This window comes from Methylobacterium sp. Leaf361, assembly GCF_001424445.1.
In the GTDB taxonomy this organism is placed as follows: Bacteria; Pseudomonadota; Alphaproteobacteria; order Rhizobiales; family Beijerinckiaceae; genus Methylobacterium.
Genome location: NZ_LMPY01000078.1, coordinates 229,734 through 282,500, shown reverse-complemented (window position 1 = coordinate 282,500; position 52,767 = coordinate 229,734). Strand labels below are relative to the sequence as shown.

The 52,767-nt window shown below is 72.4% G+C and carries 47 protein-coding genes (2 of these 47 running past the window's edge); 21 read left to right on the top strand and 26 right to left on the bottom strand.

All coding sequences use genetic code 11. The features are described 5' to 3' along the window. The 3 genes in view from ASG32_RS30860 to metB are tightly spaced (at most 59 nt apart) and all read left to right on the top strand, a layout consistent with a single transcriptional unit that may run on beyond the window. On the top strand, positions 1–966 hold the 3' portion of the coding sequence (locus ASG32_RS30860) for a catalase family peroxidase (RefSeq protein WP_056533787.1). Its footprint begins 135 nt before the window's first position; the window shows 966 of its 1,101 coding nt (coding positions 136–1,101); its start codon lies off the left edge, out of view; it ends in the stop codon at positions 964–966. Then, positions 963–1,565 carry a cytochrome b/b6 domain-containing protein gene (locus ASG32_RS30855; RefSeq protein WP_056533785.1) on the top strand — a complete coding sequence of 201 codons (603 nt, stop codon included), beginning with the start codon at positions 963–965 and terminating at the stop codon, positions 1,563–1,565. Before ASG32_RS30860 ends, ASG32_RS30855 begins: the two co-directional genes overlap by 4 nt. A 59-nt stretch (positions 1,566–1,624) precedes the next feature. Then, complete coding sequence (gene metB / locus ASG32_RS30850) at positions 1,625–2,785, top strand: cystathionine gamma-synthase (protein WP_056533842.1); 1,161 nt, start codon at positions 1,625–1,627, stop codon at positions 2,783–2,785. 9 nt (positions 2,786–2,794) lie between these two features. Here the strand turns inward: metB and ASG32_RS30845 are convergent, their stop codons facing one another. Then, complete coding sequence (locus tag ASG32_RS30845) at positions 2,795–3,550, bottom strand: hypothetical protein (RefSeq protein ID WP_056533783.1); 756 nt, start codon at positions 3,548–3,550, stop codon at positions 2,795–2,797. 153 nt (positions 3,551–3,703) lie between these two features. Next, a complete protein-coding gene (locus tag ASG32_RS30840) occupies positions 3,704–5,833 on the bottom strand; it encodes a TonB-dependent receptor (protein WP_056533781.1) in 2,130 nt (709 codons plus the stop codon). A gap of 579 nt (positions 5,834–6,412) precedes the next feature. Here ASG32_RS30840 and ASG32_RS30835 point away from each other — a divergent pair. The 3 genes from ASG32_RS30835 to ASG32_RS30825 all read left to right on the top strand — a co-directional run bounded on the left by ASG32_RS30835 (position 6,413) and on the right by ASG32_RS30825 (position 10,614). Further along, on the top strand, positions 6,413–7,393 hold the full coding sequence (locus ASG32_RS30835; protein WP_056533780.1) for a hydroxyacid dehydrogenase: 981 nt from the start codon (positions 6,413–6,415) through the stop codon (positions 7,391–7,393). A gap of 297 nt (positions 7,394–7,690) precedes the next feature. Further along, positions 7,691–10,036: an Orn/Lys/Arg decarboxylase N-terminal domain-containing protein gene (locus ASG32_RS30830; protein WP_056533778.1), complete on the top strand. Its 2,346-nt coding sequence runs from the start codon at positions 7,691–7,693 to the stop codon at positions 10,034–10,036. Continuing rightward, positions 10,036–10,614 carry a GNAT family N-acetyltransferase gene (locus ASG32_RS30825; protein WP_056533776.1) on the top strand — a complete coding sequence of 193 codons (579 nt, stop codon included), beginning with the start codon at positions 10,036–10,038 and terminating at the stop codon, positions 10,612–10,614. Before ASG32_RS30830 ends, ASG32_RS30825 begins: the two co-directional genes overlap by 1 nt. Positions 10,615–10,778: 164 nt before the next feature. Here ASG32_RS30825 and ASG32_RS30820 read toward each other — a convergent pair whose 3' ends face one another. The 3 genes from ASG32_RS30820 to ASG32_RS30810 are packed head-to-tail and all read right to left on the bottom strand — an operon-like array spanning position 10,779 to position 12,590. Then, positions 10,779–11,351, bottom strand: a complete 573-nt coding sequence (locus ASG32_RS30820; protein WP_056533774.1) for a YceI family protein — start codon at positions 11,349–11,351, stop codon at positions 10,779–10,781. Further along, entirely contained in the window at positions 11,348–11,953 is a 606-nt protein-coding gene (locus ASG32_RS30815) for a cytochrome b (RefSeq protein WP_056533772.1), read from the bottom strand. Before ASG32_RS30815 ends, ASG32_RS30820 begins: the two co-directional genes overlap by 4 nt. 16 nt (positions 11,954–11,969) lie before the next feature. Then, positions 11,970–12,590 carry a YceI family protein gene (locus ASG32_RS30810; RefSeq protein WP_056533770.1) on the bottom strand — a complete coding sequence of 207 codons (621 nt, stop codon included), beginning with the start codon at positions 12,588–12,590 and terminating at the stop codon, positions 11,970–11,972. Positions 12,591–12,691: 101 nt separating this feature from the next. Between ASG32_RS30810 and ASG32_RS30805 the strand changes: the two genes are divergently transcribed. Both ASG32_RS30805 and ASG32_RS30800 read left to right on the top strand, forming a co-directional pair. Next, positions 12,692–13,648, top strand: a complete 957-nt coding sequence (locus ASG32_RS30805; RefSeq protein WP_026605047.1) for a LysR family transcriptional regulator — start codon at positions 12,692–12,694, stop codon at positions 13,646–13,648. A 176-nt stretch (positions 13,649–13,824) separates the two neighbouring features. Beyond that, positions 13,825–14,187, top strand: a complete 363-nt coding sequence (locus ASG32_RS30800; protein WP_056533841.1) for a hypothetical protein — start codon at positions 13,825–13,827, stop codon at positions 14,185–14,187. 15 nt (positions 14,188–14,202) lie between these two features. On the opposite strand, the gene ASG32_RS30795 is transcribed toward ASG32_RS30800, so the two are convergent. The 3 genes from ASG32_RS30795 to ASG32_RS30785 all read right to left on the bottom strand — a co-directional run bounded on the left by ASG32_RS30795 (position 14,203) and on the right by ASG32_RS30785 (position 16,198). Continuing rightward, positions 14,203–14,622 (bottom strand): hypothetical protein, encoded by a 420-nt coding sequence (locus tag ASG32_RS30795; RefSeq protein WP_244492309.1) that lies wholly within the window; start codon positions 14,620–14,622, stop codon positions 14,203–14,205. Positions 14,623–15,107: 485 nt separating this feature from the next. After that, on the bottom strand, positions 15,108–15,314 hold the full coding sequence (locus ASG32_RS30790) for a hypothetical protein (RefSeq protein WP_042670101.1): 207 nt from the start codon (positions 15,312–15,314) through the stop codon (positions 15,108–15,110). Between the two features lie 98 nt (positions 15,315–15,412). Next, the gene (locus ASG32_RS30785; RefSeq protein WP_056533767.1) at positions 15,413–16,198 is read right to left on the bottom strand and encodes a hypothetical protein; all 786 of its coding nucleotides are present in this window, start codon (positions 16,196–16,198) and stop codon (positions 15,413–15,415) included. A gap of 152 nt (positions 16,199–16,350) precedes the next feature. Here ASG32_RS30785 and ASG32_RS30780 point away from each other — a divergent pair, with 152 nt between their 5' ends. Then, positions 16,351–16,602 (top strand): hypothetical protein, encoded by a 252-nt coding sequence (locus ASG32_RS30780; protein ID WP_020093955.1) that lies wholly within the window; start codon positions 16,351–16,353, stop codon positions 16,600–16,602. Between the two features lie 42 nt (positions 16,603–16,644). Here ASG32_RS30780 and ASG32_RS30775 read toward each other — a convergent pair whose 3' ends face one another. From ASG32_RS30775 to ASG32_RS30765, 3 genes are all read right to left on the bottom strand, one after another. After that, complete coding sequence (locus tag ASG32_RS30775) at positions 16,645–17,100, bottom strand: SRPBCC domain-containing protein (protein WP_056533765.1); 456 nt, start codon at positions 17,098–17,100, stop codon at positions 16,645–16,647. 128 nt (positions 17,101–17,228) lie between these two features. Next, entirely contained in the window at positions 17,229–17,522 is a 294-nt protein-coding gene (locus tag ASG32_RS30770) for a hypothetical protein (RefSeq protein WP_056533763.1), read from the bottom strand. 42 nt (positions 17,523–17,564) lie between these two features. Beyond that, positions 17,565–18,851: a Zn-dependent hydrolase gene (locus tag ASG32_RS30765; protein ID WP_056533761.1), complete on the bottom strand. Its 1,287-nt coding sequence runs from the start codon at positions 18,849–18,851 to the stop codon at positions 17,565–17,567. Between the two features lie 461 nt (positions 18,852–19,312). Here ASG32_RS30765 and ASG32_RS30760 point away from each other — a divergent pair, with 461 nt between their 5' ends. Continuing rightward, on the top strand, positions 19,313–19,903 hold the full coding sequence (locus ASG32_RS30760) for a PAS domain-containing protein (RefSeq protein ID WP_056533759.1): 591 nt from the start codon (positions 19,313–19,315) through the stop codon (positions 19,901–19,903). A 54-nt stretch (positions 19,904–19,957) separates the two neighbouring features. Here the strand turns inward: ASG32_RS30760 and ASG32_RS30755 are convergent, their stop codons facing one another. After that, positions 19,958–20,392, bottom strand: a complete 435-nt coding sequence (locus tag ASG32_RS30755; RefSeq protein ID WP_020093960.1) for a heme-binding protein — start codon at positions 20,390–20,392, stop codon at positions 19,958–19,960. Between the two features lie 112 nt (positions 20,393–20,504). After that, entirely contained in the window at positions 20,505–23,810 is a 3,306-nt protein-coding gene (locus ASG32_RS30750) for a DEAD/DEAH box helicase (RefSeq protein WP_107352019.1), read from the bottom strand. A 321-nt stretch (positions 23,811–24,131) separates the two neighbouring features. Here ASG32_RS30750 and ASG32_RS30745 point away from each other — a divergent pair, with 321 nt between their 5' ends. Both ASG32_RS30745 and ASG32_RS30740 read left to right on the top strand, forming a co-directional pair. Further along, positions 24,132–26,990, top strand: a complete 2,859-nt coding sequence (locus ASG32_RS30745; RefSeq protein WP_056533756.1) for a PAS domain-containing protein — start codon at positions 24,132–24,134, stop codon at positions 26,988–26,990. 100 nt (positions 26,991–27,090) lie between these two features. Continuing rightward, complete coding sequence (locus tag ASG32_RS30740) at positions 27,091–27,396, top strand: hypothetical protein (RefSeq protein WP_056533754.1); 306 nt, start codon at positions 27,091–27,093, stop codon at positions 27,394–27,396. A gap of 171 nt (positions 27,397–27,567) precedes the next feature. On the opposite strand, the gene ASG32_RS30735 is transcribed toward ASG32_RS30740, so the two are convergent. Next, entirely contained in the window at positions 27,568–28,635 is a 1,068-nt protein-coding gene (locus tag ASG32_RS30735; protein ID WP_056533837.1) for a DUF2891 domain-containing protein, read from the bottom strand. Between the two features lie 159 nt (positions 28,636–28,794). On the opposite strand from ASG32_RS30735, the gene ASG32_RS30730 reads away from it, so the two are divergent. Beyond that, positions 28,795–29,580 carry a CDP-diacylglycerol diphosphatase gene (locus ASG32_RS30730; RefSeq protein ID WP_056533752.1) on the top strand — a complete coding sequence of 262 codons (786 nt, stop codon included), beginning with the start codon at positions 28,795–28,797 and terminating at the stop codon, positions 29,578–29,580. Positions 29,581–29,699: 119 nt separating this feature from the next. Here ASG32_RS30730 and ASG32_RS30725 read toward each other — a convergent pair whose 3' ends face one another. Next, the gene (locus ASG32_RS30725) at positions 29,700–30,602 is read right to left on the bottom strand and encodes a LysR family transcriptional regulator (RefSeq protein WP_056533750.1); all 903 of its coding nucleotides are present in this window, start codon (positions 30,600–30,602) and stop codon (positions 29,700–29,702) included. A 170-nt stretch (positions 30,603–30,772) separates the two neighbouring features. Between ASG32_RS30725 and ASG32_RS30720 the strand changes: the two genes are divergently transcribed. The 6 genes from ASG32_RS30720 to ASG32_RS30695 all read left to right on the top strand — a co-directional run bounded on the left by ASG32_RS30720 (position 30,773) and on the right by ASG32_RS30695 (position 38,006). Further along, positions 30,773–32,305: an ABC transporter substrate-binding protein gene (locus ASG32_RS30720; RefSeq protein WP_056533748.1), complete on the top strand. Its 1,533-nt coding sequence runs from the start codon at positions 30,773–30,775 to the stop codon at positions 32,303–32,305. A 119-nt stretch (positions 32,306–32,424) separates the two neighbouring features. Beyond that, on the top strand, positions 32,425–33,342 hold the full coding sequence (locus tag ASG32_RS30715; RefSeq protein WP_042669601.1) for an ABC transporter permease: 918 nt from the start codon (positions 32,425–32,427) through the stop codon (positions 33,340–33,342). Positions 33,343–33,352: 10 nt separating this feature from the next. Further along, entirely contained in the window at positions 33,353–34,288 is a 936-nt protein-coding gene (locus tag ASG32_RS30710) for an ABC transporter permease (protein ID WP_056533746.1), read from the top strand. Between the two features lie 155 nt (positions 34,289–34,443). Further along, positions 34,444–35,865 carry a M20 family metallopeptidase gene (locus ASG32_RS30705; protein WP_056533743.1) on the top strand — a complete coding sequence of 474 codons (1,422 nt, stop codon included), beginning with the start codon at positions 34,444–34,446 and terminating at the stop codon, positions 35,863–35,865. 3 nt (positions 35,866–35,868) lie between these two features. Then, positions 35,869–37,473, top strand: coding sequence for an ABC transporter ATP-binding protein (locus ASG32_RS30700; RefSeq protein ID WP_056533741.1), 1,605 nt, complete (start codon positions 35,869–35,871; stop codon positions 37,471–37,473). Positions 37,474–37,661: 188 nt separating this feature from the next. Beyond that, on the top strand, positions 37,662–38,006 hold the full coding sequence (locus tag ASG32_RS30695; protein ID WP_056533739.1) for a hypothetical protein: 345 nt from the start codon (positions 37,662–37,664) through the stop codon (positions 38,004–38,006). On the opposite strand, the gene ASG32_RS30690 is transcribed toward ASG32_RS30695, so the two are convergent. From ASG32_RS30690 to phaZ, 11 genes are all read right to left on the bottom strand, one after another. Next, positions 37,979–38,431 (bottom strand): MucR family transcriptional regulator, encoded by a 453-nt coding sequence (locus ASG32_RS30690; protein ID WP_026605051.1) that lies wholly within the window; start codon positions 38,429–38,431, stop codon positions 37,979–37,981. The two genes, ASG32_RS30695 and ASG32_RS30690, sit on opposite strands and share 28 nt — an antisense overlap. A 227-nt stretch (positions 38,432–38,658) precedes the next feature. Next, positions 38,659–39,747, bottom strand: coding sequence for a putative sulfate exporter family transporter (locus ASG32_RS30685; protein WP_056533737.1), 1,089 nt, complete (start codon positions 39,745–39,747; stop codon positions 38,659–38,661). Between the two features lie 202 nt (positions 39,748–39,949). Further along, positions 39,950–40,873: an ABC transporter permease gene (locus ASG32_RS30680; protein WP_107352017.1), complete on the bottom strand. Its 924-nt coding sequence runs from the start codon at positions 40,871–40,873 to the stop codon at positions 39,950–39,952. Beyond that, entirely contained in the window at positions 40,866–41,636 is a 771-nt protein-coding gene (locus ASG32_RS30675) for an ABC transporter ATP-binding protein (RefSeq protein ID WP_056533735.1), read from the bottom strand. Before ASG32_RS30675 ends, ASG32_RS30680 begins: the two co-directional genes overlap by 8 nt. Before the next feature lie 155 nt (positions 41,637–41,791). Continuing rightward, positions 41,792–42,931: an amidohydrolase/deacetylase family metallohydrolase gene (locus tag ASG32_RS30670; protein ID WP_056533733.1), complete on the bottom strand. Its 1,140-nt coding sequence runs from the start codon at positions 42,929–42,931 to the stop codon at positions 41,792–41,794. Positions 42,932–43,064: 133 nt separating this feature from the next. Then, positions 43,065–44,081 carry an oligopeptide/dipeptide ABC transporter ATP-binding protein gene (locus ASG32_RS30665; RefSeq protein ID WP_056533731.1) on the bottom strand — a complete coding sequence of 339 codons (1,017 nt, stop codon included), beginning with the start codon at positions 44,079–44,081 and terminating at the stop codon, positions 43,065–43,067. Further along, positions 44,078–45,091, bottom strand: coding sequence for an ABC transporter ATP-binding protein (locus tag ASG32_RS30660; protein ID WP_020093980.1), 1,014 nt, complete (start codon positions 45,089–45,091; stop codon positions 44,078–44,080). Before ASG32_RS30660 ends, ASG32_RS30665 begins: the two co-directional genes overlap by 4 nt. Beyond that, complete coding sequence (locus tag ASG32_RS30655; protein ID WP_026605053.1) at positions 45,091–46,002, bottom strand: ABC transporter permease; 912 nt, start codon at positions 46,000–46,002, stop codon at positions 45,091–45,093. Before ASG32_RS30655 ends, ASG32_RS30660 begins: the two co-directional genes overlap by 1 nt. Positions 46,003–46,061: 59 nt before the next feature. Further along, the gene (locus tag ASG32_RS30650) at positions 46,062–47,003 is read right to left on the bottom strand and encodes an ABC transporter permease (protein WP_020093982.1); all 942 of its coding nucleotides are present in this window, start codon (positions 47,001–47,003) and stop codon (positions 46,062–46,064) included. A gap of 266 nt (positions 47,004–47,269) precedes the next feature. Next, the gene (locus ASG32_RS30645; protein ID WP_042674812.1) at positions 47,270–48,856 is read right to left on the bottom strand and encodes an ABC transporter substrate-binding protein; all 1,587 of its coding nucleotides are present in this window, start codon (positions 48,854–48,856) and stop codon (positions 47,270–47,272) included. A gap of 480 nt (positions 48,857–49,336) precedes the next feature. Further along, the gene (phaZ, locus tag ASG32_RS30640; protein ID WP_020093984.1) at positions 49,337–50,614 is read right to left on the bottom strand and encodes a polyhydroxyalkanoate depolymerase; all 1,278 of its coding nucleotides are present in this window, start codon (positions 50,612–50,614) and stop codon (positions 49,337–49,339) included. Positions 50,615–50,894: 280 nt separating this feature from the next. On the opposite strand from phaZ, the gene ASG32_RS30635 reads away from it, so the two are divergent. Together ASG32_RS30635 and ASG32_RS30630 are read left to right on the top strand one after the other, a co-directional pair. Beyond that, on the top strand, positions 50,895–52,286 hold the full coding sequence (locus ASG32_RS30635; RefSeq protein ID WP_020093985.1) for an ActS/PrrB/RegB family redox-sensitive histidine kinase: 1,392 nt from the start codon (positions 50,895–50,897) through the stop codon (positions 52,284–52,286). A 46-nt stretch (positions 52,287–52,332) separates the two neighbouring features. Then, positions 52,333–52,767 carry the 5' portion of an ActR/PrrA/RegA family redox response regulator transcription factor gene (locus tag ASG32_RS30630; RefSeq protein ID WP_012321283.1) on the top strand. Its footprint extends 165 nt past the window's final position, so the window shows 435 of its 600 coding nt (coding positions 1–435); its start codon is at positions 52,333–52,335; its stop codon lies beyond the right edge, outside the window.

Here is a 52,767-nt window from a genome sequence, read left to right as displayed (position 1 = left end):
CCCGGCCTGCTCACGCCGGCCCGGATCATCGACCGGTTCGAGCAGGTGAACGGACCGCATCCCGGCTTCCGGCGCAACCACGCCAAGGGGATGTGCGTCGCGGGCCGCTTCACGGGCAACGGCGCGGGCGCGCGCCTCTCGAAGGCGGGCGTGTTCGCGGCGGGACGCGTGACGCCGGTCGAGGGGCGGGTGGCGCTGGCCGGCGGCCAGCCCTACGCGGCCGACGCCGCCGCCACCGTGCGCAGCCTCGCCCTGCGCTTCCGGCTGCCGGACGGCGAAGAGTGGCGCACCGGCATGAACAACATCCCGGTCTTTCCGGTGCGCACACCCGAGGCCTTCTACGCGCAGCTCCTCGCGGCCAAGCCCGATCCGGCCACCGGCAAGCCGGATCCGGAGCGCCTGAAGGCCTTCTTCGCGGACCATCCGGAGAGCGCGAAGGCCGCCGCGCTGATCAAGGCGCGGACCGTGACCGCGGGCTTCGCCGACAGCACCTACTGGAGCCTCAACGCCTTCCGGTTCGTCGCCGCGGACGGCGCCGCCCGGCCGGTGCGCTGGGCCCTCGTCCCAGACCCGGCGCCGGCGGTCGAGGCCGCGCCGGGCGGCGCGAACGCCCTGTTCGACGCGCTCGCCGTGCAGCTGGCCCAGGGCCCCCGGCACTGGCACCTGATCGTCACGCTCGGCCAGGCCGGCGACCCGACCGCCGACGCGACGCGGCCCTGGCCGGCCGACCGCGAGACGGTGGATGTCGGCACCCTGACGCTCACGGAGGCGACACCGGAGGCCGCCGCCAGCTGCCGCGACGTCAACTTCGATCCGCTGGTGCTGCCGGACGGCATCGCGCCGAGCGACGACCCGCTGCTGAGCGCCCGGTCGGCCGCCTACGCGCGATCCGTCACCCGCCGGTCCGGCGAGGCCAAGACCCCGAGTGGCGTCACCGGCGCCGCGATCCACGGAGCCGCCCTGTGACCGAGCCCGACCGCTTCGACCGGCCCGCCCGCCTGCTCCACTGGACCATGGCGGCGCTGATCCTGGCCATGCTGCTGATCGGCGTCGCCATGGTGGCGTCGCTCGCCGAGTACGGAGCCCTCGTGGCCCTGCACCGGCCGCTCGGGATCCTGATTCTGGTCCTCGCCGGGCTCCGACTCGCCTATCGCTGGCGCCACGCGCCGCCGCCCCTGCCGGCCGATCTTCCGAGTTGGCAGAAGCGCGCGGCTCACGCCTCGCACATCCTGCTCTACGGCCTGATCCTGGCCATGCCGCTGATCGGCTGGGCGATGCTGTCGGCGGCGCGCTACCCCGTCATCCTCGCCGGTTCGGTCGTCCTGCCGCCGATCCTGCCGCAGGACCCGATGCTGTACGCGGCCCTGCGCCGGCTCCACACCGCGCTGGCCTACGGGCTGTTCGCCCTGATCCTCGCGCATCTGGCGGCGGCGCTGCTGCACGCGCTGATCCGTCGGGACGGGGTCTTCGCCAGCATGGCGCCCTGGCGGTCGACACCGGCGAGGACCACCGAGGCGCCGAAACGACCCTCTCGTTCTCTTGAAAGTCTGATCCGTTCTCCATAAAGAACGCTCGCCCGCCTCGGTCGGACGGGGCGGGCGATCTCTGCGTGGAGGACGAGGCGATGTCAGAGGGATTAGCGGCCCGTACCGTTGCGGCGGCCAACGGCGTGGCCCAGGACGTGGCCTTCGGTGCGGTGATCGCGCCGATCCACCTGTCGACAACCTTCAAGTTCCCGGCCTTCGAGCAGCCCGGCCCCTACGATTACTCGCGTCTGGGCAACCCGACCCGGGACGCGCTGGCCGACACGATCGCCAAGCTCGAGGGCGGCGCCCGCGCCGTCCTGGTGGCGAGCGGCATGGCAGCCCTCGACCTCGCCCTGTCGAGCCTGCGGCCCGGCGATCTCCTGGTCGCGCCGCACGATTGCTACGGCGGGACGCACCGCCTGCTCAGCTTCCGCGCGGACCGGGGGCATTACCGCGTCGCCTTCGTCGACCAGACCGATCCGGACGCGCTGGCGGCGGCGCTCGCCGCGGGGCCGAAGGTCGTGCTGATCGAGACGCCCAGCAACCCGCTGATGCGCGTGGTCGATGTCCGACGCATCACCGCGGACGCGAAGGCGGCCGGGGCGCTGGCGGTGGTGGACAACACCTTCCTGTCGCCCGCCCTGCAGCAGCCGATCGCCCTGGGGGCAGACCTCGTCGTCCACTCCACCACCAAGTTCCTGAACGGCCATTCCGACGTGATCGGCGGGGCCGTGATCGCCGCCGACAAGGCGATGGGCGAGGACCTCGCCGCCTGGGCGAACACGATCGGCGTCACCGGCTCGCCCCTCGACGCCTACCTGACGCTCCGCGGCCTGCGCACCCTGTTCGTCCGGGTGGAGCAGCAGCAGCGCAACGCAGCGGCCCTGGCGGCCTTCCTCGACGCCCATCCGGCGGTGGCCCGGGTCCACTATCCGGGCCTGCCGACGCATCCGGGGCACGCCCTGGCCAAGGCGCAGCAGGCGGGCTTCGGGGCGATGCTGAGCTTCGAGCTGGCCGGCGGCCGCGACGCGGTGAGGACCTTCGTGGAGGCCCTGCGGGTGTTCACGCTGGCCGAGTCGCTCGGCGGCGTCGAGAGCCTGATCGCCCATCCGCCGACCATGACGCACGCGGCGATGGACCCGGAGGCCCGCGCCATCGCGGGCATCACCGACGGGCTGCTGCGCCTGTCGGTCGGCCTGGAGGCGGAGGCCGACCTGCTGGCCGACCTGTCGCGGGCCTTCCGGGCCCTGGATGGCTGAGCCGGCCGGTCACTCCTCCTCGACCACGCTGAACCCGGACTCGTCCTCGACCACCCGGAAACGGGCGAGCTGCACGGTCCGGGAGCGCTCGGCCGCCTCGTCGCGGCACTTGTCGAGATGGGCGGCGCGGTTGACCACCTGCAGGTTCGGCGCGCCCCAGTAGCCGAGGAGCTCTGGCCAGGGCGCGTCGCGGTGCTCGCGCCAGACCCGGTAGAGTGGCAGCAGGTGGTCGACCTCGGCCGTCCTCAGCAGGCGCTTGCCGGTGGTGGTGCAGCGGTGGCGCTGGCGGAGCTTGAGCGCCCGGACCTGGGCGTGCGGCGCGATCCAGAACTTCCAGGCCGCGACACAAGCCGCGTGCCAGCCGGCATTGGTGTTGGGCGCGCCGCGCGCCCAGAGATCCCGGTGCCAGCCGAACCGGTAGACTGGCTGGCCGCAGATGCAGCAGGCGCCCCGCCCGCGGGCGAAGGCCGGATCGCGGAATGGCGCGGGCGGCGTGCGGAAGCTCCCGGCCCGCCCCTCGGCCCCGATCTGCCACGCCCAGCCCTCGGGCGTGCCGGAGCGGGCCGCCAGCGCCCGGGCGAGCCGGTCGGCCCGGAGGATGTGGTTGCGCCAGTAGCTCTCGACGGCGAGCCGCGGCGTCGGCGGGATCAGGGGCCGCGCGAGGGCGTGCTGCAGGACCGGCGCCGGGAAGATGGCCGGCAGGGCCTTCTCTAGCCGCGCCCGGGCCTGCACGTTGCGGAGGGTGCGCCAGCTCGATGTGGTCATGGTGGACCGGTGGTAACCCGGCCGGCGCCGCGCCGCGACGGCGCCGCTGCAACAGCTCGCCGGTCCCGCGCGGCCGCCCCTCAGGGTTAAGAAAATGTTACCCGTGAAACATCGCGCCGTCCGACAGATCCGGCGCCGCCGCGCCGGCCCGGCTCAGAGATCCACCGCCATCGACAGCAGGTAGGTGCGCGGCGCGCCCTGGAAGAAGGTGCCGAACGAGGCGACCCCGGTCCAGTACCGCGCGTCGGTCACGTTGAGGATGCTGGCCCGGAAGGTCGTCGGCCGCTCGGCGACGCGGGTCGTGTAGCGCAGGCCGAGGTCGAGGCGCGCCCAGTCCGGCAGGGCCTGGGTGTTCGCGAGGTCGACGAACTGCCGCCCGGTATAGATGACCGCGCCGTTGAGGGTCAGGCCGGGCAGCCCGGGCAGGTCCCACTCGGCCCCCAGGCTCGCCTGGACCTCCGGCACGCCGATCGGCCGGTGCCCGCGATTGGCGGCGAGCGCCGTCCGGACGAGGCGTCCGTCGAGCAGGGTCACGCCGCCGACCACCCGCACCTCCGGGGTAAGCTCGCCGAACAGGCTCAACTCGAGCCCGCCGACGCGCTGCTCGCCGGTCGCCGCGAAGCGCCCCTGCGGGCCGAGCTCGCCCGCGGGCTTGGTGATCCGGAAGGCGCCGAGCGTGGCGCCGAACCGGCCGAGATCGAGCTTCACCCCCGCCTCCACCTGTCGGGCCACGTAGGGAGCCAGGATCGTTCCGGAATTGGTCGCCACCGCCGGGGCCACGTCGCCGCGGCTCAGGCCCTCGATATAGTTGCCGTAGAGCGAGACCGAGTCCCAGGGCCGCACCACGAGGCCGACCATCGGGGTCGTGGCGCTCTTGTCGTAGGACGAGGTGAGCGTGCCGACATTCGATAGGTAGTTGTGCGCCTCCACGCGCTGGCGGCGCACGCCCAGGGTCAGCAGGATCCGCTCGTCGAGGGCCGACAGCGTGTCGGCCACCGCGATCCCCGACAGGGTGCTGTCGGACAGGCGGGGCCGGCCGATGCCGTAGATCGGCGCGATGTACGGGACGAGGGCCGGCGCGTAGAGGTTCGACAGGTAGGCGCCCCGGCCGGGCGAGAACCGCCGTCCCGTCGCCTCGTCGTACACGGAGCCCTGCACCGTCAGGGCGTGCCGGATGAAGCCGGTCTCGAACCGGGCCCGGACGCCGCCGTCGTAGGTGAGCCGGTCGACGCCCAGCGCGTAGAATTGCGGCGTGCTGGTCGTGTCGCCGCGGCCGTTGAGGATCGTCGGCGCCGACTGGAAGTAGCGCTCCACGCCGGTCTGCCCGCCGCCGACATCCGCGAACAGCGTGACTTGATCGGTCAGGTCGTACTCGGTGCGCAGCAGACCGCCGCGATCGTCGACGTCCGAGTATTCCCAGGGCTGGGTCAGGTTCAGGCGGCCGTCGGGCGCCCGCGGCACGGGCACGCCGGCCCGCAGGAGGAACGGGCGCAGTGGCGCGTTGAAGCGGTCGGTCTGTGCCAGCAGGTAGAGCCACGCGCGGAACCGGTCACCCTGGTAGTCGAGGGCCAGGGCCCCGACGCCGGTCGTCTCGGTCTGGCGGTCGAAGGGCGTGGCGCCGCCGTGCAGGCTGCCGACGACGCGGGCGCCCCACTCCCGGCCCGGCCCCCAGCGGCGGGCGACGTCGACCTGGCTGCCGCCCCAGGCGGACGAGCCGTAATCCAGCGTGACGCGAGTGAGGTCCGCGCCGGCGCGCTTGGGGACGATGTTGACCACGCCGCCGACCGCGCCGTTCGGCGACACCCCCGTGAGGGCGGCGGACGGGCCCTTCAGGACCTCAATGCGCTCCACGTAGTCGGTGAAGATGCGGAAGCTCGGGGCGATGCCGTAGAGCCCGTCGAAGGCGACCTCGCCGCTGGTGTTCTCGTTCGAGGGGAAGCCCCGGATGGAGAAGGAGTCGAACGGCGCCCCCGTGGTCTGCGTGGCGCGCACCGACGGGTCGAGGACCAGAGTCTCGGACACCGTCCGCGCCTGCCGGTCCCGGATGAGCGTGTCGGTGTAGCTGGCGATGCTGAAGGGCGCCTTCTGGGTCTCGGTATCGCCCAGAAGGCCGAGGCGCCCGCCCCGCGCCACCTGACCGCCGGCATAGGCCGGGACTGGGCCGCGCGGCGCGGCCGCGCTCGCGACCGAGAGCTCGTCGAGCTGGACGTCCCGGCCGGCCCCGGCCTCCTCGGCGCGGGCGGCGTGCGGCCCGGAACCGACGATGCCCAGCAGGACGGCCATCGGGAGAACCGGCCGGGCCGCGCGCCGCCGGCGCCGGTTCCGCGCGGAAACAGGTACTGAAAAGTCGTGGGACTGCATTGTCGTGACGATGGCTCCGAATCACGGAGCAAGGCAGCAAATATCTCTACATGTGTCAAAAATACATTTGGAGTAATTACAACTCTACAATGCGATTGCATCGCTGATCGACCATTGTCGATATTTATTGTCGTATATACATAGATGTATTTCAGGACGTCGTGTTTATCAATGACGCGACCATCTTCGCGCGATCGGGGCGGCGATTTCACGGAGGGCCGGGCCGCAGCTCGGCCGAGACGCACGGCTGGGATCATCGGTCCGGACGAGGCCGCCGAGGCCGGACCCGGCCGCGATTTCTCGTGGATCGTGCGCGGCCGGTCGGGCCGCCGGGGCGTTCGACCGCGCGACCACCGGATCCCGACGGGCCCGCGGGAGCGCCGACCGGCGGCCGCGGCGCCGCGATCGGGGCGCCCGGTTGCCAGGGTTGCCCACCCCGCCTAGACGGGCCCGGCGCGAAACGTGCCTGTCACCCCTCCTCTTGTGCAGAGGTCTTCTCCCGTGATCACCGGTCCGTGCCTCATCGTCCAGCCGATCCACGCGGCGGGCCTCGATCGGTTGCGCGCGGCCGGCCTGGAGCCGCGCCCGGCGAGCGGGACCGATCCCGAGACGCTGGCGCGCGAGGTCGCCGACTGCGTCGCCGTCATCACCCGCAACACCGGCTTCCCGGCCCGCGCCATCGCGGCGGCGCCGGCCCTGCGGGTGATCGGGGTGCACGGCACCGGCACCGACCACGTCGCCACGGCCGAGGCGACCGGGGCCGGGATCGTGGTGGTGAACACGCCCGGCGCCAACGCCGTCTCGGTGGCCGAGCAGACGCTGGCGCTGATCTTCGCCCTGGCCAAGGCCCTGCCGGAGGCCGACCGCTCGGTCCGGGCCGGCGACGACAGCTTCAAGTTCACCGCCCGGCTGATCGAGCTCGCCGGCCTGACACTGGGCCTCGTCGGCTTCGGGGCGATCGGGCAGGCGACCGCCCGGCTCGGCGCCGCCCTGGGCCTGCGGGTGCTGGCCTACGGCCCGAGCCGCCCGGACGCGGACTTCGCCAACGCCGGCGCCCTGCGGGCCGCCTCGGTCGACGCGCTCCTGGCGGAATCCGACATCGTCTCCCTGCACGTGCCGCTGACCCCGGGCACACGCGGCCTGATCGGCCGGGACCAGCTCGCCCGGATGAAGCGGGAGGCCTTCCTGATCAACACCAGCCGCGGCGGCCTGATCGACGAGGCGGCCCTGGTGGAGGCGCTGGCGGCGGGCACGATCGCGGGCGCCGGGCTCGACGTCTTCGCCCAGGAGCCGCTGCCGGTCGACCACCCGCTGGCCCGCCAGCCCCGGGCGATCCTGACACCCCATGTCGGCGGCTCCACCGGGGCGGCCCTGATCCGCACCGCCGAGACCGCCGCGACCCGCGTGGTCGACGTCCTCGCCGGCCGGCGGCCGGGCGGGCTGGTCAACCCGGCCGTCTGGGAGCGGCGCCGCGGGGTGTGAGGGTCCCCCTCTCCCGCGCGGGAGAGGGTTGGGGTGAGGGACAAGAGGCTTCGGGATCAAGCACCCGATCGACGCGATTCGAGGGGGAGCCTCGTCCGGTGAGGTCTCACCCCTCACCCTGTCCCTCTCCCGCACGGGAGAGGGGACCCGCGGCCGATCCTGACGGCGCGGCGGTCGTGGCCGGCCCGGTTCACGGTGTTTCGTCCGGACCGCGACCGCCCGCCGCGCGCCGTGTCATGCAATCGTCGCAGACGGGCCGGAAAGCCACCCGCTGCATCCGAGGCCAGAGAGGGCTCCATGGACTTCCACCGTCGCTTCACGGTCCTGATGTGCGCCCCGGCCTTCTACCCCGACGATCTCGAGGGCGCGCGCGTCAACCAGATCGTGGCGGCCGTGGAGCAGCGCGGCTTCGAGGTGGTGCGCGCCCGGCGCGTCGAGGACGCGGCCATCGCGGTCCAGACCGACGCGGCGGTCGGCTGCCTCGTGGTCGACTGGGGCAAGCGCGGCCTCGACGGCAAGGCCGCCGCCCTCATCGACATGATGCGCCGGCGCGGCCTGGAGATGCCGATCGTCATCATGGTCCGCCGCAAGCGGCTGGAGGACATCCCGGTCGAGCTCCTCGACTTCATCGACGGCTACATCTTCCTCGCCGAGGAGACGCCGGAATTCATCGCCCGCGGCCTCGTCAGCCGGGTCACGCAGTACGCCGAGACCCTCAAGACCCCGTTCTTCGGCGCGCTCGTCGACTACGCCGAGAAGGGCAACCAGCTCTGGACCTGCCCGGGCCACAACGGCGGCATCTTCTACAACCGGTCGCCGATCGGCCGGATCTTCGTGGAGCACCTCGGCGAGGCGATCTTCCGCGACGACCTCGACAACTCGGTCCTCGACCTCGGCGACCTCCTGACCCACGAGGGTCCGGCGCTGAAGGCCCAGAAGGAGGCCGCCAAGATCTTCGGGGCGGAGAAGACCTACTTCGTCCTCAACGGCACCTCGGCCTCCAACAAGATCGTCCTGTCCTCCCTGGTGGCCGAGGACGACCTCGTCCTGTTCGACCGCAACAACCACAAGGCGGCCCACCACGGCGCCCTGTTCCTGGGCGGCGGCATCCCGATCTTCCTGGAGACCGACCGCAACGCCTACGGGCTGATCGGGCCGATCTTCCACGAGGCCCTGGACGAGACCCGGATCCGGGAGAAGATCCGCCGCAACCCGCTGGTGACCGACCCGGAGGCGTGGCGCCGGGAGCGGCCGTTCCGCGTCGCGGTGATCGAGCAGTGCACCTACGACGGCACGATCTACGACGCCCAGGAGATCCTGGAGAAGATCGGCCACCTCTGCGACTACATCCTGTTCGACGAGGCCTGGGCGGGCTTCATGAAGTTCCACCCGCTCTACGCAAGGCGCTTCGCCATGGGGCTGACCGGCCTCGACGAGACCTCGCCGGGCATCGTCGCCACGCAATCGACCCACAAGCAGCTCGCGAGCTTCTCCCAGGCCTCGCAGATCCACACCCGCGACGGCCACATCCGCGGCCAGACCCGGCGGGTCGAGCACAAGCGGCTCAACGAGAGCTTCCTGGTCCACGCCTCGACCTCGCCCTTCTACCCGCTCTTCGCCTCCCTCGACGTCGGCGCCCAGATGATGAAGGGGCGCTCGGGCATGATCCTGTGGGACGACACGATCCGGCTCGGGATCGAGTGGCGCAAGAAGGTCCGGGCGATCCGGCGCGAGTTCGAGGAGAACGAGCGCGATCCCGCGCGGCGCTGGTTCTTCGACCCCTTCGTGCCGGACGTGACGGTGAACGCCGACGGCGCCGAGGTGCCGTGGGAGAGCGTGCCGACGGACGAGCTCGCCGCGACGCCGCGCCACTGGGAGCTGAAGCCGGGCGCGCGCTGGCACGGCTTCACCCACGTGGCGCCGGGCTACGCCATCACCGACCCGAACAAGCTCACCGTGCTGACCCCCGGCTTCGACCGGCACACGGGGGCCTACGCCCAGCACGGCGTGCCGGCGCCGATCGTGGCGCAATACCTGCGTGAGAACCGGATCGTCGCCGAGAAGAACGACCTGAACTCGCTGCTCTTCCTGCTGACCCCGGGGGTGGAATCCTCCAAGGCCGGCACGCTGATCTCGGGCCTCGTCGCCTTCAAGCGGCTCCACGACGACAACGTCCCGCTGGAGGAGGCCATGCCGGAATTCGTCAACCGCCGGCCGAACCGCTACCGCGGCGTGCGCCTGCGCGACCTCTGCGGCGAGTTCCACGCGTTCCACCGGGAGGCCGGCACCTCGACGCTGCAGCGGCGGCAATTCGCTCCCGAGCACCTGCCCGAGATGGTGATGCCGCCCAAGCGGGCCGCCCAGCTGCTGACGCGCAACAAGGTCGACTACGTGCCGATCGCCGAGGCCGAGGGGCGGATCGCCACCACGCTGATGCTGGTCTACCCGCCGGGCATCGGCACGGTGCTGCCCGGCGAGCGCCTGGACGACCGGGCCAAGCCCATGCTCGACTATTTCAAGATGTTCGAGGCCTCGGCCAACCTGTTCCCGGGCTTCGAGGCCGAGATCCAGGGCGTCTACCGCGAGGTCGACCCGGACGGGCGGATCCGCTTCCACACCTACGTGGCGCGGGAGGGGGCCTGATGGAGATCGAGGTCGAGACGCCCGGCCCGGTCCCGGCCCGGTCCTGCCCCGACATCGTCATCCGCCCGTCCTCGGACGCCGATGTCGAGGCCATGGTGGCGATCTACGAGCACCACATCAGCCGGGGCGTCGGCGATGTCGGCGTCGCCGAGGAGGACCGGCTGCTCCCCGACGACCTGAAGCGGCGGCGCAAGACCATGCGCAAGAAGCGTCTGCCGCACCTCGTGGCGGACCGCGACGGCGCGGTGGCGGGCTACGCCTACGCGGTGCCGTTCCGGAAGCGGCCCGCCTACCGCTACACCCTCAAGCACTCGATCTACGTGCATCCCGACCACCTGCACGCGGGGATCGGCCGGCGGCTGCTGCCGGCCCTGATCGAGGCCTGCGCGGCGGGCGGCTACCGCCAGATGATCGGCTACATCGACGCCGAGAACGCGGCCTCCCTGCGGCTCCACGAGGCCTGCGGGTTCGAGCGGGTCGGCTACCTGCGGGCGGTGGGCTTCAAGTACGGCCATTGGTCGGACAGCGTCATGGTCCAGCGGGCGCTGGGCACCGGGTCGGAGGACCGGCCGGGGTAGCGGGCCGGGACCGGGCGGCCTCCGACGCCCGGCCGCCGTCTTCGCGAGCGCAGCGAAGCGATCCAGTAGCGCCACGCTCACGGAGGGCGCGCTGCCCTGGGTCGCTTCGCTGCGCTCGCGATGACGGAGCGCGCGACGTCCGAAGGATCCGAACCGAGCCAACCTCAGTGGCCGGCGGCCGGGTTCGGCGTGGCGACGAGGTCGACCTCGACGCCGACCTCGAGCGCCACCCACTGGCCCGAGGCCCAGGCCCCCTGCCCGACGCCGAACTCGGTGCGGACCAGACCGACGCGCCCCGCGGCGTGCGCGGCGCCGCCCTCGAGGGTCAGGTGGAACGGCAGCGTCACGGGCCGGCTCGTGCCGCGGATCGTCAGTGTGCCGACGGCCGCGTAGTCGCCCTGCCCCTTGTCGACGAAGCGGGTCACCTCGAAGCGCGCCTCGCTTCCCGCCTTGACGTCGAACCAGTCCTTCTGCGGCAGGGCCTCGTCGCGCTGGACGTCCCCGGTCCGCGCGCTGGCGAGGTCGACCAGCACGAGCGCGTGCCCCGCCTCGGGCTTGGCGGGGTCGAAATCGATGTCGGCCTTGAACCGCTCGAACCGCCCGGTGAACGGGACGCCGACCTGCACGCCGGAGAACCGGATCGCGCTCCTGGCCGGATCCACCGCCCAATCGGCGGCGGCGGCCGGCAGGGTGACGGCCTGGAGAACCGCCAGCAGGCAGAGGTGACGCGCGTTCATCGGGTCGGCTCCACATTGGGGGCAGTCGACGCCCGGCGCCCCGGCAGCATGCGGCGCAGCACGTCGTCGCGCAGGAGGAGGTGGTGGCGCAGGGCCGCCGCTACGTGGACGGCGAGAAGGGCCGCCAGGAACCACGCCCCCAGGGCGTGGACCCGCTTCAGGACGGCCTCGGCGGAGCCCGGGTCGGGGACGATGGCCGCCAGCGGCAGGTGCGGCCAGGGCACGATCCCGTACAGCACCGTCGGGATGTTGAACGGCGACAGCGAAACCACGGCCCAGCCGGTCAGGGGCAGCCCGACGAGCAGCAGGTACAGCAGGTGATGGGCTGCCGCGGCCGCCCGGCGCTCCCGCGCCGGCATCCCGGCCGGGTGCGGCGGCGGCCGGTGGGTCTGGCGCCAGAGGACCCGCAGGGCCGTCAGCGCCAGCACGGTGATCCCGACCGACTTGTGCCACTGGTAGAGCTGGAACTGGCGCAGCGGCGCCAGGGCCGCGTGCGTCATGGTCAGGCCGAGGCCGATCAGGACGAGCACGCCCAGCGCGCTCGCCCAGTGCAGCAGGATCGCCACGGCGGAGTACCGCCGCGCGGAAACCCCTCGCGCCATGGCGGATTCTCCCAGGTCAGTCCTGCTTCTCGAAGGCGCCCGCGATGGTGAGGTGTAACTCGTCGCCGATCAGCGGCACGTAGGTCTTCACCCCGAACTCGGAGCGCTTGAGCGTGCCGGTGGCCTCGAAGCCGACCGTGTACTTCTTGCTCAGCGGGTTCACGCCGGCGCCGACCAGGGTGACGTCGAGGGTCACCGGCTTGGTCACGCCGTGGAGCGTCAGGTCGCCCGTCACCTTCGCGTGGTCCTTGCCGGCCGGCACGACCTTGGTGGACACGAAGGTCATGTCGGGGAACTTGGCGGCGTCGAGCCACTGGTCGCCCTTGAGCTCGTCGGTGAGCTTGGCGCTGGTGGTCGTCACCGAGGCGACCGGGATCTTCACCGAGAGCTTGGCGGCGGCCGGGCTCTTCGGCTGCAGCTCCAGCGTGCCGGACACGTCCGAGAAGCCGCCGGCGTAGTTCGAGAAGCCCATGTGGGAGACGCGCCAGCCGACCTGGGTGTGGCCGGGATCGACCGCGTAGGTGCCGGCCTGGATCTGGGCCGGGTCGCGGGTCGGTGGGGTCTGGGCCAGCGCGGGGGTGGCGACCGGGGCGGCGACCAGCAGGGCCAGCAGGCCGGAGGCGAGAATCGACTTCAAGGGTGTCTCCTGCAGAGCAGACGGCCGAGCGCGATTCGCTGCGCCGCAGCCGCCGTGTAGACCCGTTCACGGCACCGGTTGAGCCTGCTATCCGGAACCCCATGGTTGCGAGAACGGAAACCTTCCGGGGCGGGCTCGACGACGTGCGGGCCTTCTGCGCCGTCGTGGATCTCGGCACGGTGACGGCCGCGGCCGCGACGCTGCAGGAGACCAAGGGCAGCGTCAGCCGTCGGATCTCCCGCTTGGAGCGGGCTCTGGGCGTCCGGCTGATGGCCCGGACCTCCCGGGCGGTCTCGCCGACCGCCGAGGGCCTCGCCTTCTACGCCAAGGCCCAGGAGAGCCTGACGCTCCTCGACGAGGCGACCGAGACCGCCCGCGACGCCCGCACGGTGCCGGCCGGGCACCTGCGGATCACGACCTCGATCGATTTCGGGATCGAGGTGATGCCCGAGATCGTCGCGAGCTTCCGGGCCGCCTACCCGCAGATCACCGTCGAGATGCTCAACACCGACGCGCGCCTCGACCTCGCGGCCAACCGGATCGACCTCGCCCTGCGGCTGGGCGGCGCGGAGGAGACCGGCTACCGCGCGATGGTCCTCGCGACCCTGGCGCTCGCCCTCTACGCCGCCCCCGCCTACCTGGAGCGCCGCCCGGCCCCGACGGACCTCGCGGGCCTGCGCGACCACGACCTGATCCTCGCCCGGGAACGGATCGGCACGGCCGGGCTCACCCTCTCCGACGGGCAGGGCCGCACGGAGCCGCTCTCGCTGAGCCCGGCGATCCGGGTCAGCGACTTCGCGACCGCGCTCCGCCTCACCCTCGCGGGTGCCGGGATCGGCCATCTCCCGAGCCTCGTGGCCGCCCGGGCCGTGGAGGCCGGGCAGATCGTGCGCGTGCTCGGGCCCTGGGCGACCCGCAGCAGCACCTTGCGCGCCGTCACCCTGGCCGGGCGCGAGCTGCCGGCCCGCGTCCAGGTCTTCCGCGAGCATGTCCGGACCGTCCTGGCCTCGCGTGGATGCCCCCGCGACAGCGCGGGATCAGACGGCGAATACAGATAAATAGATTTCTTTATCTGTATATGCGCTCTACAGCGGCCCAACTCGATAAATTCTTACCGGATATCGTAGCGCCCGGTTGAGAGGCTGCGCGCATGCTGCGACGCGGCGGCAAGCTCGGCCGCACGGCCAGGGCCCCGAGGGTCCGGCCCGCAGCGCGTCACGTCTGGATCTCGGTCATGTCCCTCCGCAGCCGGTGCCTGCGCGCCCTCGTGTTCGCCGGGATCCTGGCGCTGATCGGGACGACCATCGGTCTCGGGACGGCCCGGGCCTCGCTGCCGGCCACGACGCGGATCGTGCTGCAGAAGGCGGGCCGGTACATGCCGATCGACCTGTACCTGCGCCGCGGCGACACCATCGCCCTGCGCAACGGCGACGCGCGCCTGACCCACCACGCCTTCATCGAGGCGGACCGGTTCTCGTTCGACGCCGGCACTCAGGAGCCCGGCACCGAGACGCGGTTGACCCTGGCCGAGCCGGGCGATTTCGTCATCCAGTGCGGCATTCATCCGAAGATGAAGCTCACCCTCCACGTCGAGTAGGCCTTCGGGAGCCCTTCAGCCGTCGCGGCCGAATCCGAGACCGCGGATGATGTCGCCGATGGGATCGATCTTCTGCGACGGTGCGGCCGCCGGCGCGGGCTGCGGCGCCGCGGCGGTGACGGTCGGCCGGTCGGATTCGGCGGTGCGGACGAGGGCGGCGTGGCGGAGGCGGGCCGCCCGGTGGACGCCGCGCTCCGTCCCCTTCGCGCGGTGCGCCGCGGTCCTGCGCGGCGGCCCGGCCGGGCGCGCCATCTCGGCGGGGAGCGGGGCAGCCGGCATCGCGGTGTCCGGGACCGTCGCCGCGACCCGCGGCGCCGGGGCGGCTGCCAGGGCACCCGTGGTCTCCGGCGCGGCGAGCTTGGCCGGAGGGTCGACCCAGGCGCTCCGCGTGACCGGTGCAGCGGAAGGCTTCGAGACCGGCGCGGCGTCTGTCACGGCAGGACGCGCGGGACGCGTCTGCACCTCGTAATTGCCCGGATGCAGAATATGCGCGGCCGCCACCAGCCCGAATACGGCAACGGCAGTCGTCCCAAGTGTGGAGCGATAGTGTTCCATGGCGGAAAAACGTACCGCCAAGCTCCGGGTTCCGCGCGGTCGAGACGTCGGGGCGCGGTCCGCGCGGCGGGTCGGCCGGCGGAAAGAAAAAAGGCCACTCCCGAAGGAGCGGCCCGAAGTCTAGGGAGGAAACGCCCAAGAAGGGCAGCGGGATCGCGACGCCATCGCCATCCCGCAGTGCAAAGATAGGATACCGCATTGCGGCATGCAATGGATCGGGCGCCGCGGAGGCATGCATATGTACCCGGGTCCGACCACACACCCATGCGAGTTCCGCATGGCGCCGCGCCGGCCCACGAGCGGGCCAGGATCACGGGACGCGATACCCTTCGGGCGGACCTGAAACCGGGTCCCGCGCGGCGGGTCTAGGCGCCGCCGGACCGGCCGTCCTGGCCGATCAGGCGCTCGACCTCGGCTTCCGCGACGGCGCGCGCCGCGTGCTCGGAGGTGTGCGGGCGGTACGACCCCCGGACCAGCTTGCCGCGGTCGCGGATCGCCCAGGTGAAGTGACCGGGATCATGCCGGCTCGGCCTGACCTCGACCGTGTAGAGATGCCCGCCCGTCGCACCCATGCCGAGAATGTGCGGAGGCGTCCGGCGCCGGGACAGGGGGTGCGACCGTGCGCGGCAGCCCCGTCCTCCGGACCGCCGCAGCCCGCGCTGAAGCCGCCCTAGCGTCCCGGCCGGCGCCGGCCCTGGGCAGGTCCGCGCGGTCTCGGGCCGCCCGCCGCCCGGTCGTCGCCCGGCCTCCCGTCGCTCTGACCCGGGCCCTCGAACCGCCCCTCGGTCCGGGTCCCGAGCCAGACCACGTGCTTCGGGCCGCTGCCCCGGCCGCTCGCGTGGACGCGATGCTCGTCGACCGCGAAGCCGGAGCGCTGCAGGCGGCTCTTGAACTTCCGGTCCGGGGCGCCCGACCAGACGCCCAGGATGCCGCCCGGCCGCAGGGCCCAGCGGGCGCGCTTCAGCCCCCAATTGTCGTAGAGCCGGTCGTTCGCCTTGCGCATCAGCCCCTCCGGGCCGTTGTCGACGTCGAGCAGGATCGCGTCGTAGCGCTCCGGTCCGGCCTGGATCAGGCGGTTGACGTCGGCCTCCTGCAGGTCGACCCGCGGATCGTCCAGGCAGCCGGCGAAGACGTGGGCGAGCGGCCCCCGGGCCCAGGCGACCACGGCGGGCACCAGCTCGGCGACCACCACCTGCGCCTGCGGCCCGAGGCCATCGAGCGCCGCCCGCAGGGTGAAGCCCATGCCGAGGCCGCCGATCAGGACCCGGGCGCGGGGCCGGTCCTGGAGCCGCGCGCAGGTCATCGCCGCGAGCGCCACCTCCGAGCCGCTGCGCCGGTTGTTCATCAGCTCGATCGTGTCGGCCATGATGGCAAACTCGTCGCCGCGCCGCATCAGGCGCAGGTCGGTGCCGCCGCCGGGCACGGATCCGGTATCGAGATGAACCCAGGGTATCACGCGCGCGTCCTCGTTTGCCGGCGCCCTGTCGTGCGGGCGACGGAGGGATCGCGGCGGGAGCGGGGCGGCGCGCGGGCCCGGCCGTGCGCGCCGCGCACCCCCGCCCGGCACCGCGCCTTGCCGCGACCGATTCCGGCGGCGTATCAGCACCTATGGCCAAGCGCATCAAGTCGAGACCGCAGGAGCGGGGCTCCGTTCTGTTCGATATCGTCTTCGCGGACGGGTCCCGGGCCTCGAACCGGCGCGTGCCGGCCGAGATCCTCGGCGGCCTCGACGGCGACGAGCCCGCCCGGCAGCTTATCGCCGAGCAGGAGGAGGAGATCGCCCGCAAGGCCGGGCGGCCGGGGCGCGCGATCGAGAGCCTGACCCGCTCGCCGATCGTCAAGCCGAAGCCGGTCGCCTGACCGCGTCGGCCCGGAGCGGTCCGGAACGGCCGAGACCGGCCCTCAGGCGTTCTCGGCCAGCCGGCGCGCGACCTCCTCGCGCAGGGCCTCGTTCATCGCGGCGAACCGGGCCTGCATGCGCGTCCGCAGCCACGGGAACAGGCCGGGGGCGAGCAGGCCCGCGACGGTCTCGGCCTGGACGAGGCGGACGCCGTCGGCGGTCTCGGTGATCCGGATCTCGTGCTCGCCGATGAGCAGGGGCGGCGTCGGGATGCCGCCGCGCCACGTGAGCCGCCGGCCGGGCTCCCAGCAGGTCACCGTCACCTGGCGCGCCCGGAAGGCGCGGCCGTTCAGGGTCCGCTCCAGGCGCCAGCGCGCGCCCTCGCGCAGGCGGCCCTCGGCCTTGCGGATGTACGGGTTCCAGGCCGGGTAGGAATCGAGGTCCGTCAGCACGGACCAGACCAGTCCGGCCCGCGCGGGGATCGCGATCTCCGTGCTGCTGATCCGAGCGCCCGTCATCCGTCCCTCCCGGCGATCCGGCGACCGTTCGCGCCGGCCGCTCCCGCTTTCCGAGAACGCGCACCGCCCGCTCCGCGGTCCAGACCGCGGCGCAGACGGCGGTTCAGCCGGCGAATCCAGCGCGCGGCTCAGACCGCGCCCTCGACCACCTCCAGCGCCCGCAGGATGGCGAAGCCGATCCACTCGGCCTCGGCCTCCGCGTCGGCGGGGAGCAGCGCCACGGTCTCGACCCCCGGCTCGTCCTCGGGCCCGACCACGATGCGGATGACGTCGCCCTCGACCGCCGACGGGTCGTGGATCAGGCCGACCCGGTGGCCGGCCCCCGTGCCGAAGACGCGCAGGGGCGCCTGGGCCGGATCGGGCTCCGGCGCCGGGTTGCGGGGGACGCCGAAGGCGGGGCGGATGACGTTGTCGTCGGACATGCGGGAACCCGGTCTCCGTTCGTGCGCGGCCGGCGGCGCGGCTCATTCCGGCCCGGTCCGGGGGCCGGCGAGGCCCGCCGTCGCCAGCACGGCGTCGGCCAGAACCTCCAGGCCGGCCCCGGCCCAGGCCGGCGTGATGCTCTCGGCCTCGTTGTGGCTGATCCCGCCGTGGCAGGGGCAGAACACCAGGGCCGCCGGCACCGCGCGGGCGCAGTAGACGGCGTCGTGGTAGATCGCGGTCGGCATCCGCGTCCAGGCATGGCCCCGCGCCTCGGCCGCCGCCTGGACGCGGTCCACCAGGACCGGGTCGAACGGGGTCGGGGGGGCGCGCCAGAACTCCGCGACCTGGACGGTGACGCTGCGCTCCGCCGCCAGGGCGTCGGCCCGGGCCCGGATCCGCGCCCCCATCGCCTCTAGCTGCGCGGTGTCGCCGTGGCGGGTGTCGAGGCTGAACCAGACCCGGCCGGGCGTGATGTTGCGGCTCGCCGGCTCCGCCCGCAGCACGCCGACGGTGGCGCGGCCGCGCTCCCCGCCGGCGCCGACCGCCGCCTCCGCGATGCCCTCGAGCGACGCGATCAGCGCCGCCGCGGCCATCATCGCGTCGCGCCGGCCCGCCATGGGGCTGCCGGCATGGGCCTCCTCGCCCAGCACGGTGATCTCGTACCAGATCTGGGCGAGGGCCCGGTCGACCACTCCGACGGTGAGCCCGGCCTCCTCCAGGCGCTTGCCCTGCTCGATGTGAAGCTCGAAATAGGCGCCGATCTCCCGCAGGGCGGCCGGGTCCGCCGTCCCCTGCCAGCCGATGCGCCGCAGCTCGTCGCCGAAGGCGTGGCCCGCGAGGTCCCGGGTCGCCAGGATGTCGGCCTCCGGGACGATGCCCATGGCGACGCCGCTGCCGCTCATCGGTGGCGCGAAGCGCGCGCCCTCCTCGTTGCACCAGTTGATCAGCAGGAGCGGGGCCTCGATCTCGATCCCGGCCTCGTGCAGGGCGCGCATGATCTCCAGCCCGGCGAGGACGCCCAGCGGCCCGTCGAACTTGCCCCCGGTGGGCTGGGTGTCGAGGTGGCTGCCGACGGCGACCGGCTTCCGGCCCGGATCGCGCCCGGGCCGGTGGAAGACCATGGTGCCGACCCGGTCCACGGTGAGCGTCAGCCCCGCCGCCTCGCCCCAGCGCTGGAACAGGGCGCGCCCCTCGGCGTCGCGGTCGGTCAGGGCCTGCCGGTCGTTGCCGCCGTTGGGCAGCGCGCCGATCCGGGCGAGCTCCATCAGGCTGTCCCAGAGCCGCTCCCGCGAGAGCGGGAGGTTGGTGCGGTTCACCGTGCGGTCCATGGCGTCTCTGCTGCTGGCCTCCCGGCGGGATGCCTACCGGAAGGTGCAGGTTACGGCGCAGCGGCAACCCGCACCAGGGCGGGCCCGGCGCGAGCCACGGGCTTCGCGGGCCGGCGGCGCCCGATGGCGCCCGACGGTGGAGCGATCCACGGGCCGAAGTGCGGATTTCCGCCGGATCGCGGCGTCTACCGATCATTTGTGATCGAACTGTCCTCGCGGCGGCGCTGTGAATCCGGTCTTTGCGCCGCACCGGAGCGGCCCTGCATTGTCGAGAACGGGATTGTCCGGAACCGAAGTCTTGATCATCCGCAATGCAACCCGGTGGCGGGGGGCCGCGACGCCGTGTCAAAAGCCGTTCGCGCAGCCGATACTGGACTTCAGGCTCGCGGACAGCATGTGTTGCGGATCAGTCTGTCCGCCATCGTACAATCGTCGATTGTAGCCAGTTCGGAGGGGATTCCATGGTGCTGGCTTCCACGACAGCCTCGGCCCTGCAGGCCGCCGGATTCATCGGGATCTGGGACACGGACGTCCGGGCCGGCCGGTCGATGCTGGATTCGGGCGCGGCCTCGCTGATGGCGGGGGATCCGGGACTCGCCGGGACGCCGCTGCCGCTGGACGCGGCCCTCGGCCGGATCCACCCGGCCGACCGGGACTGGGTGTTCGGCCGGATCCGCCACGTCCGCCAGACCGGCGGCCCGGTCTCCCTCGAGTTCCGCGTCGTGACCGGGGCGGGCGAGATCCGCTGGATCCTCAACCGCGGCTGCCTGACGCCCGATTCGGACGGCCTGCTGCGCGGGCGCGGCGCCTACATCGACGTCACGGACCTCCACCGGCACGGGATCCAGTCCGGGGCCATGAACGGAGCCGTGAACAGCCCTATGAACGGCGTCACGCACGGCACCACCGACGGGGCGGACCTGAACGCCGCGGCCGACCACGGCATCCAGATCCACGCGGCGCTGGAGCGCCACGGCGACCCCTATCTCCGCTCGGTCTCGGGGATGCTGCTCCACGGGATCGGCCGCGCGCTGGCGCGGCGCGACCCCTGACACGCCCCCCGGGAAGAGGCCCTGGGAAGAGCTCTCGGGAAGAGCCCCGGCGGCTCAGGTCCGCCAGGGATGGGCCGGCAGCTCGGTCCGGCCGATGGCCTTGGCGCCGGCCTCCGCGACGGTGTGGTCGTTCTCGACCGTCGAGCCGCTGACCCCGATGGCGCCCGACATGACGCCGTCGGCGTCGACGATCGGGATCCCGCCCGGGAAGGTGATCAGCCCGTCGTTGGAGTGCTCGATCCCGTAGAGCGGCCCGCCCGGCTGCGACAGCTGGCCGATCTGGCCGGTCATCATGCCGAAGAACACCGAGGTCTTGGCCTTCTTCTGGGCGATGTCGATCGACCCGACCCAGGCATCGTCCATGCGGTGGAACGCCTTGAGGTTCCCGCCGGAATCGACCACCGCGATGCACATCTGGGTGCCGAGCTCCACGGCCTTGGCGCGGGCGGCCGCGATCGCCTTCTCGGCCTGCTCGATCGTCACGTGCATGGGACACTCCCGTTCGCGTTGTTGGCGCGACAGCCTGTGGCGGTTTGAAGCGGCCGATGCAAGATCGACCGCAGATCGGCATCACGCTCGACTGGCGCGCTCGGCCCTTTGCTCAGGCCTCACGTTCCCGGGCGGCGCGGATCCGCTCTAGGAGGTCGGTCGCGAGCGCCGCGCAGGCGGCGGAATCCGGGCAGGGCCGCTTCCACACCACCCGCCCGTCGCGCAGCGCGATCCCCGCCTCGGCGGCCATCGCGGTCAGCGGCCGGTCGGGCCGCAGGTCGGCCGCGACGCCCTGCGGCCCGCCCCGGAGCCGGGCGACGCCCAGCGCGCAGCAGGACGCGCGCAGCCGCGCGAGGTCGAACAGCGCGAGCACCGAAGCGGGGGCCGCGCCGAACCGGTCCTCGACCTCGCCGGCGAGCGCCTCGATCGCCTCGGGCTCGCGGAGGCGCAGCAGGCGCGTGTAGAGGCTGAGGCGGATCTCCGGCTCGGGGACGTAGTCCTCGGGGATCCGGCTCGGCAGGCCGAACTCGATCTCGGGGCTCCAGTCCTCGGCGCGCTCACCCTTGGCGGCGGTGAGCGCCAGCTGCAGCAGGTGCTGGTAGAGGCCGAGCCCGACGAGCTTGGCGTGCCCCGCCTGATCCTCGCCGACGAGGTCGCCGGCGCCGCGCAGGTCGAGGTCCCGGGCGCTGACCGCGAAGCCGGCGCCGAGGCGGTCGAGGGCCTCCAGGGCGCGCAGGCGCTGCAGCGCCGCCGCCGGCGGGGGCGCGGCCGGGTCGCTGAGCAGGTGGACGGTGCCGCGGCGCTGGCCGCGGCCGACGCGGCCCCGGAGCTGGTGGAGCTGTGCCAGCCCGAACCGGGCGGCCTCCCAGACCAGCATGGTGTTGGCCCGCGGCACGTCGAGGCCGCTCTCCACGATCGCGGTGGCGAGCAGGACGTCGCCGTCGCCCTCCGCGAACCGGACCATGACCTCGTCCATGGCGGAGGGCTTGAGGTCCCCGTGCGCCACCAGGATGTCGAGGCCCGGCACGAGGGCGCGCAGGCGCTCGGCCATGGGGCCGATGTCCTCGATCCGCGGGCAGACCACGAAGCTCTGGCCGCCCCGGCGGTGCTCGCGGACGAGGGCCTCGCGGACCGCCTCGGCGTCGAAGGGTGCCACCACGGTCCGGACCGGCTGGCGCAGAGCCGGCGGCGTGGCGAGCACGCTGAGGCTCTGGAGGCCGACGAGCGCCGCCTGGAGGGTGCGGGGGATCGGCGTCGCGGTGAGCGTGAGCACGTGGCCGCCATCCGCGAGGCGGCGCAGGTCGGCCTTCATCTTCGCGCCGAAGCGCTGCTCCTCGTCGATCACGGTCAGGCCGAGATCCGCGAACGCCACCCCGCTGCCGGCGAGCGCGTGGGTGCCGACCACCAGCCGGATCGAGCCGTCGGCGAGCCCCGCCCTGACGCGCTTGGCCTCGGGCGGCGCCACGAGGCGCGAGAGCTGCGCCACCTCGACGCCGAACCGCCCGAAGCGGCGGCGCAGCGTCTCGGCGTGCTGGCGCGCCAGCACGGTGGTCGGGGCGATCAGCGCCGCCTGACGCCCAGAGAAGATCGCGGCCGCGAGCGCCCGAAGCGCCACCTCGGTCTTGCCGAAGCCGACATCGCCGCAGACCAGACGGTCCATCGGCCGGCCCGAGGCGAGGTCGGCCATCAGCGCGTCGACCGCCGCCGCCTGATCGGGGGTCGGGGCGAAGCCGAAGCCGGCGGCGAACCGCTCCATCTCGCGGGCCGGCGGCGCCAGGACCGGCGCCTCGGTCTCCCGGCGGGCCCGGGCGGCCTCCAGCATCAGGCGGGCGGTCCGCGCCATGGTGGCCTCGGCCTCCAGGCGGCGCCGCGGCCACGTGCCGCCGTCGAGCTTGTCCAGGGTGACGGCGTCGGGCTCCGACCCGTAGCGCCAGATCCGGTCGGCCTGCGTGACCGGCACCATCAGGATCGCGTCGCCGGCGAAGCGCAGGCGCAGGGCCTCGGAGGGCTCGCCGTCCTGCGCGGCACCCGGCGCGGAGACCGGCTCCAGCCCCTCGAACACGCACAGGCCGTGGTCCCGGTCGACCGCCACGTCGCCGGGGCGCAGGTCGACCTCGCCCATCGGCAGGATCGCACGGGCGGCCCCGGTCACGGCGGCCTCCGGGCCGAACAGGTCGGCCGCCGCGATCACGGTGGCGCCCTGCTCGGGCACCCGGAAGCCGGCCGCCAGCGGGGCCTCCAGGGCGAGGACGTCGCCGGGCGCCGCCTCGGCGACGTCGGCCCAGGCGTCGATCAGGCGGATCGGGCGCTCGGCGATCTTGCCCGCCTGGCGCACGAGGCGTCGGAGCGGCCGGACCGAGCCGGCGAGCACGACGACGTCGCCGGCCTTCAGACGGGCGCGCAGGACCTTGGCGAAGGCCGTGCCGGGCCGGCGCTCCCCGGCGAAGCGCGGCATGGCGCGGGGTTCGCCGGCCGCCTCGGTGGCGGCGAGCCGGCCGCGATCCGCCACGACGGCGCGCCACGCCTCCGGCGTCAGGTAGAGGCCGGTGCCGGGCCCCGCCGGCGCGTCGCGGGTCTTCAGCCGGCCCCGGGCCTCGTCCATCTGCTCGAAGAAGGCGTCGATCCGGGCCTGCGTGCCGTCCTCGACCGCGAGGCGCGCTTCGGGCACGTAGTCGAGGAGCGTGACGAGGCGCGGGTAGTAGCGGTCCAGGCGGTGCTCCTGGCCGGTGAACGGCTCGAAGCTCTGGCCGGAGCCGGGCTCCAGGACGATCTCGGTGGCCGGGTCGATGACGAGTTCGTCGGCCTCCGCCACCGAGCGCTGCGAGATCGGGTCGTAGGAGCGGATCGCGGTGACGCGGCCCGCCGCGTGCTCGATCCGGCAGGGAAGCGGCGCGGCGGCGGGGAACACCTCCACGGTGCGCCCGCGGACGGCGATCTCGCCGGGCTCGTCGACCCTCTCGTCGAGGATGTAGCCGAGGCGCTTGAGGTCGGCGGTCGCGGCCGCGACGTCGAGGGGATCGCCGACCCGGAGCGTCACGCGGGCCAAGGCCCAGGTTTCCTGCGGCGGCACGCGCTGCACGAGGGCGGGGGCGGTCGTCAGCACGAAGTCCGGCAGCGCGTCCCGGTCGGTCAGCCAGCGCATCACGGCGGCCCGGGCGCCCATCGTGGCCCGCGACGGCGAGGCGTGGTCGAAGGGCAGGCAGTCCCACTCGGGATAGACCGCGACCCGCGCGTCGGGATCGAGTGCCCGCAGGGTCGCGGCGAGGTCCTCGAGGCGGCGGGCGTCCCGGGCGACGTGCACCACCGGCCCGGGCCCCTCGGCGAAGGCCAGGAGCGCCACCGCCAGGGCGCCGGTGGGCATCAGCGGCGCGTCCTCCAGCCCCTGTCGGGCGCCCGCCTTCGTCCTGCGCTTGGCCATGCCTGATCCGAACCCATCCCTCGTGAGCCGGCAACGCCGCACCGGCCCCGCGGGCTCCCGGCCGCGGSGATCCGATCCACAGCCGCCGCGCGGGGCCCGCCCGAGCTCTTCGCGGGGCCCGCGACGGGCGAGGCAGGAAAAGATCCCGGCGGGCGCCCGAAGCCCGGTCGGCCGGACCAGCAAGACTTGAACGGCGCGCGTGAAATCGCACCCCCACCGATGATCCGGCGGGACTGTCTAGTCTTGAACGATCGCGGAATGCTTGCCCTGGTCCCGCCGCCGGACGCGCGATGCAGAGTTTCACTAGGGAGAAGCGAAAGCTTGAGCTATGACGGCTCCGTGTCGCCGAACGAGACAGTATCCCGACCGTCGGGTTTCGAGCCCCAGTATCCCCAGCGGCTCGCCGCCCTGCGCGCCTACGCGATCCTCGACACGCCGCCCGAGCGCGCGTTCGACGAGATCGCCGAGATGGCCGCCCAGGCCTGCGGCACGCCGATGGCCCACATCAACTTCGTCGACGCCGACCGGCAGTGGATCAAGGCCGCGTTCGGCCACGCCGCGCGGGCGATGCCGCTCGCGTTCGGCTTCTGCACCGAGGCCATGCGCGCGGACGGCGCCCTCGTGCTGCCCGACTTGACCGCGGAGCCGGAGAGCGCCGCCAACCCCCTCGTGACCGGCGACCCGCACCTGCGCTTCTACGCCGGCGTGCCCCTGGTGACGCCGGACGGCTGGGCCATCGGGACGCTCTGCGTCCTCGACCGCGTCCCGCGCACGCTGACCGACCAGCAGCTCTTCATCCTGAAGGCGCTCGCCCGGACGGTGATGACGCAGCTGGAATCCCGGAACGCCGAGGCGGCCCTGCGCCGGAACGAGGAGCGCTACCGCTCGCTGTTCACCTTCATCGATGCCGGCTTCTGCCTGATCGAGGTGGAGTTCGCCGACGGCGACCGGCCCGTCGACTACCGCTTCCTGGAGGTCAACCCCGCCTTCGAGCGGCAGACCGGCCTGCGGGCCCCGGTGGGCCGCCGGATGCGGGACCTCGCCCCCGACCTCGAGCAGCACTGGTTCGACCTCTACGGCCGGGTCGCCCTGACCGGCGAGCCGGTCCGATTCGAGCAGGCCGCCGCGGCGCTGGGCCGCTGGTACGACGTGCACGCCTACCGGGTGGACGGGCCGGCGCGGAACCGCGTCGCGATCCTGTTCAACGACATCACCGAGCGCCGCCGGAGCGAGAACGCGCTCCGGGCCCGGGAGGCGGAACTCCGGCTGGTCGCGGACGCGATGCCGGTCCTGATCGCCTTCATCGACCGCGACCTGACCTACCGGTTCGCGAACGCCGCCTACGAGACCTGGACCGGCCAGGCGCCCGACGCCGTCGTCGGGCGGACCGTCGGCGACCTCCTCGGCCCCGGCGCGTTCGAGGCCCGGCGCGCCGGCATCGAGCGGGCGCTCGCCGGTCAGGAGGTCCGCGAGGAATGGGCCTGGACCTTCCCGAACGGCCAGGCCCGGATCGCCGACACCCGCTACCTCCCGCGCCGCGGCCCGGACGGACGCGTCGACGGGTTCTACGTCTTCGCCCACGACGTCTCCGAGCGGAAGCGGAACGAGGTCCTGCTCCAGTCCCGGGCGGAGCATCTGGAGGCGCAGGTCGCCGCCCAGACCCGCGACCGCGACCGGGTCTGGACGCTGTCGCCGGTGCTGAAGCTCGTCTCGGACCGGACCGGGCGGGTCCAGTCGGTGAACCCCTCGTGGAGCCGGGCGCTGGGCTGGTCGGAGGCCGAGACGGTCGGCCGGCCGGCCCTGGACTTCCTCGCCCCCACCGAGCGCGCGGCGGCCGAGGCGGCGCTGCGCCCGCTCTGCGCGGACAGCCGGGTCGAGGATATCGAACTGGCCTGCCTGACCCGCGCCGGCGACCGGCGGCGGGTGCTCTGGACCGTCGTTCCGGAGGACGGGCTGTTCTACGGCTTCGGGCGCGACATCACCGAGCAGCGCCAGGCCGAGGAGGCGCTGCGCCAGTCGCAGAAGCTCGAGGCCATCGGCCAGCTCACCGGCGGGGTGGCGCACGACTTCAACAACCTCCTGACCATCTTCCGGTCGTCCGTGGAGTTCCTGCGCCGGCCGGACCTGGCCGAGACGCGCCGGCGCCGCTACCTCGACGCCGTCTCCGACACCGTCGACCGGGCGGCCAGGCTCACCGGCCAGCTCCTCGCCTTCGCCCGGCGCCAGGCGCTGAAACCCCAGGTGTTCGACATCGGCGCGCGCCTGCGCAGCATCGCCGACATGCTCGATTCGGTCACCGGCGCGCGCATCCGCGTGGTTATCGACCTGCCGGCGACGCCCCGCTACGTGCGCGCCGACCAGAGCCAGTTCGAGACCGCGCTGATCAACATGGCGGTCAACGCCCGCGACGCCATGGACGGGGAAGGCAGCCTGACCCTGCGGCTGGAGGGCGATAGCCCGATGCCGCCGATCCGCGGGCATGCCGGCGCGAAGGGACCGTTCGTGGCCGTGCGGGTCTCCGATACCGGCGCTGGCATCCCGGACGCGGATCTGGGACGGATCTTCGAGCCGTTCTTCACCACCAAGGAGGTCGGCAAGGGCACCGGCCTCGGCCTCAGCCAGGTCATCGGCTTCGCCAAGCAGTCGGGCGGCGACATCGACGTGGCGAGCGCGCTCGGCCACGGCACGACCTTCTCGCTCTACCTGCCGCAGGTCGCCGCGCCCGCCGCCGTGTCCGAGGCCGACCGCGAGGCCCGCCCGGAGGCGGAGCCGCGGCGGGGCCTGTGCATCCTCGTCGTGGAGGACAATCTCGGGGTCGGGCGCTTCTGCACCCAGATCCTGGAGGATCTGGGCCACGCGCCGGTCTGGGCGAAATCCGCCGAGGAGGCGCTGGCCGAACTCGACCGGGCGCCGGACCGGTTCGACGCGGTCTTCTCCGACGTGGTCATGCCGGGGATGGGCGGCTTCGCCCTCGCCCGGCAGCTCCGGACCCGCCGCCCCGACCTGCCGGTGGTGCTGACCTCGGGCTACAGCCACGTCCTGGCCGAGGACGACGCCCACGGTTTCGCCCTCCTGCGCAAGCCCTACTCGGCCGAGCAGCTCGCCCAGGTCCTCTCCGAGGCGGCGCGGCGGGGCGGGCAGCCGGACGCCCGCGCACGGCCGGAACCCGCTTCCGATTAACAGTCTTCGCCAGAATTCATCGGCGCATCATCCGGAAATCTTCCCACAGACGGGATCCGGATGTAGTCTATCCCCATCCACCACCGGGGCCTCGACCGCCATGCCGCTGACCGGACGTTTCTGGTTCCGCCGGACCTGGACCGGCAAGCTGGTCCTGCTCGTCGAGGAGGAGCGCGGGCGCTGGTTCCGGCGCCGCCTCGGCCGCACCTTGCGCTGGCGCGACGCGCGGCTCCTCGATCTGGCCGAGGGGCCCCTGCGGGGGCTCATGACGCTGGAGCGGACCTACCGCGCCGAGTTCGGCCCCGGCGAGCCGCGCCGCCCCGCCGGCCTCACGGCGGTCCCAGGCGGGCTGGCCCTGCCGCGCGGCGGGCCGGAGCCAGGAACAAGGCCGTCCCTGTCGGGTTGACGGCAGGCAAGACAGCGACGGCGTCGCTGTCTTGCAGCCCCTCGTGGGCGTTTCCTCCCTAGACTTCCGGACCGTTCTCCTGAGGGCGGTCCTTTTTTTGTTGTCGTCGGTCAGTCGCCGGGCAGTCGTCGACATGGCCCGCGACGGACAGCTCTCAAGAATCTCTCAGATTTACTTCCCGCCGTCCTGGGCCTCGCCCAGAGCAACGGTCCCGGCACCGGTCTCGGCACCGGCCTCGAGGGCCAGCAGCGCGAAGGTCGCGAGCCAGTGCTCGCCCATGTAGTCGCCGGTGACGTGCGGGAGCCCGGCCGCGAGGTGCGCCTCCGCGGCCGCGCGAAGCGGCGGCCGGCGGGGATCGTCCGGGCCGAGGGACGCGGCGAGCGCGCGGAAGCACCACGCGCGGCTGAGGTTCAGCCCGTCGAGATGGGCGATCTTCCCGTCGGAGCGGTCGGTCACGCCCGCGGGGCGGAACAGGGTCGCGGGCCGGGACGCCGCGAGACCGGGCAGGAACCGGTCGAACCAGGGCGCGAAGCGGGCGGGCGGCAGCAGCCGGCGCATGCACTCCGCCTCGATCAGCGCCGAGGAGAGGAAGTCGTCGCCGCCGGGCTCGCCCCAGGCCGGGCAATCCGCGTCGTCCCCGTACCAGCGGACGGCGGTGTCGCGCAGCAGGGCAGTCAGCCCGGCGTCCCCCGCGCCCGCCGCGTAATCGGCCGCCAGGCGCAGCGCGAAGGCGGTGTTGAAGTGGGTTCCGACCCGCACCGGGTAGGTCGCCACCGGCAGGAACTCCCCGAACCGCCGGACGATCACCGCGGCCAGCGGCGCCACGGCCTCGGACCAGCGGCGCTCGGGGAGCGCGGCGAGTTCGTCGGCGAGCTTCAGGAGCCAGCCCCAGCCGTAGGGCCGCTCGAAGCCCCGGGCGGTCGGGGCGGCGAAGTAGGCGCATTCCCCCGCCACCGTGCCGGGGGTCAGCTGCGCGTCGAACCGGGCGCGGATCGCCGCGGCCTGCGGGCCGTCCGGGAACAGCCGCAGCACCCGCGCCAGCAGCCACGTTCCGTGGACGCAGGAATGCCAGTCGTAGCTGCCGTGGAAGGCCGGGTGCAGGGCCGCGGGGGTGCGGGCATCCGCCGGTCCGGCCAGGACGTGCCCCGGCTTGTTCGGATACTCGCGGCCGACATGGCCGAGGGCGACGGCGGCGAAGCGCGCGGCAAGGTCGGGGGTGAGCGCGGGGGTGAGCGTCATCGCGGCATTCCGGCGGGCGTTCTGCGGGGACTCGGCGACCGCCGGCATAGCGGATTTCCCGGCACGGCGTCAGGACTCGCGGATCCTTTGCCGGCACGGCCCCGGATCGGCTATCGCGGTGAGGCCGGGCCGGACGCGCCGGCCTCACCGGGAGCCCCCATGCGCCGCGCGCCGCCCGCCGCCCTCCTCGTCGCGGCCCTCTCGGCCGTCGCGGCCCTGGCGGCCGCCGCGGCACCGGCCGCCGCCGCGCCGGACCCGAGCCGCGACGTGCTGTGGGCCGCCCTGAAGACCTGCGTCCTCGCCAAGCGGCTCGCCAACCGGACCTTCCCGTGCCTGTCGGTCGATCTCGGGGACGGTGACCGTCCCGGCTCGGCGGTCCTGCGCGCGCCCGGCGAGCCGACCCACAGCGTCGTCATGCCCACCGACACCGTGCCGGGCCTGGAGGCGCCGGTCCTGCGGGGACCGCGCGGTGCCGCCTACTGGCGGGCGGCCCTGGCGGCGCGGCCGCTCGTGTCGGACGTGCTGAAGGGGAGGCTCACCCCCGCGGAGGTCGGGCTCGCGGTCAACTCGGCCCGGGGCCGCAGCCAGGACCAGCTCCACATCCACCTCGACTGCCTGAAGCCGAGCGTGCTCAAGGCCGTCCGGGCGCACGGCCGGCAGGTGCGCCACAGCTGGGGCCGCTTCCCGGTGCCGCTGGCCGGCGACCGGTACTACGCCCTGCGCGTGCCGGAGGCGGAGGCCGCGCAGTTCAACCCGTTCGCGGCCCTGCACACCCTGCCGGGCGCCCGGCCGGACCTGCACCGGACGAGCTTCGCGGCGCTCGCCACGCCCCCGGGCGATCCCGAGCCGGGCTACATCCTGCTGGCCTACCGGGCGCCGAGCGCCAGCGCCGAGGACGTGATGGACCACAGCTGCAGGCTCGCGGGAGCGCGGGGCGGCGCCTGAGCGGCCGCGGTTCCGGTCACCGCGCCGCGACCCCTCCCTGCGGCCGAAGCCGGCCAGGGTGGATGCGCGGCTGTTCGGCGGTCCCGGGATGCAGAACCGCGGGCCGGGCGCGTCGAGGGTCACGCCGATCGCGGCGGCGGCAGCGCGTCGAGCAACTGGCGCAGGAATGCCCGCACCGCCTTCGGCAGCCGCCGGTCGCGCATCGCCTGGATCTTCACGCTCCGGGCGAGGCTCGTCCGGGACTGGATCGGCAGGCTGACAAGCTCGTTGAGCCGCAGGGGCGTCTGCACCGACAGCGCCGACATCAGGGCGATGCCGCGGGAGCGCCGCACGAAGGGCAGCAGCGCCGAGAGCGTGTTGGAGGTCAGCACCGGCTCCACCGCGATTCCCTCGTGCGCGCAGGCGGCGTCGAAGACCTGCCGCAGGGTCGTGTCCCGGGTCGGCAGGGCGACGGGATACTCCAGCAGGTCGACGAGGCGCAGGGCCGGCGCCCGCGCGAGGGGATGGTCGGGCGCGGCCAGCGCCAGCATGTCGACCTGCCCGTCGTAGAGCACCTCGACCTGCGCGGTGGGTGTCAGCGCGAAGGTGATCCCGAGATCGGCATCCCCCACCGACACCGTCTGGGTGACCTGGGCCGGGGGCTGGACCGTGACCTCGAAGCGGATGCCGGGATGGGCCGCGTGGAAGGCCGCGATCGCGTTCGGCACGATGTCGAGGGAGAAGCCCTCCGAGCAGGCGACCCGGATCAGCCCGCGGGCGAGCCCTTCCAGCTCCCGGATCTCGGTGACCACCTGCTCGGAGCGGATCAGCACCTGATGGGCGTGCTGCGCCAGCAGCTCACCGGCCGGGCTCGGCACCATGCCGCGCGGGCGGCGCTCGAACAGCACGCAGTCGAGCTCGGCCTCCAGGTTGGCGATCTGCCGGCTGATCGCCGAGGCCGCGACGTTGAGCTGGGACGAGGCGGCCGCGATCGACCCGGTGCGGGCCACGGCCAGGAAGTAGCGCAAGCCTGTACTCTGCATTATCGTGCTCGATGCGCTGTATGGTGCCGTGCACATTGCTGATATGGCAACGCAGCACTCGCTAAATTCTACTTGCTGCGATCCCAGATGCACAACACCATGGCAGGGTGAAAAACGCGGCAGCCGCGGAACCGTCCGCCGGGCCTGTCCGCCGCGCCGTCGGAGCCTGCATGCCGCTACGGACCCTCACCCGAGCCGCCACCCTGGCCGCCTCGTTCGCGACCCTGATCGCTGCCCACCCGGCGCTGGCCGGCAAGGCCAACGACACATTGGTCTACGCGTCGGACAGCGAGCCCGAGAACGTCAGCCCGTACCACAACAGCGCCCGCGAGGGCGTGATCCTGGCCCGGAACTGCTGGGACACGCTGCTGTACCGGGATCCCAAGGACGGCACCTACAAGCCGTTCCTGGCGACCGCCTGGAAATGGGCGGACGACACGACCCTCGACCTCACGATCCGCGAGGGCGTGGTCTTCCACAACGGCGACCCGCTCGGGCCGGAGGACGTGGCCTTCACGTTCAACTACGTGCTGACCCCCGAAGCGCGCACGGTCACCCGCCAGAACGTCGACTGGATGAAGTCGGTGGAGGTGACCGGCCCGCACAGCGTGCGCATCCACCTGAAGGCCCCGTTCCCGGCGGCGCTGGAATACCTCGCCGGCCCGACCCCGATCTTCCCGGCCAACTACTTCAAGAAGGTCGGCCTCGACGGTTTCGCCAAGGCGCCGGTCGGCAGCGGCCCGTACCGGATCACCAAGGTCGACAGCGGCCGCGGCGTCTCCATGGAGCGGTTCGACAAGTACTGGGCCGAGAGCCCTCTGGGTAAGCCGAAGATCGGCAAGCTGCAGTTCCGCGTCATCCCGGACGGCGAGAGCCGGATGGCCGAGCTGATGACCGGCGGCGTCGACTGGATCTGGCGGGTGCCGAGCGACCAAGCCGAGCAGTTGCGCGCCGCGCCCAACATCACGGTCCTCAATTCCGAGACGATGCGGGTCGGGTTCCTGCAGTTCGACACGCTGGGCCGGGCGAAGGAGAACTCGCCGCTCAAGGACGTGCGCGTCCGGCAGGCGATCTCCTACGCCATCGACCGCAAGGCGATGGTCGACAACCTCGTGCGCGGCGCCTCGCGGGTGATGAACGCGCTGTGCTTCGTCGACCAGTTCGGCTGCACCGACCAGGGGGTGATGCGCTACCCCTACGACCCCGCCAAGGCCAAGGCGCTGCTCAAGGAAGCCGGCTACCCGAACGGGTTCGAGATCGACCTCGGCGCCTATCGCGAGCGCGACTACGCCGAGGCGGTGATCGGCTATCTCGGCGCCGTCGGCATCAAGGCGCGGCTCAACTACCTGCGCTACGCGGCGTTCCGCGACGCGCTGCGGGCCGGCAAGACCTCGATCGGCTACCAGACCTGGGGGTCGTTCTCGGTGCTCGACGTCTCGGCCTTCGACGGGGTGTATTTCCGCGGCGGCGAGGAGGACCTGACCAAGGATCCGCAGGTGATCGCCGACCTGCAGGAGGGCGACAGCTCCATGGATCCCGAGAAGCGCAAGGCCGCCTACGCCAAGGCGCTCCAGCGGATCGCCGCGCAGGCCTACGCCCTGCCGATGTTCTCCTACTCGACCAACTACGCCTTCACGTCGGACCTCAACTTCACCGCCCAGCCCGACGAGGTGGCGCGCTTCTACGCGGCGTCGTGGAAGTGACGGCGGTGGCCGTAGCGCGCCGCGCCCCCTCTCCCGTGCGGGAGAGGGCACCCGCGATCCGGCCGGATCCCGAAGGCGGCAGCCGATCCGGTCCGCATCGCCGAAAGGGAGCCTGAGCCATGCTGGCCTTCACGTTCCGGCGCGTGCTGGTCGCCCTGGCGGTGGCCTTCACGGTCTCGGTGGCGAGCTTCCTGCTCCTCCACCTCTCGGGCGACCTCGCCACGGCCATCGCCGGCCCTGAGGCCACCGGACCGCAGATCGCCCAGATCCGCCAGGATTACGGCCTGGACCAGCCGCTGCTGACCCAGTTCCTCACCTGGGGCTGGCGGGCGCTGCACCTCGACTTCGGCAATTCCTTCTACTTCCGCGAGAGCGTGATCGACCTGCTGGCCGCCCGCCTGCCGATCACCCTCTATCTCGGCATCATCGCGCTGGCCGTCGCGCTGTTCGTGGCGATCCCGCTCGGCGTCGTCGCCGCGGTGAAGCGGGACACGTGGATCGACCGGACGGCGCTCGCCGTCTCGGTGCTCGGCCAGGCGATGCCGAGCTTCTGGTTCGGCCTGACGCTGATCCTGATCTTCTCCGTCAACCTCCGCTGGCTGCCGGTCTCGGGCAACGCCACCTGGAAGAACTTCGTCCTGCCCGCAGTGGCGCTCGGCTACTACGCGATGCCCGCCGTGATGCGGCTCACCCGCAACGGCATGCTGGAGGTGCTGGCCTCCGACTACGTCCGCACCGCCCGCGCCAAGGGGCTGCCGCCCCGGAAGATCCTGGTGCGGCACGCCCTGCGCAACGCCGTGATCCCGGTGATCGCCCTGTCGGCGGTGCAGTTCGGCTTCATGCTCGGCGGCTCGATCGTGATCGAGGCGGTGTTCTCGCTCCAGGGCCTCGGGCAGCTCGCCTGGGAATCCATCGCCCGCAACGACTTCCCCGTCGTCCAGGCGATCGTGCTGGTTCTGGCCATGATCTACATCGGCCTGACGCTGGCGGCCGACCTCCTGAACGCCTTCCTCGACCCGCGCCTGCGCCAGTCGTGAGGATCCGCCGATGAGCCTCCCCCCCGACACGGCGGCACTCGCCGCCCCGGCCCTGCCCCCGGACGCGCCGGTCGCGCTCGCGCCGGTCCCCTCGCCCACCCGCCTGATCCTGCGGCGGGGCCTGCGCCACACCGGCTTCCTGATCGGGGCCGGGATCCTCGGGCTGATCGTGCTGGCGGCGCTCGCCGCCCCGCTCATCGCGCCGCACGACCCCTACGCGCAGGACGTGTCCCGCCGGCTGATCCCGCCGGTCTGGCAGGCCAAGGGCACCTGGGAGCACGTGCTCGGTACCGACAAGCTCGGCCGCGACTACCTGAGCCGCCTGCTCTACGGCGGCCAGATCTCCCTCCTGATCGGGATCTCGGCGGCGCTGATCTCCGGGCTGATCGGCACGACGCTGGGTCTCTGCGCCGGCTATTTCGGCGGCTGGGTCGACTCGGTGGTGAGCTACGTGGCGACCACCCGGCTCGCCATGCCGGTGGTGCTGGTGGCGCTCGCCATGGCGGCGCTGGTCGGCGGCTCCCTGAAGGTGGTGGTGCTGGTGCTGGGCTTCCTGCTCTGGGACCGCTTCGCCGTGGTGACCCGGGCCGCGACCCAGCAGATCCGCAACCAGGACTTCATCTCGGCCGCCCGCGCCGCGGGGCTGACCGACCTGCGCATCATCCGCCAGGAGATCCTGCCCAACATCATGAACGCCCTGATCGTCGTGGCGACCCTGGAGATGGCCCACGCGATCCTGCTGGAAGCCGCCCTGTCGTTCCTCGGGCTCGGCGTGCAGCCGCCCCTGCCCTCCTGGGGCCTGATGATCGCCGAGGGCAAGCAGTACATGTTCTTCCAGCCCTGGGTGATCACCATCCCGGGCGTGGCGCTCCTCCTCCTCGTGCTGGCGATCAACCTCCTGGGCGACGGCCTGCGCGACATCACCGCCCCTGAGGCACGCCATTGATGCCGTCGTCTTTGCGAGCGCAGCGAAGCAATCCAGGGCGGCGCCACGCTGCCGGGAGGTCCCGCTTCCCTGGGTTGCTTCGCTACGCTCGCAATAACGGGTGGGGCCGCCCGCGCGTACAAATGACATCCCTTTCCTTCGCCTGAGATCACACCATGACGCGAGACGCCGCCATCGCGCGCGCCACAGAGGCCTTCGATTCGGGCGCGTTCCTCGCGCTCCTGCGGGAGGCGGTGGCGATGCCGACCGAGAGCCAGGCCCCCGGCCAGGAGGCGGCGCTCCGCGCCTATCTCGACGCCTTCATCGCGCCGCTGGTCGCCCGCCTTGGCTTCGAGACCCCGAAGATCTTCCCCAACCCCGACGGGGTGCACGGCCCGTTCCTGATCGCCGAGCGGCGCGAGGGCGCGGACCTGCCGACCGTGCTGATCTACGGCCACGGCGACACGGTGCGGGGCTACCCCGAGCAGTGGCGCGAGGGCCTCGGCCCCTGGGAGATCGTGGTCGAGGGCGACCGCTGGTACGGCCGCGGCACCGCCGACAACAAGGGCCAGCACGTCCTCAACCTCGCCGCCCTGGAGCAGGTGATCGCGGCGCGCGAGGGCCGTCTCGGCTTCAATGTGAAGCTGCTGATCGAGATGGGCGAGGAATCGGGCTCCCCGGGCCTGCGGCCGTTCTGCCGGGAGCAGGCCGAAGCCTTGCGCTCCGACGTGCTGATCGCCTCGGACGGTCCCCGCCTCAACGGCGAGCGCCCGACCCTCTTCCTCGGCTCCCGCGGCGCCTACAATTTCGAGCTGAGCCTGAACCTGCGGGAAGGCCCACACCATTCCGGCAACTGGGGCGGGCTGCTGCGCAACCCCGGCACCGTGCTGGCCTCGGCGATCGCCTCGATGGTCGACGCAAGGGGCGCCATCCTGGTCGAGGCCCTGCGGCCGCCGCCGATCCCCGAGGGCGTGCGCGCGGCGCTCGCCGACATCCGGGTCGGCGAGGATCCGACCGCGCCCACGATCGACACCGACTGGGGCGAGCCGGGCCTCACCCCGGCCGAGCGGGTCTTCGCCTGGAACACGCTGGAGGTGCTGGCCTTCAAGACCGGCGACCCGGACGGGCCGCTCAACGCCGTGCCGCCCCACGCCAAGGCGACCCTGCAGCTGCGCTTCGTGGTCGGCACTGACTGGCAGAACCTGATCCGGAACGTGCGCGCCCATCTCGACGCGCACGGCTTCCCGATGATCGAGGTCCGGCCGGCCCGCGCCGCGGAAGTCTTCCAGGCGACGCGGCTGCCCGTGGAGGATCCCTGGGTCGAGTGGGCGCTCCAGTCGATCGAGGCGAGCAGCGGAAAAAGGCCGGCGCTGCTGCCCAATCTCGGCGGCTCGCTGCCGAACGACGCCTTCTCGGAGATTCTGGGCCTGCCGACCCTCTGGGTACCGCATTCCTACCCGGCCTGCCGCCAGCACGGGCCCGACGAGCACATGCTCGCCTCCGGCACCCGCGAGGGCCTGGCGATCATGGCCGGCCTGTTCTGGGATCTGGCCGAGGCCGGCCCCGACATCCTCCGCCGCCGCACCGCGAGGGCCTGAACCATGAGCGAGCCGGTCGTCCGCATCCGCGATCTGACGATCGCGCTCCCCAAGGGCGCCGACCGCCCGCACGCGGTCGAGGGCCTGAACCTCGACCTCGAGGCCGGAAAGATCCTCTGCGTGGTCGGGGAATCGGGCTCGGGCAAGTCGATGAGCGCCTACGCGCTGACCGGCCTGCTGCCCCGGGCCCTGAAGCCCACCGCCGGCACGATCCTGTTCGAGGGCCGGGACCTCCTGACCCTCGACGAGCCCGCGTGGCGCGCGTTGCGGGGCCGGCGCATCGCCATGGTGTTCCAGGAGCCGATGACGGCGCTGAACCCGGTGATGCGGATCGGCGACCAGATCGCCGAAATGTTCGAGGCCCACAACCTGCTCACCCGGAGCGAACGCCGGGCCCGGGCGGTGGCGCTCGCCACCGAGGTCGGCCTGCCCAACCCCGAGGAGGCGGTGCGGGCCTACCCGCACCAGCTCTCCGGCGGCCAGCGGCAGCGGGCGATGATCGCCATGGCGCTGGCGCTGGAGCCGTCCGTGCTGGTCGCCGACGAGCCGACCACGGCGCTGGACGTCACCACCCAGGCCCAGATCCTCCGGCTGATCCGCGACCTGCAGCGGAAGCGCGGGATGAGCGTCCTGTTCATCACCCACGATTTCGGCGTGGTGGCGGAGATCGCCGACCACGTGGCGGTGCTCCAGCGCGGACGGCTGGTCGAATCCGGCACCGCCGAGGCCGTGCTGCGCAATCCGCAGGCGCCCTACACCAAGGCGCTGCTCGCCGCCGTCCCGAGCCTGACGCCGCCGCCGCGCTCAGCCCTGGAAGCGGCCCCGGTCGCGCTCTCCGTGAACCGGTTGTCCAAGACCTATTCCGGGCGCTCCGGCCTGTTCGGCAAGCCGCGGGTCGTCGCGGCCGTCAAGGAGGTCTCGTTCGACGTCCGCCGCGGCGAGACCCTGGGGATCGTCGGTGAATCCGGCTCCGGCAAGTCGACCACGGCGCGGCTCGCGATCCGGCTGATCGAGCCCGACGGCGGCACGGTCCGGCTGGGCGAACTCGACTACACGGCGCTCAAGAGCGGCGACCTGCGCGACAAGCGCAGCCGGATCCAGATGATCTTCCAGGACCCGTTCGCGTCGCTGAACCCGCGGCGCACCGTGGAGCAGATCATCACGGCGGGCCCCATCGCCCACGGGGTCCCGGCCGCCGAGGCCCGGGAGCGGGCGCGCAGCCTCCTCGACCTCGTCGGTCTCGATCCGAAGGCCGCCGCCCGCTACCCCAACGCCTTCTCGGGCGGGCAGCGCCAGCGCATCGGCATCGCCCGAGCGCTCGCGATGGAGCCGGACGTGCTGGTGGCCGACGAGGCGGTCTCGGCGCTGGACGTCTCGGTCCAGCGGCAGGTGCTGGACCTGCTGGAGGACCTGAAGCAGAGATTGTCGCTGGCGATGCTGTTCATCACCCACGATCTGCGGGTGGCCGCCACGATCTGCGACCGGATCGCCGTGATGCACCGCGGCGCCATCGTGGAGATGCGGGGCACCGCGGACCTGTTCGCCGCGCCGGAGCACGCCTACACCCGCACCCTGCTCGCCGCGGTGCCGGGCGCGCGCGCCTCCTGAGCCGTTCCGGCCCCGGACGGGCCAATCTGGGACGCAGAGACAAGTTTTTTGGACGGGACCGCCCTGTCCGGATCCTGCAAGTTCAGTAGGATAGCGCCGTTGTCGAGGGTGGAGCACCCCGGCGGATCCACGGCTGCACCCGCTATCCGTCCCCGCCCGCACCTCGCACGGGGACAGGGTTATCGAGCGTGTCGATCTCAGACAAGACCGACGACATCCGGCCGAACCGCAAGCGCAGCGAGACGAATCTGCCGCCGGTGCTCCGCCGCGGGCGCGAGCACCGGATCGTGCGCTGGATCGGCGCCGCGAACCGCAAGGCGCCGCGCCCCGCGGAGGAGCCCGCGGCTGCGGACAACCGGGTGATCAAACTGAGCTGGGCCGACACGTTCGGCCGCCCGGGCCGCGCCGAGCCCGGCCGATCCGAGCCGGCCCCCGCGCAGGTGCTGCCGTTCCTGGGGCGGCGGAGCGAGACCGCGCCGTGCGCGGCCCCGCGCCGCGCCGCCGATCAGCCGCCGGTGCCCGTCCTGCGCTGATCGACGCGCCCGCCGGGCACGCCGAGGCCGATCGCCTTCGCCAGCGCGGAGCGCTGCGCGGCGTAGCCCGGCGCCGTCATCGGGTAATCGTCCGGCAGACCGTAGCGCTCGCGGTACCGCTCCGGCGTCAGGCCGTGGGCGGTGAGGTGGCGCTTCAGGGTCTTGTAAGTCCGGCCGTCGATGAAGCTGACGATCCCGTCCTCCTGGACCGACTTGCGGATCTGGGCCGGCGTCGGCCGCTCCACGGCCGGCTCGACCGCGGCCGCCGGCGCCTGCCCGTCGAGGGATGCCAGGGCCGCGTGCACGCTCGCCATCAGCTCGGGCAGGGCCGTCGGCGGAACGGAATTGTTCGAGACGTAGGCGGCGACGATCTCGCCCACCAGCGTGACCAACCTGAGGCTGTTCTCGGGATTCTTTTCAGGCACTGCGCGAGTCCACACGAAGCTTTCGACGACGATGCCTGCGGTTCCAAAGCAAAAACCGCGTATGTGTCAAGACGGTCTTGACTGAGAGATGATCACCCGAAGCGCTTTTCGGTGCGGATGGGCCGGATCGCCGGCGCGAAAGGCTCCGGTCACCTGCACAAAGGTGCCGATGGAATGCCTGTTACACGGGTCGGGAGCCCGCGCGGCGGGAAAGACCGCGCGCGTCGTCACCCGATCCCGAGAGCGCGGATCAGCGTCAGGCTGAGGGCGATCAGGACCGCCAGGGAGGCGGTGACCGCGAGGGTGACCCGGCCGCCGACCCGGGCCAGGACCCGGACGTCGACCCCGAGGCCGAGGGCGGCCATGGACAGGACCGTGAGCACGCCGGCGAGCTGGGTCAGCGGCTTCACCGCCGGGTCCGGGACGAGGCCCAGGGAGCGCAGGGTGGCCAGCGCCAGGAAGCCGAGGATGAACCAGGGCACCAGCTTGGTGAAGCCCGGACGGGACGGCGCCGGCGGCGCCCCCGCCGCCTGCGGCAGACGCGGGGCGATCAGCGAGAACACCACCACGACCGGGCCGAGCATCAGCACCCGCACCAGCTTGACCAGGGTGCCGACCTGGGTCGACAGCAGGCTCACCGGGACGGTCGCGGCCAGGACCTGCGGCACCGCGTAGACGGTGAGCCCCGCCAGCACCCCGTACTGGTTGTCGGTCATGCCCGCGAGGGGCACGAACAGCGGCAGCCCGAGCACCATCAGCACGCCGAGGACGGCGGTGAACGCGATGGCGGCGGCGATGTCCTTCGCCTCCGCGCCGATCACGGGCGCGACCGCCGCGATGGCCGAGTTGCCGCAGATGGCGTTGCCGCAGGCCACCAGGATCGCCATCCGGGCCGGCAGCCCGAGCGCCCGGCAGATCGCCACGCTGGCGGCGATGCCGAGCACCACGGTCCCGACGATGCCGGCCAGCAGCGCCGGGCCGGAGGCGAGGATCGCCCCGAGGCTCAGGGAGGCGCCGAGCAGCACCACGGCGACCTCGAGGAGCTGCTTGGCCGAGAAGGCGATGCCGGTGCGGAACTGCGCCGGGGGCGTCCAGGCGGTCCGCACCGCGATGCCGATCAGGATCGCCAGGACCAGGGCCTCGATATAGGGGTGGCCGGCGAGACGCTCCTCCACCGCCTGCGCGGCCATCGCCACCGCGGTGATGGCCGCGCACAGGCCGATTCCCGGCAGGACCGAGGCGGCCGTGCCCGACCGGCCGCCCCGGTCGGGGAGCGTCGGTGTCGGGGCTGTCTTGGACGAGGCTTCAGGGCTCACGAGACGGGGCTCCGGGGTCGCCGGCGGAGCCTATAGGAAGAAAACGTTCGCCGCACCCGAGCAACAGAGAAGTTCAATCTCTATTCGAACGGAATGCGAGAAGGAACATCTGACCGGACGGCGAAACCGGCGGCGGCCCGGGTGCTGCCGGAACCCGTGCCGCCCCCGGCGGCGAAGGGTCCGGTGCCCCGCCCCGGCCCGCTCAGGCCTGCATGCCCCAGCGCTGGACGGTGCGCCGCTCGATCGTCTGGAAGATCAGGTTCTCGACCACGAGACCGATCAGGATCACGGTGAGCAGCCCGGCGAACACGTTCGGGATGTCGAGCATGTTCTTGTTCTCGAAGATGAACCAGCCGAGGCCGCCCGCCCCGGACGACACCCCGAAGACCAGCTCGGCGGCGATCAGGGTGCGCCACGCGAAGGCCCAGCCGACCTTCAGGCCGGTGAGGATCGACGGAAAGGCCGCCGGGATCAGGATCTTGCCGATCAGCCGCGGGCCCGACAGCCCGTAATTGCGCCCGACCATCTTGAGCGTGCGGCTGACCGACAGGAAGCCCGAATGGGTGTTGAGGGCGATCGCCCAGGTCACCGAGTGGACCAGCACGAAGATCAGGCTGCCGTTGCCCAGGCCGAACCAGATCAGCGCCAGGGGCAAGAGCGCGATCGCCGGCAGCGGGTTGAACATCGACGTCAGCGTCTCGAGCAGGTCGGTCCCGATCCGCGACGCGATGGCGACGCCGGTGAGCAGGGTCGCCAGGGCGACGCCGGCGGCGTAGCCCATGAGCAGTACCTTCAGCGAGCTCCAGGCCCGGGCCGGCAGCGTGCCGTCCGCGATGCCCCGGAAGAAGGCCTCCACGGTCGCCGTGAAGGTCGGGAACAGGAGGTCGTTGTCGAGGTAGCGCCCGTAGGCCTCCCAGATCCCGGCGAGGAGCACGAGGATCACGACCTTGCGCAGCCACGCCTGGTTGTAGAGGCGCTCGGCGACCGACAGCGGCTTCTCCACCACGGTGGCGCCGTGGGCGTGGCCGGTCTCGCGCACGATCTCGGGCCGGCCGGACGGCAGGGGCGACAGGCGCGGCGCGGTGCCGGCCAGCGGGGCGCCGCTCAGGGCTTGCGCGCTAGACATTCTCCGCCTCCTGGATCTCTTCCGAGAACAGCATGTGCTGGATCCGGCCCTCGAGCTGCAGCGCCGCCTCCGGCGATTCGGCGCTATTGAGCTCGGCCTTCACCTCGCCGGGATGGGGCGAGAGCAGCAGGATGCGCGAGCCGACCTTGATCGCCTCGGGGATCGAGTGGGTGACGAACAGGACGGTGAAGCGCGTGCCCTCCCACAGGGCGAGCAGCTCGTCCTGCATGCGTCGCCGGGTGAGCGCGTCGAGCGCCGCGAAGGGCTCGTCCATCAGCAGGATGTCGGGCTCCATCGCCATGCCGCGGGCGATGGCGACGCGCTGCTTCATGCCGCCCGACAGGGTGTGGGGGTAGCTGTCGGCGAACTTCGTGAGGTTGACCTTGTCGATGTAGAGGTTCGCCCGGTCCAGGGCCTCGCGACCCTTCAGCCGGCCCGAGGCCTCGAGGGCGAAGACCACGTTCTGCCGGACCGTCTTCCACGGCAGGAGCTGGTCGAATTCCTGGAACACCATCATCCGGTCGGGACCGGGCTCGGTGACCGGGCGCCCCTTCAGGCGGATCTCGCCCTCAGTCGGCGCCATGTAGCCGCCCACCGCCTTGAGCAGGGTCGACTTCCCGCATCCCGACGGCCCGAGCAGGACGAACCGGTCCCCGGGCCAGACCCGGAAGCTCACCCGGTAGGTGGCCGTGACGAGGTGCTCGGGCGTCTTGTAGCGGAGCGTGACGCCGTCGACCTCCAGCAGAGGCTGACCCGTGTCCATCCATCCTCCCTGGCGCCGCGGTTTGAACCGCGTTTCGCTGAGGGCCGGAGATGGTCCGCCCCTCACGGGAAAGTGTATCGGCCCGCGGAAGAGGCTGTAAAGGTCGATATTTTGTATGCGATGGGATCTTCGTCCCGATCGTCAGGCCCGACGGGTCAGGCCGGGTGCCACCACCGGCCCTTCAGCACCACGCCCTCGGCGGTGATCCGCCGGTCGCCCGTCATGTGCTCGCCGCGCGTGTCGACGTAGTCGAACGCGCCGTCCCGCACCGCCAGCACCGTGGCGTCGCCGAGCGCTCCGACCTTCAGGGTCCCGTACTCCATCCGCTTCAGCGCCACGGCGGCGTTCACCGTGGAGGCGGCGATCACGTCGGTGAGGCTCATCCCGAGGCAGAGCATCTTCGACATGGTGGTGACCTGGTCGAAGGCCGGCCCCTCGATGCAGAGCTGGTGCACGTCCGACGAGATCGTGTCGGGCAGGAAGCCGCCCGCCAGCATGGCCCGCGCCGTCCTGAAGGCGAAGGAGCCCTTGCCGTGGCCGATGTCGAACAGCACGCCCCGCGCCCGCGCCTCGCGGAGCGCCGGCTTCACGGCGCCCTGGGCCGTGATGGGCGAGTTCGGGAACGGCCGGAACGCGTGGGTCAGCACGTCGCCGGGCCTCAGCATGGCCAGCACCTGCTCGTAGCTCGGCGGCGGCTCGTCGATATGGGCCATCAGCGGCAGGCCTGTCTCCTCCGCGACCTGCAGGGCGATGTCGAGGGGCGCGGTGCCCTGGTCGCCCGAGGCGTGGCGCCCGACCCGGACCTTGATGCCGACGATCACGTCCCGGTTGGCGTCGGCGACCTCGACCGCCTCCCGGGGCGCCATGAGCCGCGGGTCCTCGCTCTCGCCGACCATGATGGTCTTCGAGAAGCCGAAGATACCGGCGAAGGAGACGTGCAGGTAGGCGAGGATCCGCGCCTGCGACCGCTCGATCACGTGGCTGCGGAAGCCGGCGAAGTTGCCCGGCCCGGCGCTGCCAGTGTCGACCGAGGTTGTCACCCCCGAGGTCCGGCAGAAATCGTCGGCGTCGATGCCGAGCGAGGTGCCGCCCCAGTAGACGTGGGTGTGCAGGTCGATCAGGCCCGGCGTGACGATCGCGCCTTCCATGTCGCGCACCTGCGTGCCGGGGGCCGCCGGCAGGTCGCGGCCGAAGCCCGAGACGCGGCCGTCCGCGAAGGCGACGTCGCAGATCCCGTCGTGGTTCTGCGACGGGTCGATGACCCGGGCGCCCTTCAGGATGAGGTCGTGCTGCACGAGAGACTCCGGATGTGGTTCGCGGGAATCCGACCCGTCCTCGCGAGCGGAGCGAAGCGACCCAGGGATCCGCCACGCTCGGGGATCGCGCGCTGCCCTGGGTCGCTTCGCTGCGCTCGCGAGGACGGCGCCGTCAGGCCGCCCGGGCGGGCACGGCCGTGTCGTTGAGGTGGCAGGCGGCGAAGTGGCCGGCGCCGACCGCGTCGAGGCCCGGCACCTCGGTCCGGCAGCGGTCGAAGGCGTGCGGGCAGCGGGTGTGGAAGCGGCAGCCGGAGGGCGGGTTGATCGGGCTCGGCACGTCGCCCTTGAGCACGATGCGGGTGCGCCCGGCCCCGGGCTCGGGGATCGGCACCGCCGAGAGCAGCGCCTGCGTGTAGGGGTGCTTGGGCGCCAGGAAGAGATCCCGGCGGGGGCCGATCTCGACGATCTTGCCGAGATACATCACCGCGACGCGGTGGGTCATGTGCTCGACGATGGCGAGGTCGTGCGAGATGAACAGCATCGCGAGATCGAGCTCGCGCTGCAGGTCGCGCAGCAGGTTGACGATCTGCGCCTTCACCGAGACGTCGAGGGCCGAGACCGCCTCGTCGCAGATGATCAGGTCCGGCTCGGCGGCGAGCGCCCGGGCGATGCCGATGCGCTGGCGCTGCCCGCCGGAGAACTCGTGCGGGAAGCGCCCGAGCGCCTCGCGCGGCAGGCCGACCCGCTCCATCAGGCTGGCGAGGCGCGCCTCGAGGTCGGCGCCGTTGCGGGCGAGCCCGAAATTGCGGATCGGCTCGGCCAGGATCGCCCGCACCCGCATCCGCGGGTTGAGCGACGAGAACGGGTCCTGGAACACCATCTGGATGTGGCGCCGCAGGGGCCGCAGCGCCCCGGCCGAGAGGTCGTCGATGCGGCGCCCGTCGAGCACCACCTGGCCGGCGGTGGGCGCGTAGAGGCGCATCAGCGCCTTGGCGACGGTGGACTTGCCGCAGCCGGACTCGCCGACGAGCGAGAGGGTCTCGCCCCGGGCCACCGTGAAGGACAGGCCGTCCACCGCCTTGAGCACGCGCTTGGACTGGCCGAACAGGCCGCCGCCGAGGGCGAAGTGCTTCTTGAGGTCGTTGACCTCCAGCAGGGTGCGGGCGGCGGGTGCGGGCGTGGCGCTCATGCCGCGAGGGCGTCCTTCGGCGCGTAGTGGCAGGCGGCGAGGTGGCCCGGCGCCTTCGGCTCCAGGGCCGGCGCGTAGGCGCGGCACAGGTCGGTGACGTCCGGGCAGCGCCCGGCGAAGACGCAGCCCTCGATCCGGCCCTTCAGGCTCGGGACCATGCCGGGGATCTCGGCGAGCCGCGCGTCGGCGCCGTGCTCGACGGCGCCGAGCTTCGGCACCGCCCCCATCAGGCCGCGGGTGTAGGGGTGGCGCGGCGACCGGAACAGCTCGCGGACCGGCGCCTCCTCGACCTTGCGGCCGGCATACATCACCACCACCCGGTCGGCGACCTCGGCCACCACGCCGAGATCGTGGGTGATCAGCATGATCGCGGCCCCGACCCGGGCCTTCAGGTCGCGCATCAGGTCGAGGATCTGGGCCTGGATGGTCACGTCCAGCGCCGTGGTCGGCTCGTCGGCGATCAGGAGCTTCGGCGAGCAGGCGAGCGCGATGGCGATCATCACCCGCTGGCGCATGCCGCCGGAGAGCTGGTGCGGGTATTCCCGCACCCGGCGCCGCGGCTCGGGGATGCCGACCAGCGTCAGCATCTCCACGGCCCGCTCCTCGGCCTCCCGGCGGCCGAGCCCCTGGTGCAGCCGCAGGGTCTCGCCGATCTGGCGGCCGACCGTCAGCACCGGGTTCAGCGAGGTCATCGGCTCCTGGAAGATCACGCTGATGTCGTTGCCGCGGATCTTGCGCATGGCGCTGTTCGGCAGGTCGAGGAGGTTTTTTCCTTCGAACTTGATCGCGCCGGCGATGCGGGCCGGCGGCTCGGGCAGGAGCCGCAGGATCGACATCGAGGTCACCGACTTGCCGCAGCCGGACTCGCCCACGATCGCCAGGGTCTCGCCCGACTGGATCGCGAACGAGACCCCGTCCACCGCCCGATTCACCCCGTCGGGGGTGCGGAAATGGACCTGCAGGTTCTCGATCGACAGGAGGGGGGTGCCGCTCATGCTGCCGGTCCTCATCAGACGTCTTTCGCCATGCGGGGGTCGAGGGCGTCGCGCAGGCCGTCGCCGACGAGGTTCACGGCGAGCACCGTCATCGAGAGGAAGATGGCCGGGAACAGGATGATGTAGAACTTCACCTGCCAGAGGGCCCGGCCCTCGGCCATGATGTTGCCCCAGGAGGGCGTCGAGGGCGGCACGCCCGCGCCGATGAACGACAGGATCGCCTCGGTGATCATCGCGGAGGCGCAGATGTAGGTCGCCTGCACGGTCATGGGCGCCAGCGTGTTGGGCAGGATGTGGCGCCAGATGATCGCCGGCATCCGGGTGCCGGTGGTGACCGCCGCCTCGACGTAGGGCTGCTCGCGCAGCGACAGCACCACGCCGCGCACGAGGCGGGCGACGCGCGGGATCTCCGCGATGGTGATCGCGATGATCACGTTCTGGACCGAGCCGCGGGTGAGTGCCATCAGCGCGACCGCGAGCAGGATCGGCGGGATCGACATCATGCCGTCGACGACCCGCATGACGATCCCGTCGAGCCAGCGCACCATACCGGAGACGAGGCCGACCGCGAGCCCCGCGACCGAGGCGAGGAACGCCACCGAGAAGCCGACCAGCAGCGAGACCCGGGCGCCGTAGACCACCCGCGAGTAGACGTCGCGGCCGAGCATGTCGGTGCCGAACCAGTACTGCGCCGACGGGGCCCGGGTGCGCTTGGCGGGCGCCAGGGCGGTCGGGTCGACGGTGCCGAGATAGGGGGCCAGCACCGCCATCAGGAAGACGATGAGGAGCAGCACGCCGCCGACCACGATGGTCGGGTTGCGGCGCACATAGGTCCAGACCCGGCCCCGGCGCTTGCGGGCCGGGATGACGTCGGGCAGCGGCGCCGCGACGGCGAGGCCCGGCGGCGGGGGCGCCTTGGGGGTGATCCCCTCGGGCGGGGCGCCCGCCTGCGGGGCGCTGCTGGGGAAGGGCGCGACGGTCGCGGTCAATAGCGGATCCTCGGGTCGAGCACGGTGTAGAAGAGGTCGATGGCGAGGTTCACGAGCACGTAGACGAAGCTGAACAGCAGCACGACGCCCTGGATGACCGGGTAGTCGCGCCGCAGGATCGCGTCGACGGTGAGGCGCCCGAGGCCGGGGATCGCGAAGACCGTCTCGGTCACCACCGCACCGCCGATCAGCAACGCGATGCCGATGCCGATCACGGTGACGATCGGCACCGCGGCGTTCTTGAGGGCGTGGACGAACAGGACCGGCCCCTGCGACAGCCCCTTGGCCCGGGCCGTGCGCACGTAATCCTGCTGGAGCACGTCGAGCATGGTCGCGCGGGTCACCCGGGCGATCAGCGCGATGTAGACGAGGCCGAGCGTCACCGCCGGCAGGATCAGGTTGGACAGCCAGGGCCACACGCCCTGCTCGATCGGCGTGTAGCCCTGCACGGGCAGCCAGCCGAGCTCGAGGGCGAAGACGTAGGCCAGGATGTAGCCGACCACGAAGACCGGCACCGAGAAGCCCGTCACGGCGAGCCCCATCACGAGGCGGTCGATCAGGCTGCCGGCCTTCCAGGCGGCGACGACGCCCAGCGGCACCGCCACCACGATGGCGAAGACAAGGGTGACGAGCATCAGCGAGACGGTGGGCTGCACCCGCTGGCCGATCATGGTGGTGACCGGCAGGTTGGTGAAGATCGAGGTGCCGAGATCCCCGTGGAGGATCTGCCAGGACCATTCCCAGAACCGCACCAGGAACGGCCGGTCGAGGCCGAGCGTGGCGCGGATGCGGGCGACGTCGTCGGGGGTCGCCTGGTCGCCCGCGATGATCGCCGCCGGGTCGCCCGGGGCGAAGTAGAGGAGGCTGAAGACGAACAGCCCGACCACCGCCATGACCGGGATGGTGGCGAGGATGCGCCTGCCGATATAGCCGAGCATGGGGCCTCGCTAGGCTGTGGGCGGGAGGGCGCGGCGGGTGCGGCCGCCCCTGCCCCCCTCGCGGATGCCGACCTTCACGCGTCCGGGTCGGGCGCGAACGCCGGCGGCGGAGCGCGACGCGCCCCCTCTCCCGTGCGGGAGAGGGACAGGAGAGGGGACCCGCGCCCGGTCCCACGACCGCGTTGCCGAGCGCGGTATCCGAAGCCGGGAGCCCGCCCGAGAGACCGGGCGGGTCGGGCGACCCGATGTGGCGAGAGCGGGCGCCATCACGCCTTCGACACGCCCCAGGTGAAGGGGATCGGCCCCTTCACGATGCCCGAGACGTTCTTGCGCCACGCCTGGTAGCCGAGGAAGAACCCGGTGGGCACGTAGACCACGCCCTCGCAGGCGGCGGCGTTGACCTTGTCGATGGCGGCCTTCTCGGCAGCCGGGTCGGCGGCGTCGAACCACTCGGCGATGGCGGTCTCCACCGGCGGGATGTTCGGCCAGCCGAACCACGCCTTGTCGCCGCTCGCCCGCACCGCCGGGTAGCCCGCCGGATTGATGCAGTCGGCGCCCGCGTGCCAGGTGTGGAACATGTTCCAGCCGCCCTGAGACGGCGGCGCCTTGGAGGCCCGGCGGGTGCCGGTGGTGCCCCAATCGGTGGCGACGAAGTCGACGTTGAAGCCCATCTTCTTCAGGAGGTCGGCGGTGATGTCGCCCTGCGCCTTGGTGATCCCCTGGTCCTGGGCCACGATGCAGACCACCGGCTCGCCCTTGTAGCCGGCTTCCTTGAGCAGCTTCTGGCCGAGCTTGATGTCGCCCTTGCCGACATTGCCGCCGCCCGCCTCGCTGTAGAGGGGCGTCCCCGGCGTGAAGAAGCCCGGCAGCGTCTTCCACAGGCTGTCGTCGTCGCCGACGATCGCCCGCATGTAATCCTCCTGGCTCATCGCGGTCATGACCGCCTGGCGGATCTTCGGATTGTCGAAGGGCGGGTGCAGGTGGTTCATCCGGAACGACCCGACATTGCCGAGCGGGTCGGCGATGTCGACGTTGAGGTTGCTGTTCTTGCGCAGCAGCGGCACGAGGTCGGAGATCGGGTTCTCCCACCAGTCGACCTCACCGTTCTGCAGGGCCGCCGACGCGGTGGCGGCGTCCGGCATGATCACCCACTCGACCCGGTCGACCAGCATGCGCTTGCCGCCCGCGAGCCAGGAATTCGGCTCGTCGCGGGGCTTGTAGTCGGTGAAGGTCTCGAACACCGCCCGGGCGCCCGGCACCCACTCGTTGCGGACGAACTTCATCGGGCCCGAGCCGACATACTCGGAGATCTGCGTGAACGGGTCGGTCTTGGCGATCCGCTCCGGCATCATCAGCGCCATCGGCGCGTTGGTCTTGCCGAGCGCGTAGAGCAGCTTCGGGAACGGCTTCTTCAGGCGCCACTGGAAGGTCCTGTCGTCGGTCGCCGCGAGGTCGTCCTGGATGCCGCGGATCATCAGGCCGATCGGGTCGCGGGCCATCCAGCGGGTGAGGCTCGCCACCACGTCCTTGGCGAGAACCGGCTCGCCGTCGTGCCACTTCAGGCCGGGGCGCAGCCGGAAGGTCCAGGTGAGCTTGTCGCCCGAGACCTCCTCGGACTCGACCATCTGGCGCTGCGGCTTCAGCTGCGCGTCGACGCCGTAGAGCATGTCCCAGACGAGGGTGCCGGCGTTGCGCACCACGTACTGGGTCCCCCAGATCGGGTCGAAATTCGCGAGGTTCGCCTGCGGCACGAAGCGCAGGACCTTGCCCCCCTGCGCCAGGGCCGGCCGCGCGAGCTGCGGCGCAGCCAAACCGAGCGCAGCCGAACCCTTGAGAAAGGTCCTGCGGTCCATCGTCTTCTCCCTGGCGGTGCGGATCTCAAGCATCGGTCGCCGGCCCGCACCTTGCGGGCGAGTTTGAACGGTTCTGATGCGCGGGCGCAATGGCCCGTGGTGACAACGACGTCCGGGCGCGCGTCCGCATCGCCGCCGGCCTCGGGGCGACGGCGGCATGGAGAGGGGCTGTGTCGGTGCGGCTCGAACTCACGGGCCGCGTCTCGCAAGGCCCGCGCCAGCCCGGCCGTCACTGCGTTATGTATTCAGGATCGCGGAGCGCGCGGCGTCTCGGTCGACATGTCCCGCACCGTCATCGCGAGCGCAGCGATGACGGCTGTGCCGACATCATCGATCGGAAACGGGATCGCACAGCGTTTCGCAGCTCGGGATCGAGCGCGAGGCCGGAGATCCCCTCGCCCTTCGGCCTGCGCTGTGTGAGTCCGCGCCCCCCCCCGCGGAGGAGGGCCAGCCGGGGCGGCGGGCACCGGAATGGACGTCTCAGCCCACCTGCCGCAGGTGGCCGCCCCGCGCGCCCGGAACCGCCTGCATGGCGCGGATGAAGGCCGCGATGCGGGGGGCGATCACCGACCGGTAGCGCGAGCCGTTGAACACCCCGTAATGGCCGACGCCGGCCTGGAGGTGGTAGGCCTTGCGCGCCTCCGGAAGGTTCGGCGTCAGGTCGAGGGCCGCCTTGGTCTGGCCGACGCCGGAGATGTCGTCGTTCTCGCCCTCGACCGCCAGGATCGCGCAGCGGCGGATGGCGCCGAGATCGACCGGCGTGCCGCGGTGCGTCATCTGTCCCGTCGGCAGGGCGTGGTCGACGAACACGGTCTGCACGGTCTGGAGGTAGTACTCGGCCGTCAGGTCCATCACGGCGAGGTACTCGTCGTAGAACTCGCGGTGCTTCTCGGCCGAGTCGCCGTCGCCCGTCACCAGATGGTCGAACATGTCCGAATGGGCGGTGACGTGGCGGTCGAGGTTCATCGCCATGAAGCCCGACAGCTGCAGGAAGCCCGGATAGACCCGGCGCCAGGCGCCCGGGTAGATCGGCGGCACGAGGCTGATCGTGTTCTGCTCGAACCACTTCTGGCCGCGCTCCTGCGCGAGGCAGTTGACCGCGGTGGGCGAGCGGCGGGTGTCGATCGGGCCGCCCATCAGGGTCATGGAAGTCGGCACCGCCGGCTCGTCGGCCGCCTCCATCAGCGCCACCGCGGCGAAGACCGGCACCGCCGGCTGGCACACCGCCATGACGTGCAGGTCCGGCCCGAGGACCGCGAACATCTCCTGCAGGTAGTCGATGTAGTCGTCGAGATCGAACTGGCCCGCGAAGAGCGGCACCATCCGGGCGTCGGTCCAGTCGGTGATGAACACGCGATGGTTCGGCAGCATCGCCTCGACGGTGCCGCGCAGCAGCGTGGCGTAGTGCCCCGACATCGGCGCGACGATCAGCAGCTTGGGCTGCGGCTCCGCGGGGGCCGCCGGGAACGCGCGGTCGAAGGCGATCAGGCGGCAGAACGGCCGCTCCCAGACCACCCGCTCGGTGACCGGGACCGCCGCGCCGTCCACCACCGTCTCGGTGAAGCCGAAGGCGGGCTTGCCGTACTGGCGGGTGACGCGCTCGAACATCTCGCAGCCGGCGCTGACCGCGCGGGCATAGGGTCCGTAGGCCAGGGGATTGCCCGGCATCTGCAGCCCGTAGCGGGTGAGGTCGGCGGCGACGCGGGCGGGTGCCATCAGGGCGCGCGCGCCCTCGTACAGGGAATAGGCCAGCAGCATCGTCACCTCGCGGTCTCGCCGGCCGCGGGCATCGAGCCGCGCGGCCCATACCCCCTGCAACCCGAGTCGGTAGGATAATGCTCCACCCTGAACGCGGGCGGAACATCCCGGAGCTGCGGCGACTTGCCTGTGACCACGTCCGCGGGCGATCGTCCGCCAGCGACGACGTGTCCGGGGCGGTGAGCCGGGATTCCCGTCGCCGCGTCATGCGAAGGGAGTCCACGGGACGCCGCGCCGGCGGGTCCGTCCGGCGACGCACCGATACAGCCCATTACAGCCCATGCCCGATACCGATCTCAGCGGCCTCGGTCGCGACGCGCGACACCTGCGGCTCGACACCTTCGTCCGCCTGCGCTGGCTCGCGATCACGGGCCAGAGCGCGGCGGTCGTCGGGGCGCAGTTCGGCCTCGGCCTGCCGCTGCCGTTCGGCTGGTGCTTCCTGGTGATCGCCACCTCGTCCTGGCTGAACCTCGCCCTGCGGATCCGCTTCCCGGCGAGCTACCGGCTCAGCGACGATTCCGCGGCCCTGCTCCTCGCCTTCGACATCGTGCAGCTCGCGGCCCTGCTGTTCCTCACGGGCGGGCTCCAGAACCCATTCTCGCTGCTGTTCCTCGCCCCCGTGCTGATCTCCGCCACCGCCCTGCCCCCCGAGCGGACCCTGGCGCTGGGCCTCCTGGCGGTGGGCCTCGCGACGCTGCTCGCCCTGGTGCACCGGCCCCTGCCCTGGTTCGCGGACGGGCGGATCGAGCTGCCGTTCCTGTACGTCTCCGGCGTCTGGACCGCGATCCTGCTCGGCACCGCCTTCACGGGCGTCTACGCGTGGCGGGTCGCCGAGGAGACCCGGCTCCTCGCCCAGGCGCTCGCCGCCACCGAGCTGGTGCTCGCCCGCGAGCAGCACCTGTCGCAGCTCGACGGGCTCGCGGCCGCGGCTGCCCACGAATTGGGCACGCCGCTGGGCACGATCATGGTGGTGACCAAGGAGCTGATCCGCCAGCTCGGCCCCACCGCCTCGCCGGCGGTGGCGGAGGATCTCAACCTGCTGCGCGAGCAGGTCGACCGCTGCCGCGGCATCCTCGGCAAGCTGACCTCCCTCGACGGGGACGGGGCCGGGGCCGGCTTCCTGGAGACGGTGACGTTCAGCCACCTCGTGGAGGAGCTGGTGGCGCCGCAGCGGGCACTCGGCGCCGCCCTCGCCGTCACCAGCGCCGGCGAGGGGCCGGAGCCGGCCTGCCGGCGCAACCCGGGCGTCATGTTCGGGCTCGCCAACATCCTCGACAACGCCGTCGACTTCGCCGAGGCCGGCGTCACCGTCGAGGGGCGCTGGACGCCCGACCGGGTCTGGATCGAGATCCGCGACGACGGCCCGGGCTTCTCCAGCGAGGTGCTGCTGCGGGCGGGCGAGCCCTACGTGACCACCCGCAGCCACGACCGGCCGCAATCCGGTGGGACCGTGGGGGCCGGCCTCGGCCTCGGGCTGTTCATCGCCAAGACCCTGATCGAGCGCTCGGGAGCGCAGCTCGCCCTGATGAACGTCGCGGCGCCGGACGCCCACGGGGCGATCGTGCGCGTCTCCTGGGCCCGGCACATCTTCGAGCGCGGCGCCGCGCCGCGACATTCTCCGGAACTCAGTATCCGCGCCCCCCTGCCACCGGGCGATGCCGTACCTATATGAGGGACAGACCAAGAACCCGACGACGAAAACCCGAAAGGAGTGCCGGATGCTCACGCAGCCCGGGACCTCGGCGGCGACAGACCCCGCCGTGATCAACGATGCCGATCCGCTGGCCGCCTTCTCCGACCGCAGCCTGCTGATCGTCGACGACGACAAGCCCTTCCAGACCCGCCTCGCGCGCGCCATGGAGAGCCGCGGCTACCACGTGCAGGTGGCCGACAGCGTCGCGGACGGCGTCTCCGCCGTCGAGGCGCGCGCGCCCGCCTTCGCGGTGATCGACATGCGCCTCGGCGACGGCAACGGCCTCGACGTGATCGCCCGCCTCAAGGAGCGCCGGCCCGAGGCCCGTGGGGTGATCCTCACCGGCTACGGCAACATCGCCACCGCGGTCACCGCAGTGAAGCTCGGCGCCTTCGACTACCTCGCCAAGCCCGCCGACGCCGACGAGATCCACGGCACGCTGATGGCGCAGCCGGGCGAG

Coding starts and splice junctions, on each gene's coding strand:
- metB (WP_056533842.1), top strand. CDS start 1,625: ATGTCAGAGGGATTAGCGGCCCGTACCGTTGCGGCGGCCAACGGCGTG.
- ASG32_RS30845 (WP_056533783.1), bottom strand. CDS start 3,550: ATGACCACATCGAGCTGGCGCACCCTCCGCAACGTGCAGGCCCGGGCG.
- ASG32_RS30840 (WP_056533781.1), bottom strand. CDS start 5,833: ATGGCCGTCCTGCTGGGCATCGTCGGTTCCGGGCCGCACGCCGCCCGC.
- ASG32_RS30830 (WP_056533778.1), top strand. CDS start 7,691: ATGGACTTCCACCGTCGCTTCACGGTCCTGATGTGCGCCCCGGCCTTC.
- ASG32_RS30825 (WP_056533776.1), top strand. CDS start 10,036: ATGGAGATCGAGGTCGAGACGCCCGGCCCGGTCCCGGCCCGGTCCTGC.
- ASG32_RS30820 (WP_056533774.1), bottom strand. CDS start 11,351: ATGAACGCGCGTCACCTCTGCCTGCTGGCGGTTCTCCAGGCCGTCACC.
- ASG32_RS30815 (WP_056533772.1), bottom strand. CDS start 11,953: ATGGCGCGAGGGGTTTCCGCGCGGCGGTACTCCGCCGTGGCGATCCTG.
- ASG32_RS30805 (WP_026605047.1), top strand. CDS start 12,692: ATGGTTGCGAGAACGGAAACCTTCCGGGGCGGGCTCGACGACGTGCGG.
- ASG32_RS30800 (WP_056533841.1), top strand. CDS start 13,825: ATGTCCCTCCGCAGCCGGTGCCTGCGCGCCCTCGTGTTCGCCGGGATC.
- ASG32_RS30790 (WP_042670101.1), bottom strand. CDS start 15,314: ATGGGTGCGACGGGCGGGCATCTCTACACGGTCGAGGTCAGGCCGAGC.
- ASG32_RS30780 (WP_020093955.1), top strand. CDS start 16,351: ATGGCCAAGCGCATCAAGTCGAGACCGCAGGAGCGGGGCTCCGTTCTG.
- ASG32_RS30775 (WP_056533765.1), bottom strand. CDS start 17,100: ATGACGGGCGCTCGGATCAGCAGCACGGAGATCGCGATCCCCGCGCGG.
- ASG32_RS30770 (WP_056533763.1), bottom strand. CDS start 17,522: ATGTCCGACGACAACGTCATCCGCCCCGCCTTCGGCGTCCCCCGCAAC.
- ASG32_RS30765 (WP_056533761.1), bottom strand. CDS start 18,851: ATGGACCGCACGGTGAACCGCACCAACCTCCCGCTCTCGCGGGAGCGG.
- ASG32_RS30760 (WP_056533759.1), top strand. CDS start 19,313: ATGGTGCTGGCTTCCACGACAGCCTCGGCCCTGCAGGCCGCCGGATTC.
- ASG32_RS30755 (WP_020093960.1), bottom strand. CDS start 20,392: ATGCACGTGACGATCGAGCAGGCCGAGAAGGCGATCGCGGCCGCCCGC.
- ASG32_RS30750 (WP_107352019.1), bottom strand. CDS start 23,810: ATGGCCAAGCGCAGGACGAAGGCGGGCGCCCGACAGGGGCTGGAGGAC.
- ASG32_RS30740 (WP_056533754.1), top strand. CDS start 27,091: ATGCCGCTGACCGGACGTTTCTGGTTCCGCCGGACCTGGACCGGCAAG.
- ASG32_RS30735 (WP_056533837.1), bottom strand. CDS start 28,635: ATGACGCTCACCCCCGCGCTCACCCCCGACCTTGCCGCGCGCTTCGCC.
- ASG32_RS30730 (WP_056533752.1), top strand. CDS start 28,795: ATGCGCCGCGCGCCGCCCGCCGCCCTCCTCGTCGCGGCCCTCTCGGCC.
- ASG32_RS30725 (WP_056533750.1), bottom strand. CDS start 30,602: ATGCAGAGTACAGGCTTGCGCTACTTCCTGGCCGTGGCCCGCACCGGG.
- ASG32_RS30720 (WP_056533748.1), top strand. CDS start 30,773: ATGCCGCTACGGACCCTCACCCGAGCCGCCACCCTGGCCGCCTCGTTC.
- ASG32_RS30715 (WP_042669601.1), top strand. CDS start 32,425: ATGCTGGCCTTCACGTTCCGGCGCGTGCTGGTCGCCCTGGCGGTGGCC.
- ASG32_RS30710 (WP_056533746.1), top strand. CDS start 33,353: ATGAGCCTCCCCCCCGACACGGCGGCACTCGCCGCCCCGGCCCTGCCC.
- ASG32_RS30705 (WP_056533743.1), top strand. CDS start 34,444: ATGACGCGAGACGCCGCCATCGCGCGCGCCACAGAGGCCTTCGATTCG.
- ASG32_RS30700 (WP_056533741.1), top strand. CDS start 35,869: ATGAGCGAGCCGGTCGTCCGCATCCGCGATCTGACGATCGCGCTCCCC.
- ASG32_RS30680 (WP_107352017.1), bottom strand. CDS start 40,873: ATGTCTAGCGCGCAAGCCCTGAGCGGCGCCCCGCTGGCCGGCACCGCG.
- ASG32_RS30675 (WP_056533735.1), bottom strand. CDS start 41,636: ATGGACACGGGTCAGCCTCTGCTGGAGGTCGACGGCGTCACGCTCCGC.
- ASG32_RS30665 (WP_056533731.1), bottom strand. CDS start 44,081: ATGAGCGCCACGCCCGCACCCGCCGCCCGCACCCTGCTGGAGGTCAAC.
- ASG32_RS30660 (WP_020093980.1), bottom strand. CDS start 45,091: ATGAGGACCGGCAGCATGAGCGGCACCCCCCTCCTGTCGATCGAGAAC.
- ASG32_RS30650 (WP_020093982.1), bottom strand. CDS start 47,003: ATGCTCGGCTATATCGGCAGGCGCATCCTCGCCACCATCCCGGTCATG.
- ASG32_RS30645 (WP_042674812.1), bottom strand. CDS start 48,856: ATGGACCGCAGGACCTTTCTCAAGGGTTCGGCTGCGCTCGGTTTGGCT.
- phaZ (WP_020093984.1), bottom strand. CDS start 50,614: ATGCTGCTGGCCTATTCCCTGTACGAGGGCGCGCGCGCCCTGATGGCA.
- ASG32_RS30635 (WP_020093985.1), top strand. CDS start 50,895: ATGCCCGATACCGATCTCAGCGGCCTCGGTCGCGACGCGCGACACCTG.